Source organism: Streptomyces sp. NPDC015127 (assembly GCF_043080095.1).
GTDB lineage: Bacteria > Actinomycetota > Actinomycetes > Streptomycetales > Streptomycetaceae > Streptomyces.
Window position 1 is genome coordinate 1 of sequence record NZ_JBIBVE010000007.1, and the last position, 56,821, is coordinate 56,821.

The 56,821-nt window shown below is 69.7% G+C and carries 51 protein-coding genes and 6 pseudogenes (1 of these 57 cut by a window edge); 39 read left to right on the top strand and 18 right to left on the bottom strand.

The window, feature by feature from the left end:
• The first annotated feature begins 102 nt into the window (after positions 1–102).
• Both ACF08N_RS15145 and ACF08N_RS15150 read left to right on the top strand, forming a co-directional pair.
• A complete protein-coding gene (locus ACF08N_RS15145) occupies positions 103–384 on the top strand; it encodes an SMR family transporter (protein WP_392325063.1) in 282 nt (93 codons plus the stop codon).
• Complete coding sequence (locus ACF08N_RS15150; protein ID WP_392325382.1) at positions 326–466, top strand: hypothetical protein; 141 nt, start codon at positions 326–328, stop codon at positions 464–466. Before ACF08N_RS15145 ends, ACF08N_RS15150 begins: the two co-directional genes overlap by 59 nt.
• 83 nt (positions 467–549) lie before the next feature.
• On the opposite strand, the gene ACF08N_RS15155 is transcribed toward ACF08N_RS15150, so the two are convergent.
• On the bottom strand, positions 550–1,224 hold the full coding sequence (locus tag ACF08N_RS15155) for a 3-keto-5-aminohexanoate cleavage protein (RefSeq protein WP_392325064.1): 675 nt from the start codon (positions 1,222–1,224) through the stop codon (positions 550–552).
• Between ACF08N_RS15155 and ACF08N_RS15160 the strand changes: the two are divergent.
• The 11 genes and pseudogenes from ACF08N_RS15160 to ACF08N_RS15210 all read left to right on the top strand — a co-directional run.
• Positions 1,139–1,429, top strand: a pseudogene (locus tag ACF08N_RS15160) (SDR family oxidoreductase); the annotation flags it as partial. The gene ACF08N_RS15155 and the pseudogene ACF08N_RS15160 overlap by 86 nt on opposite strands.
• A gap of 315 nt (positions 1,430–1,744) precedes the next feature.
• Complete coding sequence (locus ACF08N_RS15165; protein ID WP_392325065.1) at positions 1,745–2,356, top strand: hypothetical protein; 612 nt, start codon at positions 1,745–1,747, stop codon at positions 2,354–2,356.
• The gene (locus tag ACF08N_RS15170; RefSeq protein ID WP_392325066.1) at positions 2,349–3,725 is read left to right on the top strand and encodes a glutamine synthetase; all 1,377 of its coding nucleotides are present in this window, start codon (positions 2,349–2,351) and stop codon (positions 3,723–3,725) included. The genes ACF08N_RS15165 and ACF08N_RS15170 overlap by 8 nt, the downstream gene beginning before the upstream one ends.
• Positions 3,722–4,831, top strand: a complete 1,110-nt coding sequence (locus ACF08N_RS15175; RefSeq protein ID WP_392325067.1) for a Zn-dependent alcohol dehydrogenase — start codon at positions 3,722–3,724, stop codon at positions 4,829–4,831. Before ACF08N_RS15170 ends, ACF08N_RS15175 begins: the two co-directional genes overlap by 4 nt.
• Positions 4,828–5,610, top strand: a complete 783-nt coding sequence (locus ACF08N_RS15180; protein ID WP_392325068.1) for a gamma-glutamyl-gamma-aminobutyrate hydrolase family protein — start codon at positions 4,828–4,830, stop codon at positions 5,608–5,610. The genes ACF08N_RS15175 and ACF08N_RS15180 overlap by 4 nt, the downstream gene beginning before the upstream one ends.
• 77 nt (positions 5,611–5,687) lie before the next feature.
• The gene (locus ACF08N_RS15185) at positions 5,688–7,121 is read left to right on the top strand and encodes an aldehyde dehydrogenase family protein (RefSeq protein ID WP_392325383.1); all 1,434 of its coding nucleotides are present in this window, start codon (positions 5,688–5,690) and stop codon (positions 7,119–7,121) included.
• On the top strand, positions 7,118–7,534 hold the full coding sequence (locus ACF08N_RS15190; protein WP_392325069.1) for a YybH family protein: 417 nt from the start codon (positions 7,118–7,120) through the stop codon (positions 7,532–7,534). The genes ACF08N_RS15185 and ACF08N_RS15190 overlap by 4 nt, the downstream gene beginning before the upstream one ends.
• 18 nt (positions 7,535–7,552) lie before the next feature.
• Positions 7,553–8,995, top strand: coding sequence for a flavin monoamine oxidase family protein (locus tag ACF08N_RS15195; RefSeq protein WP_392325070.1), 1,443 nt, complete (start codon positions 7,553–7,555; stop codon positions 8,993–8,995).
• Positions 8,992–11,244: an ATP-dependent Clp protease ATP-binding subunit gene (locus tag ACF08N_RS15200; protein WP_392325071.1), complete on the top strand. Its 2,253-nt coding sequence runs from the start codon at positions 8,992–8,994 to the stop codon at positions 11,242–11,244. The genes ACF08N_RS15195 and ACF08N_RS15200 overlap by 4 nt, the downstream gene beginning before the upstream one ends.
• A complete protein-coding gene (locus ACF08N_RS15205) occupies positions 11,241–12,107 on the top strand; it encodes an NAD(P)-binding domain-containing protein (protein WP_392325072.1) in 867 nt (288 codons plus the stop codon). The genes ACF08N_RS15200 and ACF08N_RS15205 overlap by 4 nt, the downstream gene beginning before the upstream one ends.
• 588 nt (positions 12,108–12,695) lie before the next feature.
• Entirely contained in the window at positions 12,696–12,962 is a 267-nt protein-coding gene (locus tag ACF08N_RS15210) for a hypothetical protein (protein ID WP_392325073.1), read from the top strand.
• On the opposite strand, the gene ACF08N_RS15215 is transcribed toward ACF08N_RS15210, so the two are convergent.
• Positions 12,935–13,915: an alpha/beta hydrolase gene (locus ACF08N_RS15215; RefSeq protein ID WP_392325074.1), complete on the bottom strand. Its 981-nt coding sequence runs from the start codon at positions 13,913–13,915 to the stop codon at positions 12,935–12,937. The genes ACF08N_RS15210 and ACF08N_RS15215 overlap by 28 nt on opposite strands.
• A 107-nt stretch (positions 13,916–14,022) precedes the next feature.
• Here ACF08N_RS15215 and ACF08N_RS15220 point away from each other — a divergent pair, with 107 nt between their 5' ends.
• The 5 genes and pseudogenes from ACF08N_RS15220 to ACF08N_RS15240 all read left to right on the top strand — a co-directional run bounded on the left by ACF08N_RS15220 (position 14,023) and on the right by ACF08N_RS15240 (position 19,759).
• The gene (locus tag ACF08N_RS15220; RefSeq protein WP_392325075.1) at positions 14,023–14,895 is read left to right on the top strand and encodes a phytanoyl-CoA dioxygenase family protein; all 873 of its coding nucleotides are present in this window, start codon (positions 14,023–14,025) and stop codon (positions 14,893–14,895) included.
• Between the two features lie 104 nt (positions 14,896–14,999).
• Positions 15,000–16,173, top strand: a pseudogene (locus tag ACF08N_RS15225) (aspartate aminotransferase family protein).
• Between the two features lie 43 nt (positions 16,174–16,216).
• Entirely contained in the window at positions 16,217–17,125 is a 909-nt protein-coding gene (locus ACF08N_RS15230) for a phytanoyl-CoA dioxygenase family protein (protein WP_392325076.1), read from the top strand.
• Positions 17,126–17,398: 273 nt separating this feature from the next.
• On the top strand, positions 17,399–17,878 hold the full coding sequence (locus tag ACF08N_RS15235; RefSeq protein ID WP_392325077.1) for a hypothetical protein: 480 nt from the start codon (positions 17,399–17,401) through the stop codon (positions 17,876–17,878).
• A gap of 1,185 nt (positions 17,879–19,063) precedes the next feature.
• Positions 19,064–19,759: a GNAT family N-acetyltransferase gene (locus ACF08N_RS15240; protein WP_392325078.1), complete on the top strand. Its 696-nt coding sequence runs from the start codon at positions 19,064–19,066 to the stop codon at positions 19,757–19,759.
• Between the two features lie 82 nt (positions 19,760–19,841).
• Here the strand turns inward: ACF08N_RS15240 and ACF08N_RS15245 are convergent.
• Both ACF08N_RS15245 and ACF08N_RS15250 read right to left on the bottom strand, forming a co-directional pair.
• Positions 19,842–19,961: pseudogene (locus tag ACF08N_RS15245) on the bottom strand (helix-turn-helix domain-containing protein); the annotation flags it as partial.
• 203 nt (positions 19,962–20,164) lie between these two features.
• A pseudogene (locus ACF08N_RS15250) lies at positions 20,165–20,560 on the bottom strand (PAS domain-containing protein); the annotation flags it as partial.
• Positions 20,561–20,999: 439 nt separating this feature from the next.
• Between ACF08N_RS15250 and ACF08N_RS15255 the strand changes: the two are divergent.
• Positions 21,000–21,311, top strand: a complete 312-nt coding sequence (locus ACF08N_RS15255) for a hypothetical protein (protein WP_392325079.1) — start codon at positions 21,000–21,002, stop codon at positions 21,309–21,311.
• A 78-nt stretch (positions 21,312–21,389) separates the two neighbouring features.
• Here ACF08N_RS15255 and ACF08N_RS15260 read toward each other — a convergent pair.
• Positions 21,390–22,129, bottom strand: a pseudogene (locus tag ACF08N_RS15260) (transposase); the annotation flags it as partial.
• Positions 22,130–22,135: 6 nt separating this feature from the next.
• Here ACF08N_RS15260 and ACF08N_RS15265 point away from each other — a divergent pair.
• The 3 genes from ACF08N_RS15265 to ACF08N_RS15275 all read left to right on the top strand — a co-directional run bounded on the left by ACF08N_RS15265 (position 22,136) and on the right by ACF08N_RS15275 (position 23,534).
• Positions 22,136–22,504 carry a LysR substrate-binding domain-containing protein gene (locus ACF08N_RS15265; RefSeq protein ID WP_392325384.1) on the top strand — a complete coding sequence of 123 codons (369 nt, stop codon included), beginning with the start codon at positions 22,136–22,138 and terminating at the stop codon, positions 22,502–22,504.
• A 66-nt stretch (positions 22,505–22,570) separates the two neighbouring features.
• A complete protein-coding gene (locus ACF08N_RS15270; RefSeq protein WP_392325080.1) occupies positions 22,571–22,855 on the top strand; it encodes a hypothetical protein in 285 nt (94 codons plus the stop codon).
• A gap of 145 nt (positions 22,856–23,000) precedes the next feature.
• Positions 23,001–23,534 carry a DinB family protein gene (locus ACF08N_RS15275; protein ID WP_392325081.1) on the top strand — a complete coding sequence of 178 codons (534 nt, stop codon included), beginning with the start codon at positions 23,001–23,003 and terminating at the stop codon, positions 23,532–23,534.
• A gap of 110 nt (positions 23,535–23,644) precedes the next feature.
• Here the strand turns inward: ACF08N_RS15275 and ACF08N_RS15280 are convergent, their stop codons facing one another.
• Positions 23,645–25,093 (bottom strand): condensation domain-containing protein, encoded by a 1,449-nt coding sequence (locus ACF08N_RS15280; RefSeq protein ID WP_392325082.1) that lies wholly within the window; start codon positions 25,091–25,093, stop codon positions 23,645–23,647.
• A 311-nt stretch (positions 25,094–25,404) separates the two neighbouring features.
• On the opposite strand from ACF08N_RS15280, the gene ACF08N_RS15285 reads away from it, so the two are divergent.
• Together ACF08N_RS15285 and ACF08N_RS15290 are read left to right on the top strand one after the other, a co-directional pair.
• The gene (locus ACF08N_RS15285) at positions 25,405–27,663 is read left to right on the top strand and encodes a tetratricopeptide repeat protein (RefSeq protein WP_392325083.1); all 2,259 of its coding nucleotides are present in this window, start codon (positions 25,405–25,407) and stop codon (positions 27,661–27,663) included.
• A 71-nt stretch (positions 27,664–27,734) separates the two neighbouring features.
• Positions 27,735–29,267, top strand: a complete 1,533-nt coding sequence (locus ACF08N_RS15290) for a phytoene desaturase family protein (protein WP_392325084.1) — start codon at positions 27,735–27,737, stop codon at positions 29,265–29,267.
• Between the two features lie 57 nt (positions 29,268–29,324).
• Here ACF08N_RS15290 and ACF08N_RS15295 read toward each other — a convergent pair whose 3' ends face one another.
• Positions 29,325–31,145: a serine hydrolase gene (locus ACF08N_RS15295; protein ID WP_392325085.1), complete on the bottom strand. Its 1,821-nt coding sequence runs from the start codon at positions 31,143–31,145 to the stop codon at positions 29,325–29,327.
• A gap of 149 nt (positions 31,146–31,294) precedes the next feature.
• On the opposite strand from ACF08N_RS15295, the gene ACF08N_RS15300 reads away from it, so the two are divergent.
• The 3 genes from ACF08N_RS15300 (at position 31,295) to ACF08N_RS15310 (ending at position 35,287) form a co-directional block, all read left to right on the top strand.
• Entirely contained in the window at positions 31,295–32,404 is a 1,110-nt protein-coding gene (locus ACF08N_RS15300) for an NAD(P)H-dependent flavin oxidoreductase (protein ID WP_392325086.1), read from the top strand.
• 107 nt (positions 32,405–32,511) lie between these two features.
• Positions 32,512–34,062 carry an acyl-CoA synthetase gene (locus tag ACF08N_RS15305; RefSeq protein WP_392325385.1) on the top strand — a complete coding sequence of 517 codons (1,551 nt, stop codon included), beginning with the start codon at positions 32,512–32,514 and terminating at the stop codon, positions 34,060–34,062.
• 118 nt (positions 34,063–34,180) lie between these two features.
• Positions 34,181–35,287 carry a calcium:proton antiporter gene (locus tag ACF08N_RS15310; RefSeq protein WP_392325087.1) on the top strand — a complete coding sequence of 369 codons (1,107 nt, stop codon included), beginning with the start codon at positions 34,181–34,183 and terminating at the stop codon, positions 35,285–35,287.
• A 124-nt stretch (positions 35,288–35,411) separates the two neighbouring features.
• On the opposite strand, the gene ACF08N_RS15315 is transcribed toward ACF08N_RS15310, so the two are convergent.
• Positions 35,412–35,759: a penicillin acylase family protein gene (locus ACF08N_RS15315; protein ID WP_392325088.1), complete on the bottom strand. Its 348-nt coding sequence runs from the start codon at positions 35,757–35,759 to the stop codon at positions 35,412–35,414.
• Between the two features lie 65 nt (positions 35,760–35,824).
• Here ACF08N_RS15315 and ACF08N_RS15320 point away from each other — a divergent pair, with 65 nt between their 5' ends.
• Positions 35,825–37,336, top strand: a complete 1,512-nt coding sequence (locus tag ACF08N_RS15320; RefSeq protein ID WP_392325089.1) for an acyl-CoA synthetase — start codon at positions 35,825–35,827, stop codon at positions 37,334–37,336.
• A 25-nt stretch (positions 37,337–37,361) separates the two neighbouring features.
• On the opposite strand, the pseudogene ACF08N_RS15325 reads toward ACF08N_RS15320, so the two are convergent.
• The 5 genes and pseudogenes from ACF08N_RS15325 to ACF08N_RS15345 all read right to left on the bottom strand — a co-directional run.
• Positions 37,362–37,475: pseudogene (locus tag ACF08N_RS15325) on the bottom strand (IS701 family transposase); the annotation flags it as partial.
• Between the two features lie 171 nt (positions 37,476–37,646).
• A complete protein-coding gene (locus ACF08N_RS15330; protein WP_392325090.1) occupies positions 37,647–38,351 on the bottom strand; it encodes a GntR family transcriptional regulator in 705 nt (234 codons plus the stop codon).
• Between the two features lie 34 nt (positions 38,352–38,385).
• Positions 38,386–38,889: a flavin reductase family protein gene (locus tag ACF08N_RS15335; RefSeq protein WP_392325091.1), complete on the bottom strand. Its 504-nt coding sequence runs from the start codon at positions 38,887–38,889 to the stop codon at positions 38,386–38,388.
• A gap of 26 nt (positions 38,890–38,915) precedes the next feature.
• Positions 38,916–39,341 (bottom strand): ester cyclase, encoded by a 426-nt coding sequence (locus ACF08N_RS15340; protein WP_392325092.1) that lies wholly within the window; start codon positions 39,339–39,341, stop codon positions 38,916–38,918.
• Positions 39,328–40,920, bottom strand: a complete 1,593-nt coding sequence (locus ACF08N_RS15345) for a BCCT family transporter (RefSeq protein ID WP_392325093.1) — start codon at positions 40,918–40,920, stop codon at positions 39,328–39,330. Before ACF08N_RS15345 ends, ACF08N_RS15340 begins: the two co-directional genes overlap by 14 nt.
• 340 nt (positions 40,921–41,260) lie before the next feature.
• On the opposite strand from ACF08N_RS15345, the gene ACF08N_RS15350 reads away from it, so the two are divergent.
• The 7 genes from ACF08N_RS15350 to ACF08N_RS15380 all read left to right on the top strand — a co-directional run bounded on the left by ACF08N_RS15350 (position 41,261) and on the right by ACF08N_RS15380 (position 46,403).
• Positions 41,261–41,836, top strand: a complete 576-nt coding sequence (locus ACF08N_RS15350) for an amino acid synthesis family protein (RefSeq protein ID WP_392325094.1) — start codon at positions 41,261–41,263, stop codon at positions 41,834–41,836.
• Positions 41,833–42,384, top strand: coding sequence for an amino acid synthesis family protein (locus tag ACF08N_RS15355; protein WP_392325095.1), 552 nt, complete (start codon positions 41,833–41,835; stop codon positions 42,382–42,384). The genes ACF08N_RS15350 and ACF08N_RS15355 overlap by 4 nt, the downstream gene beginning before the upstream one ends.
• Before the next feature lie 6 nt (positions 42,385–42,390).
• On the top strand, positions 42,391–43,122 hold the full coding sequence (locus ACF08N_RS15360) for an alpha/beta fold hydrolase (protein ID WP_392325096.1): 732 nt from the start codon (positions 42,391–42,393) through the stop codon (positions 43,120–43,122).
• Entirely contained in the window at positions 43,115–44,602 is a 1,488-nt protein-coding gene (locus tag ACF08N_RS15365) for an aldehyde dehydrogenase (RefSeq protein WP_392325097.1), read from the top strand. Before ACF08N_RS15360 ends, ACF08N_RS15365 begins: the two co-directional genes overlap by 8 nt.
• 2 nt (positions 44,603–44,604) lie before the next feature.
• Positions 44,605–44,898 (top strand): 4-oxalocrotonate tautomerase family protein, encoded by a 294-nt coding sequence (locus ACF08N_RS15370; RefSeq protein ID WP_392325098.1) that lies wholly within the window; start codon positions 44,605–44,607, stop codon positions 44,896–44,898.
• The gene (locus tag ACF08N_RS15375; protein WP_392325099.1) at positions 44,895–45,938 is read left to right on the top strand and encodes an LLM class flavin-dependent oxidoreductase; all 1,044 of its coding nucleotides are present in this window, start codon (positions 44,895–44,897) and stop codon (positions 45,936–45,938) included. The genes ACF08N_RS15370 and ACF08N_RS15375 overlap by 4 nt, the downstream gene beginning before the upstream one ends.
• Before the next feature lie 327 nt (positions 45,939–46,265).
• Positions 46,266–46,403 (top strand): hypothetical protein, encoded by a 138-nt coding sequence (locus tag ACF08N_RS15380; protein ID WP_392325100.1) that lies wholly within the window; start codon positions 46,266–46,268, stop codon positions 46,401–46,403.
• 485 nt (positions 46,404–46,888) lie between these two features.
• Here the strand turns inward: ACF08N_RS15380 and ACF08N_RS15385 are convergent, their stop codons facing one another.
• From ACF08N_RS15385 to paaK, 4 genes are all read right to left on the bottom strand, one after another.
• A complete protein-coding gene (locus tag ACF08N_RS15385; RefSeq protein WP_392325101.1) occupies positions 46,889–47,107 on the bottom strand; it encodes a hypothetical protein in 219 nt (72 codons plus the stop codon).
• Between the two features lie 2 nt (positions 47,108–47,109).
• On the bottom strand, positions 47,110–47,937 hold the full coding sequence (locus ACF08N_RS15390; protein WP_392325102.1) for a glycine-rich domain-containing protein: 828 nt from the start codon (positions 47,935–47,937) through the stop codon (positions 47,110–47,112).
• A gap of 28 nt (positions 47,938–47,965) precedes the next feature.
• Positions 47,966–49,195, bottom strand: a complete 1,230-nt coding sequence (locus ACF08N_RS15395) for an RNA-guided endonuclease InsQ/TnpB family protein (protein WP_392325103.1) — start codon at positions 49,193–49,195, stop codon at positions 47,966–47,968.
• A gap of 1,118 nt (positions 49,196–50,313) precedes the next feature.
• The gene (gene paaK / locus ACF08N_RS15400) at positions 50,314–51,609 is read right to left on the bottom strand and encodes a phenylacetate--CoA ligase PaaK (protein ID WP_392325104.1); all 1,296 of its coding nucleotides are present in this window, start codon (positions 51,607–51,609) and stop codon (positions 50,314–50,316) included.
• A gap of 181 nt (positions 51,610–51,790) precedes the next feature.
• On the opposite strand from paaK, the gene ACF08N_RS15405 reads away from it, so the two are divergent.
• The 3 genes from ACF08N_RS15405 (at position 51,791) to ACF08N_RS15415 (ending at position 54,776) form a co-directional block, all read left to right on the top strand.
• Complete coding sequence (locus tag ACF08N_RS15405) at positions 51,791–53,311, top strand: alpha/beta fold hydrolase (protein WP_392325105.1); 1,521 nt, start codon at positions 51,791–51,793, stop codon at positions 53,309–53,311.
• A gap of 180 nt (positions 53,312–53,491) precedes the next feature.
• Positions 53,492–54,025, top strand: a complete 534-nt coding sequence (locus ACF08N_RS15410) for a VOC family protein (protein WP_392325106.1) — start codon at positions 53,492–53,494, stop codon at positions 54,023–54,025.
• Positions 54,026–54,128: 103 nt separating this feature from the next.
• A complete protein-coding gene (locus ACF08N_RS15415; protein WP_392325107.1) occupies positions 54,129–54,776 on the top strand; it encodes a chorismate mutase in 648 nt (215 codons plus the stop codon).
• A 30-nt stretch (positions 54,777–54,806) separates the two neighbouring features.
• Here the strand turns inward: ACF08N_RS15415 and ACF08N_RS15420 are convergent, their stop codons facing one another.
• Entirely contained in the window at positions 54,807–56,489 is a 1,683-nt protein-coding gene (locus tag ACF08N_RS15420) for an acyl-CoA synthetase (RefSeq protein WP_392325108.1), read from the bottom strand.
• A gap of 165 nt (positions 56,490–56,654) precedes the next feature.
• Between ACF08N_RS15420 and ACF08N_RS15425 the strand changes: the two genes are divergently transcribed.
• Positions 56,655–56,821 carry the 5' end (the start) of a crotonase/enoyl-CoA hydratase family protein gene (locus ACF08N_RS15425; protein WP_392325109.1) on the top strand. Its footprint extends 643 nt past the window's final position, so the window shows 167 of its 810 coding nt (coding positions 1–167); it begins with the start codon at positions 56,655–56,657; its stop codon lies beyond the right edge, outside the window.

Here is a 56,821-nt window from a genome sequence, read left to right on the forward strand (position 1 = left end):
CCCAGTTCTCGGCCAGGTGTTCCCGCAGCGTCGCGGCGTCCATCGGGGCGCCGTTCTTCAGGACGACGGCCACGCAGGGCCTTTCGTCCCAGCGTACGGCGGGTGGCGCCGAAGACGGCGGCCTCGGCGACGGCGGGATGGATGCCGCCCGTCGCCCTGGTGGCGGTCGCGATATGCGTTGAGGTCGGCGCCACACTCTCCCTCAAGGTCGCCACGACCCGCGACCGTCGCTGGCTCGCCTTGGCGCTCTTCGGGTACGTCGGTGCGTTCGCCGCGCTGACCGGAGCCCTGGCCCAAGCGCGCCTCTCTGGGAATCGTCTACGGCATCTGGGCGGCATGCGGCGTTGCCGCTACCGCGGTCGCATCGAAGTGGCTCTTCAATGAGCGCCTCAGCCGGCTCTCGGTGGCAGGTATCGGACTCATCGCGGTCGGCGTGCTGATCATCGAGCTGGGCGCCACGCGATAGGCCTTCGCTGCGCTGGTCGCCCACGCGCAAGGCGAGTCAGTCGGAGGAGCGACGCACCTGTAAGGAGGAGCAGGACGATCCCATCAGCTCACCCAACGGGTGAGTCGGGACCGCAGCTCATCGGGAGTTGCGATCGGGCGTCCCAGAAGGTCCGCGAGCTGGACCGCGACCTCGACCATCTCCGCGTTGTCACGCACCGGCTGAGTTCGCTTGACCCGGAGGCTGTCCTCCATGCCGACGCGGCAGTCCATGCCCAGACCCAGAGCGGTTGCTGCGTGCCGGAACTGCATCGGATAACCCACCGCAGCCACCCCGAGGTCGCAGAGTTGGTCGCCAAGGACCTTCTGGGCACGCTCCCGGAGGGCGAAGAGGTCCTCGAGCTCGTTTCCTGCACCGCCAAGGACACCGAGCACGAGCTGGATGCGGACCGGCCCCTGCAGCGTCCGCTCCTCGATCAGCTGCCGTGCCATGTACAGATGGCCGAGGTCGTAGGTCTCCAGCTCCGGCGTGGCGCCGGCATCCTTGGCCGCGGCCGCCACCTCGCGCAGCATCGCGAGGTGTGGACGAACGTCCCGGAACCGGCGTTCTCCATGACCTCCCGCTCCCAGTCCGAGTTCACCCTGGGCCAGCGCGCAGGGTCGGGAAAGCTCTCGTAGTTCACACGGGCTCTTCGGCCTGGTGAAGGCGGCTGCGCTCGAGGGTGCGGCGCACGGCCTCACCGTCAACGCTGTCGCGCCGACCCGGATGCGCACGCCCATGGTGGAGACGCAGCTTGCCGAACAGGTCAGACTGCGCAACGCCACCGAACAGGAAGTCCTCGACGGGCTGCTCGGGCGCCAGCCGATCAAACGGTTCGCTGAGACCGGCGAGGTAGCCAGTGCCATCGCCTACCTCGCCTCGGAAGAGGCGTCGGCCATCACCGGCACATGCCTCCCGGTCGACCTCGGAACCCTCGCCTCCTGAAACCTCTACCTGGCCACCGTCCTCGGCGGCGTTCCTGCAGTGGATGCCCCCACGTCGCGGCCGCGCTGCTGTCGCCGGCCGCGCATGCCTGACGCCCCGAACGACAGATCGCCCCGACCCCGTAGGGGGGTCGGGGCGATCTGTTGCCTGCTCGAACCGACAGGTCCGGTGAGCTCCCGACGCGACCTCACCCGGCTCGCCGGGGGCGTCCTGATCTCTGGAACCCGGGTCATTTGACCATTGACGGCCGGGGTGACCCGGGCCATACTCGGTCAATCGATCTAGTCGTTCGATCAGCGATGAAGCAGGTGAGTCATGAACAGCCCAGCAGCAATTGTCGCCACGGAGGCCGACCCCACGCCGCTCGTGCTCTCGTTGGCCCGGACCCTCCGGGCCAGTGCCCAGGCCCCGGAGCTGCGCGAGCTGATCATGCAGACCAACGGCGCCATCGCGCTGCGCTCGGTCACCGACGCGCAGTCCGCGTCGCTGACGTTCGACGGGTCCGGCGTGCTCGTGAGCCACGGGCTCGCTCACGGCGCGGAGCAGGCGGACCTGCTGTTCGACCCGGAGTACACCGTCGGCGAGACGACGGACCCGGTCGGCCTCGCGGCCGCTCAGCTGCTTTCGCCGCCGCTGCCCTCCTGGCGCGAAGCGGCCGCCCACTTCTGGGAGGTGAACCAGGGCACGCCCGGCTTCCCCGGCCGCCTGGTCCTGGTCTGCCTCGACGAGGAGGCCGAGATCGCTTTCGGTGAGGGAGGCGACGTGTACGAGGTCCATGGCTACGGGTCGGCCCTCTCGGCGGTTCTCAGCGGCCAGGTCGACCACTTTCTCTACGCGGTCGCCGCTGGGGCGGTCACGGTCGTCGGATCTGGCGCACACCTGTCAGCGATGTGCGGTGCTCACTGGAAGGTGCGGTTCGGTGGTTGAGACGCAGGCTTCAGAGATCAAGCAGTGGATGGTCGACAACGAGATCACCTCGGTGCAGATCCAGACCACGAACCTGGACGGCACCTTCATCGGGAAGACGTTGTCGTGCGAGAAGTTCCTCGGCGGACTCGAACAGGGTTACCCGTTCGCGGACATCGTCTTCGGCAATGACCTGGGCAACTTCCCGGTGCTCGGGGTCGCGTTCCCGTCTTGGCGCGGCGAGATGGATGACATCTTCCTGCGTCCCGACCTCAAGACGCTGTGCGTGTGGCGGCCCGGCGTCGCGGCGGTGATCGGTGACTTCTGGACTCAGGAGGGCGAGCCGGTGAGTGTGTGTCCGCGCAACCTGTTGCGTAAGGTCACCGCGCAGGCCGCAGAGCTGGGGTTCGGCGTCAAGGGCGCCGTCGAGATCGAGGCCACCATCTTCGAGGAGTCCGTTCAGACGGCTCGCGCCAAGGGCTACCAAGGCCTCACGCCGCTCGGCGGGACGGCCGGATCGGCCTATGTCCTGGGTAAGTCCGCTGACTGGCGCGAGTACCTCGAGGCGGTCGAGCAGCGGCTGCGCTGGGTCGGGATCGCCTGGGAGGCGTGGAACGACGAGGCCGCGGCCGGCCAGGTCGAGATCAACGTCGCGGTCGGGGACGTCGTCGATGTCGCGGACCGCTGGGCACGCACGCGCCAGATCATGCGCGAGGTCGCCTACGAGCTCGCTCGCACAGTCACCTTCATGGCCAAGTGGTCCGATGCGTGGGGCCAGGCGTCCCACATCAATCTCTCGCTCACCGACGCCGAGGGCAACGCCTTCTACAGCCCCGATGGCGCCTCCGAAGTCATGGAGCATTTCATCGGCGGCGTCATGGCAGCGATGGCAGGAACCACCTCGATCGCTCTTCCGTTCATCACCTCATACCGCCGGCTCATTCCGCTGGAAGGCCCCCCGACCACCGTCACCTGGGGGCACCACAACAAGACCACCGCCGTGCGCGCCATCACCGGCCACCCCGCCTACTCCCGCATCGAGTACCGGCTGCCGGGCTCGGACTCCAACGTCTACCTGGTCGCGGCCGCGGTCGCCGGCGCGGGGCTCTACGGCGTGATCAACCACGTGCAGCCCCCGGAGCCGCTCGCTGGGCTGGCGTGGTGCCGGCCCGAGAGCACGGGCGTGGAACTGATCCCGACCACCATCACCGAGGCCGCTGCTGCGCTCGAGGCTGACAAGGTCCTCCCCGAGGTGCTGGGTGAGGAGTTCGTGAGGTACTGGCTCGGTACCCGCCGCTGGGAGTGGCTGGCCTTCCACACCATGGGCGGCGGCGACCCGGACGCCGGACTCACGCCGTGGGAGTCCGCCCGCTACTTCGAGCTCGTATGAGCAGGCGCATCGCGGCCGCGGTCCTCAACCGCGCGCCCGGACAGCTGGAGGTCGAGGAGCTACTCCTCGACGACCCGGCTCCCGAGGAGGTCCTGGTCAGGGTCGAGCACGCCGGGCTGTGCCACTCCGACCTGCACGAGATCGACGGCACGTTCGAGACGACCGTGCCGATCGTCCTTGGGCACGAGGTCGTGGGGGAAGTCGTCGAGGTCGGCAGCGCCGTCGTTGGGTTCGTGCCCGGCGACCGCGTCGTCACCTGCCTGTCGGTCTTCTGTGGGACCTGCTCCTACTGTCTCGACGGTCGGCAGACCCTGTGCGCCGATCGCGGCCGGCTCCAGCAGGAGCGCCCGAGGCCGCGGCTCACCAACGCGCGCGGCGAAGCGGTTCGGCCCACCGCGGGTATCGGCGGGTTCGCCGAGATGACGCTGGTGCACCAGAACTCCCTCGTGGCCATTTCCGACGAGGTCCGGCCCGCCACCGCGAGCATCCTCGGCTGCGCGGTCACGACGGGCATGGGCGCGGTCCTGCACAGCGCGCGGGTCCGCCCCGGGCAGTCAGTGGCCGTGATCGGGCTCGGGGGTGTCGGCTTCGCCGCTCTCCAGGCCGCACGACTGGCCGGCGCTTCGCAGGTGATCGGCGTCGACGTCGTACCGAAGAAGCTGCGGCAGGCCCTCGAGTTCGGCGCCACCGATGTCGTCGATGCGCGCGACGGTGACGTTGTTGCCGCCGTCCGGGCCCTTTCGGGCGGCGGCGTCCACCACGCCTTCGAGGCCGTCGGGTCGGGCCGCACGGTCGGGCAGGCATTCGCGATGCTGCGCGCCGGAGGGACGGCCACCGTGATGGGGATGATCCCGGACGGGCACCAGATCGACATTCGCGGCGCCGAGCTGTTCCTCGAGGAGAAGCGCCTGCAAGGCTGCTTCATGGGGTCGAACCACTTCAAGGTCGACATCCCCATGTACGCCGAGTTCAACCGGATGGGCGTCCTGCGACTCGACGACCTGGTCACCGCCGAGTTCGACCTGGCCACCATCAACGAGGCTTTCAAGGCGCTCGCCTCGGGTGACGAGATCCGTGTCGTGGCGCGCATCGGAGGCCGGGCATGAAGCCGCTGATCGGCATCACCGGCCGCCAGCTCGCGCTGGGCATGGTGGCGAACACCTCCGAGCGGTTCCGCGAGCAGCGGATCGGCAGCTACTTCTCGGCGTTCGCCGACGGCGTCGCCGCAGCCGGCGGCATCCCCGTCCTCATCCCGTTCGCGGCCGATGCGGCCGACGTCGTCGCTCGGTTGGACGGCATCGTCGTCACCGGCGGCCAGGACGTGCATCCTGCCCGCTGGGGTGGGCTCGCCGCGGTCGACCCGACCGTGGATCCCCGGTGGGACCACGACGCCCACGACGCCGAGCGCGACGCCTACGAAGCCGCGCTGATCGTCGCCGCGGTTGATTCCGGAACGCCACTGCTCGGCGTGTGCCGCGGCCACCAGCTGCTCAACGTCGTGCTGGGCGGCACCCTCATCGAGCACCTCGACGAGGGACCGATCGTGCATTCGGCTTCCTACGCCGCGCCCAGCGACGGCGACCCGGGCCACGTGGTGGAGTTCGCCGAGGGGTCCGTGCCGCACGTGGTCTACGGCGCTCGGCGCGTGACGAACTCCTGGCACCACCAGGCGGTCGACCGTCCCGGCAACGGCCTCCGCGTGGTGGGCCGTACGCCGGACGGGGTGGTCGAGTGCATCGAGCTCGCCGACCGCCCGGTCGTGGGAGTGCAGTGGCATCCCGAGTGGACCGCCACCCAACCCGAACCGATCTTCGACTGGCTGGTGGACGCGGCATCGCGGCGTACCGCCGACGAGCTGGTCCTCGACAGAAAGGCCATGGCATGACAACGCCCCGCGTGAGCACGCTGACCAGCCTCGACGACTGGCTCGACCTGCAGGCGCGCACGGCGATCCCGTCGGCGATGTGGATCGACGGTGCCTGGGACCAGGCGTCCGGGCGGACCCTCCCGCTGATCAGCCCGCGCGACGGATCCGTGATCGCCAACGTGACCAGCGCGGACGCCGCAGATGTCGACCGTGCCGTGCAGAGTGCACGTCGGACCTTCGAGCGGGGCAGCTGGTCCCTCCTCGAGCCGCGCCAGCGCGGCGAGGTGCTCCTCCGCTGGGCGGACCTCCTGGACGAACACCGCGACGAGCTGGCGCTACTGCTCGCGCTGGAGATGGGCAAGCCGGTCACCGTCGCTTGGAACGTCGAGCTCCGGACGACGATCAACACGATCCGCTGGTACGGCGAGCTCGTCGACAAGCTGTACGACGAGTCACCGCGAGGCCGCAACGGTGCCCTGGCCTTGGTGACGCGTGAGCCCCTCGGCGTCGTCGGTGCGATCACGCCGTGGAACTTCCCGATGACGCTCGCGATGTTCAAGATCCCGGCGGCGCTCGCCGCAGGCAACAGCGTCGTGGTCAAGCCGGCCACGCAGACGCCGTTGTCGCTGCTTCGGGCCGCCGAGCTCTCCGCTCTGGCCGGGCTCCCGGCGGGTGTCCTGCAGGTTGTGACCGGCAGCGGCTCCGTCGTGGGCTCCGCGCTGGCGCTCCACGATGACGTCGCCACGCTCACGTTCACGGGCTCCACCGAGGTTGGCAAGAAGCTGCTGACCTACGCGGGGGAGTCCAACGCCAAGCCGGTCTCGCTCGAGCTGGGCGGCAAGTCGCCCAACATCGTCTTCCCGGACGCGCCGGACCTCGACAAGGCGGCGGCCACGGCTGCCTGGGCCATCTCCTTCAACAGTGGCCAGATGTGCACCGCCGGTTCACGGCTGGTGGTGCACGAGGAGATCCGTGACGACTTCGTCGCCCGGGTCGTCAAGCACCTCGAGGCCCACGTGATCGGCGATCCGCTGGACCCGGCCACCACCATGGGCCCCCTGGCGTACGCCGTCCACCGCGACGACGTCGTGGACGAGATCCGCAAGGGCATCGCCGACGGCGCCACCCTGGTGATGGGCTCGGACGAGAAGCGTGACGACGGGTTGTACGTCTCGCCCGCGGTCTTCACCGACGTCGATCCTGACAGCCGGCTCGCCCAGCACGAGATCTTCGGCCCGGTCCTGTCGGTGCTCACCTTCTCCACCGAGGAGGAGGCGATCGCCATCGCGAACAACTCCGACTACGGCCTCGGCTCGGCCATCTGGACCGCGGACCTCAGCCGGGCGCACCGCCTTTCGCGCGAGATCGACGCCGGACTGGTCTGGGTCAACTGCTACGAGGAGGGCGACAGCTCTGTCCCCTTCGGCGGGCACAAGCTGTCAGGCCACGGCGCAGACCGGAGCGTGCACGGCCTGGAGAAGTACACCTCACTGAAGACCACGTGGATCAACATCGAAGGAGCATCATGAGCACGACGCAGGAACACGACGCCCTCCAGGACCGTCTTGGCGAAATGGCCGCGGCGATGGAGGCCCAGGACATCGACGCGTTGATGGCCTGTTACGACGACGCCCTTGTCTTCCTTGAGAACGGCAAGGAGAGGGACAAGGCCGCCCTCAAGGAGTACGTACAGAAGCTGTGGTCCGCCGGCAGTGGCTTCTCGGTAGATCTCGCGACCGTGCACCGGGTCGATGACGTCCTTGCCGTCACGCTCGAAGCGTCGATGAGTGCAGAGACGCCGTCGGGCGACAAGGTCACGATCAGCTGGCCGTTGTTCGTGGCGTACCAGTTCGACCTCACCACGCTCAAGGTCGTGCGCGAGGTTGCTTTCTCCGACGAAGCCGGAATCGCGGAGAAGTTCGCCGCGGCTGGCATTGCCTGACCGACACTGCACCCCGCGATGGAAGTCCGGGGTCGACGCATCACAAAGGGGTTCGAGATGACCAAGCATGACTTCGACACCGTCGTGATCGGCGGAGGCTTCGCAGGCGTGACGGCCTGTCGCGACCTGGCCGAGCAGGGCTATTCGGTCCTGCTGCTGGAGGCGCGTGACCGTCTCGGTGGTCGGGTCTTTTCCGAGCGCGGCCGGATCGGTGACTGGGAAGGCGTCATCGAGCACGGTGGCCAGTACGTCTGGTCCGACCGCCAGGTCAACGTGATGGCCGAGATCGAGCGCTACGGACTCACGGTCGTGCACAGCACGATGCCCGAGTGCTACCCGACCATCGACCGCGGCCAGTACAACCCCGGTCCACTGCCGGTGCCTCTGGAGGAGATCTTCGACTTCGAGCGGGCGGCACACCAGATCCTCAGCGACGCCAAGCGCATCACGCTGGGTATTCCGCTGGATCGGCAGAACCTGGCCGATCTGGACATCCCGTTCAGCGAGTACCTGGACAACCTCAAGGTCGGTCCCGGCACCCGCGGCTTCTTCACCTTCCTGAGCACCTTCTTCACAGGTCGCTACCCGCATGAGGTCTCGGCGCTGCCGCCGCTGCAGTTCGTCGCCCAGCTGGACTACAGCCTGATCCGCGCGTGGGGCGTCCTGGATGAGTACACGGAGGAGGGGATCAGCACGCTGGTCGACGCCATGGCGGCGGACTCTGGCGCCGACGTACGGCTCGGCACGCCCGTCTCTTCAGTCCGTCAGGATGACAGCGGAGCGACGGTCACGACGGCAGCCGGCGACACCTTCACCGCGAGCACCGTCGTGGTCGCGACTCCGGTCGCGTGCTGGAAGAACATCACTTTCGACCCGCCGCTGAGCGCAGGCAAGCTGGCGATGGTCGGTGACGGTAACCAAAACTCGTGCGCGATCAAGGTCCACGCCCAGGTGAAGAACGCGCCTCACCTTCCGTTCGCACTGGGCAACGCTGAGACGGAGAACGGCGCAGCCATCCTCTTCACCGACACCGACCTGGGTGAGAACGGTCAGCTGATGACCGGCTTCTACGTCAACCACCCGGACAACCCGGACCGGTTCGGTACCGACTTCGCCGGCGTCGAGCGCTTCCTCCACGCCTTCTTCCCCGAGGCCGAGCTGGTCGCCTTCGACCTCCACGACTGGAATGAGGACGAGTGGTCGGGATACGGCGACTGGATGGCGCTACCCCCCGGCATCATCAGCAAGCACCACGCGGAAAGCTCGCGCCCCGAAGGCCGCCTCCACTTCGCGACCTCCGACATCGCCCAGACCTTCATGGTCTGGTTCGAGGGCGCGATCGAGATGGGCAAGAAGGCTGCCGTCGACGCGCAGCGACTGATGACGCGGGAGGCGATCGAGTCCAAGGTGCCCGCTCGTGCCAAGGCCTCGTCCGCTGCGTCAGAGTCTGCCCGGGCATGAGCATGGTCGAGGAGGTCGGTCAGGGCACCTCGAGCGTGGAGCTCCGGGGGGACTACACGCGGCGGGCGCTTGAGGCACTCGACCTGGCCGCCCCCGCGTCCGGCGGCACAGCGGCCACAGGGCCCAGTAGTCTCCTGCGTGCGCTTCTCCAGCAGGACGGAACGATCACGCGCCTGGTGTTCGCGGAGCTCGGCACCGAAGTCGCTGCCCTGGACGCCAAGGTCAGGGCCGATGCGGAGGCTGAAGCGACGACGCTGAATTCGGTGCTGCGCGCCTCCGAGCACGAGGCGAAGCAGCTCGGTGACGCCTTCGTTTCCGTCGAGCACCTTCTGATCGCGTTGGCGGGCTTTCGCGACGGTGCGGGGGCGATCCTCGGGTCGTTCGGAGTCGACCGCAGGTCGATGCTCGACGCTGTCCTGCGTGTCCGTGGTCCGGCAACGGTTCAGGACGCCGAGCCCGAGCTCACCTACCTCGACGTCCTGTGGCGCCCTGGACCCGTCTCGACCCAGCTCCGCCGGTTCAGTCGCGACCTGACCGAGCTGGCGTTTCGGGGGAGGCTCGATCCTGTTCTCGGCAGGGATGCCGAGATCGAGCGGGTGGTGCAGGTGCTGGGCCGTCGCCGCAAGAACAACCCTGTCCTGATCGGCGATCCAGGCGTCGGGAAGACGGCGATCGCTGAGGGACTCGCCAGGCGGATCGTTGCAGGCGACGTGCCGGCCGGCTTGCGCAACCAGCGGCTGGTCGCGCTCGACGTGGGTGCACTCGTGGCAGGCGCAAGCTACCGCGGCGAGTTCGAGGACAGGATCAAGGCGATCCTGACCGACGTGGGTAACGCAGAGGGCGGGATCGTCCTGTTCATCGACGAGCTGCACACGATCGTGGGCGCGGGCGCCGCCGAGGGCGCGGTGGACGCCGGGAACCTCCTGAAGCCGATGCTGGCGCGCGGCGAGCTCCGCACGCTCGGAGCGACCACGCTCGACGAGTACCGCAGGTATGTCGAGAAGGACGCTGCCCTGGAACGGAGGTTCCAGCCTGTCCACGTGGAGGAGCCGAACTTCGCCAGCGCGGTCACGATGCTGCGGGGACTGCGGTCCAGCTACGAGACGCACCACGGCGTTCGCATCACCGACGCTGCACTCGTCTCGGCGGTCTCGCTCAGCAAGCGCTACATCCCCGATCGGTTCCTTCCGGACAAGGCGATCGACCTGATCGACGAGGCGGGCTCCCAGCGCAGGATCGAACTCGATGGGCGGGGGAGCGTGGAGCTGCCATCAGACAGCGACGTCGTCGGCGACAACGACATCGCCCGGGTCGTCGCCGCATGGACCGGTATCCCCGTCACGCGGTTGCAGGAAGCGGAGCTCGAGAAGCTCGCCACGATGGAGGAACGCATCGGCCAGGACGTCGTAGGCCAGGAAGGCGCTGTCACCCGTGTGTCAGCTGCCCTCCGCAACGCGCGCGCCGGGCTCGCCGACCCGATGCGTCCGCTCGCCTCGTTGTTGTTCTGCGGGCCGTCCGGTGTCGGCAAGACGCATCTCGCCCGCGTGCTCGCCGACTTCATGTTCGGCAGTGACGACGCCCTGATCCAGCTGGACATGTCGGAGTACTCCGAGAAGCAGTCGGTCGCCCGGCTCATCGGCGCGCCCCCGGGCTACGTGGGCTATGAGGAGGGCGGCCAGCTCACCGAAGCGGTACGCCGCCGGCCCTACGCGGTCGTGCTCCTCGACGACGTGGAGCAGGCCCACCCCGACGTCCACGCGCTGCTGCGCCAGGTGATGGAGCAGGGGTCGTTGACCGACAGCCAGGGTCGGGTCGTCAGCTTCCGCAACGTGGTGCTGGCGATGACCTCGAGCCTCGTCGATGCCGCTGCGGTTGCTGAGCAGTTCCGGGCCGACTTCGTCACGCGGTTGGACGACGTGGTCCAGCTCGCCCCCTTGCACCGAGCGGACGTCGCCCGGCTCGTGGAGCTGCAGGTCGCCGCGGTGGCCGCCCGACTCGCCGATCGCGGGATCGGCCTGCGGCTGACCGACGAGGCCCGCGAGCTGGTGGCCGTGCTCGGCCACGACGAGGAGCACGGCGCACGGTTGCTTGCCCGCGTCGTCCAGCAGCAGGTCACGTCCGCCGTGTCGCGGAGTGTCCTGACCGGCGACCTCGCCCCGGGCGACACCGTCGTGGTGGATGTCGAGGACGGAAAGCTCGTCACGGCCACCGTGCGGTCGTGCACCCCACACAAGGAGAAGCACCCATGACGCGCAGCGACGTAGCGGTACTCGGTCTCGGACCTATGGGCGCGGCCCTGGCCGGGCTGTTCCTGAAGCAAGGACTGGCCACCAAGGTCTGGAACCGAACCAGTTCGAAGGCGGAACCCCTCGTGGCGGCCGGCGCCGAGCTGGCGGAGGACCCGGCCTCTGCTGTGAGCGACGTGCCGCTGGCGGTGGTCTGTCTCGACCGGTACGAACATGTCCGGGCGGTCCTCGATCGGGCCGACTTCGCCGGATGCGCTGTCGTGAACGTCACGTGGGGCACGCCCGACGAGGCGCGCATGATGAGCCGTTGGGTGGAGGAGCGCGGTGGCCGGTACCTGGACGGGAACATCTACGTTTACCCGGACGGTCTGGGTCCCGGTTCCGCCGGTCTGTCCTACGCCGGCGACCGCTCGGTCTTCGACGAACACGCGGATGTCCTCTCCGTCCTCGCTCGTCCGACGTACGACGGGGCGGACCCGGCCCTCCCGAACATCCTCGGCTCGGCTGGGGGCATCGCCCACCACATCGAGGTGGCCGCGTTCTACGAGGCCGCCGCCTACGCCGCGCACTACGGAGTCAGCCCCGCCGCCTTCCTGGAGTTTCACGAACGGCTCGGAGGCCCCCTGACCTCGCATGCCCGCCATGTTGCCGTCGAGCACTTGGAGAGCGGAGACTTCGCCACCGACCAGGCCGCGATGCGAACCCACTTCGATTCGATGCTCGTCAATCGATCGGACATGCAGCGCAATGGGCAGCCCGCCACCATGCTGGGCGCCTTCGTCGACGTGCTGGCGGAGGTCATCGAGGAGAAGGGCCACCTGGCACTCGCAGCGGCGTACGACGACCTCAGCCGATCGCGGCGCTGAGGCCGCTACCCGGCCAAGTCACACGCGTGAGACCTGTTGGCGTGCGCATGCTCAGATGACTTGGCCGGACGGAATATTGACCATGGCGCGCGTTCCCACCCAGGTCCGGCGATGACCGTCATCGACGCTGCGATGACGGTCATCGCCCGCGAAGGCGTCGATGGAGCAACCACGCGGAAGTTCGCCGACGAGGCCCGGGCGCCGTTGGCAACACCTGGCCCCCAATCGAATCGGGCGCAGATCGAGATCTGGCTCTGGGCGAGACGCAATACCCGGAGTTTGCGTCGCGCATCTACGACATGTTCATCCAGACCTGGAAGGATTGCCTCCGGCAGGCGCTGGCTCCGCTTCCCGAGGAGCACCTCGAGACCTTGACGAGGGTCTTTGTGGCGGTGATCGACGGCCTGTGCTTGCAGCTGATCACCCACGGCGATGATCTGGCGGTCCTCCTCGAGGCCGAGGCCCTCCGCAGGCTGGTCCGAACGCAACTCGGTCCTGGAGCGACTGACGAGCGCTTTCGCCTATTCCGCCGGGGGCCGAGTCGCGAACCCCGACTCCACGATCACCGGCCTCGGTCCGGCTACGGAGATGAACGCGTCCTTCATGCTCGACCCTCGATCTGGCCTTGATGCGTACGGCGCAATGACGGCTGAGGACTTCGCTCGGCGGTGGGACGGCGCCGAGTTCAAAACCGGATGTGGCTGCGAGTCGTCGCTGCACGAGTTGCCGAGCAGCCTGGCGCACGTGCGCGAGCGGGCTGTCGACAGCCGTCGGACGCTGGTGGATGGTGGCCCTGTCACCGAGTCCTACCGCCGGATCGGCACGGATCAGGCGCTCGACATGCTGGTGCGCTGATTCGCGGCCAAGCCTGATTCGAAGACGTCGCGTAGCCTTCCGCAGGCGTCGGTCACCGCCGTTCCGGCGGCTGTGAACGTGTCGACCTCGGTGAAGAACCCGTGGAAGACGCCTCGATACCGCTGGCGCGTGACCGGCACGCCTTCCTCTGCGAGACGGTCGGCGTATGCTTCGCCGTCGTCGCGGAGGGGATCGACCTCGGCGGTGATCACGTGCGCCGGGGCCAGGCCACGGAGACTCGCTGCGCGCATCGGGGCGGCGAGCACGTCCGGAGCGACGCCGGCCTCGCCGACGTACTGACGCCAGAACCAACGGGCGTCCTCGGTGCCGAGCAGCGGCGCGTCGGCGAACTCGGTCCAGGACGGTCGCTCGAACGAGTCGTCGACAGCCGGGTAGGCCAGAAGTTGCAGGACCGGTTGCGGCAGGCCGCGGTCGCGCAGGTCGAGGCAGAGCGCCGCCGCCAGGCCGCCCCCGGCAGAGTCGCCCGCGACCGCGATACGGTGCGGGTCGACCCCCAGATCGGCAGCATTCGCGGTGAGCCACGCGTGCGCGGTGCGGACGTCGTCCAGAGCGGCGGGATACGGGTGCTCTGGCGCCAGCCGGTACTCCACCGAGAACACCGTGCATTCCGCTCCGGCGGCGATCAGTCGGCACAGCTCGTCGACGCCATCGAGGCTGCCCACCGTGAAGCCGCCGCCGTGGACGTACAGGACGGTCGGCGACGCCGGCTGCTCGGAGGGGCAGTACTCCCGCACCAGCACCGCAGGCACGCCTACCCGGTGATCGCGCACGGCCGCCATCGGGGTGCTGCGCGGCGGAGGCTGGGGAGCCGCAAAGTCCCTGACGCCCTGAAGACCCAGGGTATGCAGCGGACCAGGCAGCAGGTCGGCCAGCTGCCGAGCCACCTGACGTGCCTCCTCGTCGAGCAGTGATTGCCAGAGCGGCTGGGTCATGTCGTCTCCCGACGGTGTGGTTCAAAGCGAAGTGAAGGGGTCTTCCCCATCCTGTGAATCAAATGATACAGTCGTTTGAACAAGTCGATCGACAAGGAGACTTCGCCATGACCGTGTCCACGCAGCCCCAGTCGTTGCAGTCCGTTTCCCGGGACACCCCGATCGAGGAGATCCTCGCGATCGTGGCCCGTGACGGCGGCGTCATCATCAAGAACTTCCTCACGCGCGACCAGATTGACCGCTTCAACGCCGACGTGGACCAGTCGATGGAGAACCTTCGCCCTGGCTCGACCCACGAGAACGAGGTGATCGCCGCCTTCCACGGCAGCAACACCAAGCGACTCACCAACCTGGTGACGCTCAGCCCGACGTTCCGTCACGAGATCATCGACAACGACCTGGTTCACAGCCTCTGCGACCAGACCTTCCTCGAGCAGTCCGGCACCTACTGGATGACGACTGCCCAGGTGATCGAGATCGGCCCCGGCAACGACGCCCAGATCCTGCACCGTGACCTCGAGAACTGGTACCCCTTCGTCCAGCTGGGCAAGAACGGCCCCGAGGTCATCCTGAACTTCCTCATTGCCTTCACCGACTTCACCGAGGAGAACGGCGCTACGCGGGTCATCCCCGGAAGCAACCACTGGGACGACTTCGAGGACCGTGGGACGCCGGAGGACACGGTCCCCGCCGTGATGAACGCCGGCGACGCGCTCTTCTTCAGCGGCAAGACCGTGCACGGTGGTGGGGCCAATAGGACCGCGAACGAGTACCGCCGAGCCGTCGCCTTCGCGTTCAACCCGGGCTTCCTCACCGGTGAGGAGGCCTACCCGTTCCTGGTGGACATGGAGATCGCCAGGTCGCTGTCGCCGCGTGTCCAGCGCATGCTCGGCTTCCGCTCTCAGTACCCCACGGGCTCGGCTGGCCTGTGGCAGGTCGACTACGCCGAGCTCGGTGACTATCTCGGCCTCGACGGCTGAGGACAGGGGCGGGAGTCAACGTGGCACTGCAGAGTTCGCGGACCGCCTTCGAGAGGACGAGGCGCAGCGTCGGTGGCGGAGTGGGATCCGGCCTGCGTGCTGCGATGCAGCCCCACCCCCTGTTCGTCCGCGAGGCGCGCGGTGCGCACGTCTGGGATCTCGATGGCGACCGCTACCTCGACTATGTGATGGCGTGGGGTCTGCTGGTGCTCGGGCACGGCGATCCCCGGATCACCGAGGCGATGGCAGGGATGGTGACCCGGATGCAGGTGGTCGGCACCGGCCATGAGCTCGAGTACTTGGCCGCCGAGGCCGTGCTCGACGCCGTACCTCACGGGGAGCGGTTGCTGTGGAGCAACACGGGCACCTAGGCCGTGCAGGTCGCGGTACGCCTCGCCCGTGCCGCGACCGGTCCGACGGCGCGTTCTCAAGTTCGCCCGCAGCTACCACGGCTGGCACGACTCGGTGTATGCCGGTCTGGCTGAAGCCGACCGCGGGAAGCCCGCCGCGCCGGAGAGCAAGGGGCAGTCGCCCAGTGTGCTCGACGACCTGGTCGTGGGTGGCTTCAACGACGTCGCCCTGGCTGAGCGGCTCCTGGCGGACGCGTTGGAGCGCGACATCGCTGCCGTGCTTGTCGACCCGATCCTGAGCAACGGGGGCGTCGAGGCGCCGTCCGCCGAGTTCCTGCCCAAGCTGCGGTCGCTCTGCGACAAGCATGGCGTCGTCCTCATCTTCGACGAGGTGATCGCGGGCTTCCGGATCGCCCGCGGCGGCGCCGCGGAGAAGTACGGCGTCCGCCCCGATCTCTCCGTCTTCGGCAAGGCGATGGCCGGCGGCTTCACGCAGAGTGCTGTCGTCGGACGCGCCGACCTGATCGACCAGGTCGACGACGGCGTCGTCCACGCCGGCACCTTCAACGGCAACCCGATCGCCCTCGCGGCAGTCGAAGCCACGATGCGGGTGCTGGCCGATCCCGCGGTGTACGACACCTTGGGCCGGATCTCGGCGTATTTCGACGCCGTCGTCGGGGCCGTCCTCGACGCTGTGCCGAGCAGCGGCACCTTCAACCGCGTGGGCTCGCTCCTGCAGTACGCGCCCGCCGACGGGGAGACCGGTCTGCACGGCACGGGCGGTCTGTGGGAAGTGATCCCCGACGGGATGGTCCGCCAGCGCTTCCTGTTCATGCCCTCCGGCAAGGTCTTCCTCTCCACCGCCCATACCGCCTCCGACGTCGAGGCGACCGCCGAGGCGCTCGAGAAGGTCCTCGGGCAGCTGTAACCCGACCCACCTTTCAACACAGAGCAACACGAAAGGCAGCGCCATGGCCACCCTCACCACCCTTGACGCCACCTGCAGCACGGAGGAGGCGATCGCAGTCGTCGAGCGTGACGGCGGCGTCATCATCCGCGACTTCTTCGACGCCGACGTCCTCAAGGAGCTGCGCTCGGACATCGACGCCGCCATGGCGAACACGCCGTGGGGCCAGGACGACTTCTCCGGTCACCGCACGAAGCGGCTGTACGGCATCTTCCAGCACACCCAGCACGCGGCGACCGCTGTGCGGCACCCGCACTATGCCGGCATCGCCCAGCACTTCCTCGAGGTCCCGAAGCCGGTTTACGTCGGCGAGGACCTGATCGAGCTGGCCCCCAGCTACCAGGTCGGCGTCAGCTCGATCATCGACATCCACCCGGGCGAGGGTGCCCAGCCGCTGCACCGGGACGACACTGTCTGGCAGTGGAGGCACCCCGAGGGCTACCGCCAGGCCCGTGTGCAGATCATGGTTGCGGTCACGGACTTCACCGCCGAGAACGGCGGCACCATGGTGGTGCCCGGAAGCCACAAGTGGGGTGACGACCGCGGCCCGCGTGTCGACGAGGCGGTGCCGACGGTGATGAGCGCCGGATCGGCCCTGATCTGGGTCGGTGGCACGTTCCACGGCGGCGGCACCAACACCTCGGACAGCAACCGGATCGGCCTGACTCTCGGCCTCGACCTCGGCTATCTCCGCCAGGAGGAGAACGCCTACCTGACGTACTCGACTGAGGTGATGAAGTCCTTCGACGAGGACATTCAGCAGCTGCTCGGCTGGTCGGTCTGCCCTCCGGGCACCGGCTTCGTCGAATACCAGGGCACGATGGCCGACCCGATCTTCCTCCTCAAGGACGGCGGGGAGGCCCGCAACTCGTACGCCGACTTCGACGACGACGCCGCGGCGCTCAAGGCCTGATGCCCGTGGTCGACGTGGTGATCGTCGGGTGGGGTGCCACCGGCCTGGCGATCACCAGGGCGCTCGCATTGGGACCGACTGCCGCATCGTCCGCGCGGCCGACATCCAGCCGGGCATCGCTGGCGCCCCGCTGCCGTTGGTGGTGTCGGGGGCGCCGCCGGTGGCGGCCGTAGTCTCGGTCGACGAGCTGCCCGACGCCGATGTCGCTGTCGTCGCCACTTCCTCGTGGGTCGAGACCATCGATCCCCCCTGGTGGCGCTCCTGGGACGCGGCATGAACGTGGTGTCGATCTGCGAGGAGCTTCGCGACCCGGGTCTCAGCCACCCGGAGCTCGTCGAGCGGCTCGACCGGGCTGCGAAGCTCAACGGCGTCTCGGTACTCGGCACCGGGTGCAATCCGGGCGGGTTGATGGACACCCTGCGGGTGGTGGTGAGCGGGCTCACGACTCGCGTCGAGTCGATCGCGATCCGGCGTACGGCTGACATGAGCCGCTACGGCGCCATCCTCGCGAAGTTCGGCCTCGGGCTGTCTCCGGATGAGTTCCTCGCGCGGAGGGATATGGGTCGGGTGAGGGGACACGTCGGGTTCGCGCAGAGCATCGCCGCGATCGCGCGTGGTCTGGAGTGGACACTCGACAAGATCGAGGTGGATGCCGCCGAACCAGACATCGTCGCCGCTGAGGATCGTCAGGGTGACGGGCGCAATTGGTCGGATCGGGGCGATCGCACACTGCCGTGGGGACGGGGGCGCTGAGGAGAGGGGTTACCCAGCGCGCGGGAAACTTCTGACGGTGGCTCAGCGCGAACCCTCCTCACTCCGTCCCCGAGGCGACACCCCAAGCTGCCGGCCACGCCCATCAATGACATGAAGGTCAGCGGCCTCCAGCAGAAGGCTGAACGTGCGCTTTCCTCCACGCCGGTCCATCTGGTTCCACCCTCCCGCGAGTAGCCCGGACCAGACTGCCGGCGTCTTCGGCCCCGTTGAGGTGTTACCTGCCGTGGCCTGCATCGGGGCCTTCCGCTCGATAACGGTCCCCGCTGAGCTCGACCCGGTGCTGCACCGTTCCGCTCTTACCGCGGTCTGGTTCCAGACCGGCTTGGATGTCCCGTCGGGCGAGGACGCCGACCTTGTGCTGCGCAGCATTTGCTGGGGGGAGCCGGCCCAGGACTACGAGCTCTAGCGACGGGTGTCGACCAGAGCCACTCGTTGATGGCCGCGATGAGGACGGTCGCCTCGTAGCGGACCTGCTTCGGCGACCGCTGCTCTACGGGAGGCCGCCTACCGGGACGGTCAATGCGGTCGCTTCGGCCTCGGTCTGGGGTGTCACGGGGCTCTTCGGGGTGCGGAAGCGGTAGAGCAGGACAAGCGCCACTGCGGGACGACCAGGTAGATCAGCAGGACGGTGAGGGCCTGTGTGGATCCGTGACCGTCGAAGTAGATCGAGTTGCGGAGCAGGATGTAGGCGTTGCGGGGTGGCAGGTACGGCCCGATCGCACGCCAGAACGCCGGAAGGTAGGGGACTCCGTTGACTCCGCCGGATGAGGGCGAGGGCGGACACCGAGACTTGCACCATGGCGAATGGGTATGACAGAGGGTAAGAAGGCTCGAGCTGTACCCGTGTGCCAAGTAGTTTCTGACTTCGACCTGATGTGGCACAGATGCCAGGTGGCAAATCCGCAGGCCAGAAGTACGCGTCGGTGACAAGCACAGCCCGGGGTCACACACGGTGCGCCCTGGACGTGCCGGGTCAGGCCACGTCATCCGGTGGCGACTTGGCGTACGGGCGCATGGGGTCTGTCCAGGGCGGCATGCGTGCGGAGCCCGTCATTCGGCGTGGCTACACTGCGGCTGCGAGGTGATGACGGCTCGGACCGCCGCGCCCGCCTTCCACGACGTCACGGTCTCCTGGACGGGACCCGGCAGAGAGAACAAGGGACGATGACCGACCGCGACGCCGTGGCACTCGACGATCCAGTCGGGCAGTCACTGCGAGGCCACCACGCACACCTGGCCCGGGCACTCGGCCGGGCGGCCTCCTACCTGCCGGACGTCGCAACCTTCTCTTCGGTGTCCACCGACCCGGGCGAGGCAGGGTGGACCGACCTGGCCCGGTTGCTCGGCCGAGGGGCGTTCGCCGACATGTTCAACTGCCCGGCGACCCCGCCGGACTGGGAACCGGTCTTCACACTCGAAGGTCTCCAGATGGTCGGCCCCGCCGGGTGCCGCCCCGGACACGCCCAGGGCGCGACAGGCGTTGTCGAACTGGGCCCCGGCGACGTTCCCGAGATGCTGGACCTCACCGCACGGACTCAACCCGGACCGTTCTGGCCCCGTACCCACGAACTCGGCACCTACGTGGGCATCCGCGAGAACGGCACCCTTGTCGCCATGGCCGGCGAACGGCTGCGTCCGCCGGGATGGACCGAGATCAGCGCCGTGTGCACCGCCCCCGAAGCACGTGGACGAGGCCATGCCACTCGCCTGATACGCGTACTGACCGCGCGCATCACAGCCCGGGACGAACGCCCGTTCCTCCACGTGTCCGCGGCCAACACGAGTGCCATCGCGCTCTACAAGCAGCTCGGCTTCGAGGTCCGGAAGCAGGTGACCTTCCGCGGATTCCAGACGCCATGAAGGCGGGTCGGGCACGTCCGGCAGACGTGCAGGCCGGCTGGGCGGATTCCTCGGCGGCGCCGTTCAGTTCGTTGAGGTAGTCGTAGATGGTGAAGCGGCTGACACCGAGTGCGGCGGCCGCGGTCTCCGGTGCTTGCTTGACCAGGAAGAATCCACGGCGCTCCAGCTCGGCGCCCACCTGGAGCCTCTGCTCCTTGCGCATCTACTCGACCGGGACGCCGATCGACGCGATCGCCGCGTCCACCAGCAGGGTTCCTCCACGCTGTGCAGGAAGGACTCACCCTCACGGACAGCTGCCGGCCTGGCCGGACCCGCGCAGGCCGACGGCATCGAAGGCGCCGGCGGCATGGACGTGCCGTCGGGCCCGAGAACGAACCGGTTCATGACAGCCCTGAGCGACACCCAGGCGGACACATCGGTGTTCGGACACAGTGCCGCCGCGGGGCGACCGCCGTTGTCCGAGTAGATGATCGTCGTGCTCTGCAGAATCCGCCCGTCGGGCAGCTGGGACCGATAACCGACCTCGTGACGCAGGTCGCCCGCAGCGACGCGCTCGAGCAGCTTGTCCGTGGGAGGGTCCCCTACATGCCGGCCGGTGACCGTCCCGGCGATCGCGCGCACAGTGTTCGGCATACGGCGCAGGTCGTGCAGCACCACTTCGGTCGGCTGAAGCACCGCCGCCTGAAGAGGAGTGACGAGGAGTTCGAGAACGCGGTTGATGCACTCCGCGTCCATCTCCTCCAGCGCCGCAGGCGACGGAAGCATCGAGCTGCTCGACGCCGGTTCCATACCTGCCACCATCCCTCAACCCACTCCGCTTCAACAGCATGTTGAAGGATACCGAGAGGTAACCCTCAATGGATCAACAGATTTCTCAATTCCCGTTGACCTCCACAGCCCGTTGAGGTCTGCGCTGCGGGGCGAGCGACGTCTTCCCGCAGCAGCGCGTTTCCCTGGTGCTCCCCATGAAGCCGTGTGCGAAGCCGCCGCCGGCGTGGATGGCCGTGGCGATCATGACCGTCCCGGCCGGCTCCGCCTCGCTCGCCCTGGCCGCCTTGGCGGCCGGGACGAGCGCTTCGCATCCGTGCGTCGATTGGGACCCGGCGATGGGAGGAGGTACTCCGTGCAGCCGAGGCGGGGTCCGCTAGTGCTGTGACCGGGAAGGTTCACCTGGTTGCTGGTCGGTCGGCCTTGCAACCGTATGCTGCGGTCGTCCCTCCAGACGGGAAAGGTTCTTGCCGTGAAACTGCCGATCGGTAGAGTCCTGCTTATCGGGATGCTGCTCTGCGGCGGTCTGTTCGTTTGGGCGGCGGCGACTAACCTCAAGGCAAAACAGTGCCTGGAGGGACAGCTGCATCCGGACTTCTACGGCGCCACGATCACCGGGCGGGGTTGTGAGGTGACAACGACTTCCGGTGAGACGCTCATCGTGCCGATCTCCGGCCCGCCGTTCGAAGCCGGGGTGGCTGGGGCACTAGGGTTCGTCGTCCTGGGCATGGCGACCGTAGTCATGCTCGTCCGGCGCGCACGTCGACGGTCGGACCAGCGGTAGACGAAGCTCTCGGCGCTTTGCAGTGCCTTGGCAATCCCCGCTGACATTGCCGAGGTCGCCGACTCCCCACCGGGTTGTTCAAGCTGCAGTTTCGAGAGGTCGTCCGCCCCAGCGGATGCCTTTCTCGCTGCGGATGCGGGCGCGTTCCTTGCGTTCGGCGGCCAGGACGTCGCGGTGGCGGGCGTTGGCGTCGCGCCAGCGGAGGTAGGCGTGCAGGGCCCGGGTCTGCACGGTGTGGTTGGGGTGGTTGGAGTTGGCGATGGTGAACTGCCGTAGTGGTCCGAAGCGGGCCTCGATCGGGTTCGCCCATGAGGCGTAGGTCGGGGTGAAGCACAGCTCGACCTTGTGTTTCTTTGCCCAGCGGCGGATTTCGTCGCCTTTGTGAGCGGACAGGTTGTCCAGGATGACGTAGATCGGGGCGCCGTCGGGTCGTGCGGCACGGATCGACTTCAGCGCGGCCAGCGTGTTGGCGGCGCCCTTGCGGCGCCGGTTGACGCCCCACAAGCGGTCGTCGCCGATGGAGTAGCAGCCGTGGAAGTAGCGCACGCCGTGGGTGCGGTGGTAGGTGGCGGGGAGTCGGTCGGGATGTTTGCGTTCGGCCCAGCCCGAGCCTGCGGTGGGCCTGATTCCGAGGGGGCCGAACTCGTCGAAGGCGACCGGTCCGGGAAGCGGTCCAGAACCTCCTCGATCCGGTCCAGTTTCGCCTCGCGGTCCGGGTCGGGGGATTCCTTCCATGTCTTGGTGCGCTGGAAGGTGACGCCTCGGCGGGCGAGCAGGCCGCGTAACGCCTCCCGGCCGATGTGGATCATGCGGCCGTGACCGCGATGCCGCGCTTCGAACACCGGGTCATCGACGCCGAGCCGATCGTCGTCGTCAGCCCCGACTCCGCAGAGCCGACTCCCCTCGAGCTCGAAGAGGCCGGCAAGGAGTGCTTCATCCTCGTCCCGGACACCTGCGGCCTGACCACGTTCACCACGCAGCTCTTCCAGGCCAATGAGATGCCCCTGCGCACCTATCCGGGCGAAGCCGCCGGCTACCAGGTCCTGGAGGACTGGACGAAGCTCGGCCTGGGCTCGGCGATGGTGCCGCGCTCGAAGCTCACCTCTCCTCGTGGCAGCCCGCCCCTAGCCATATGCATTGCTTATAGCGTGATTCAACGAGATCCTCTACCGGGCACCACTTGGAATGCCTAACTTGGCAGGGCACGTTGCGGTAACCGCCGCTCCGCCGATTCCCCGCCGATCAAGTGAGGCATAACCATGGCGTATCTTGAGATCACCTTGCAGGTGGACCTGGCCGACCGCGTCGCTGCCGCCGGCGTGATGTACGAGAAGTACAAGCAGCCGTTCCTGGACACCGTCCCGGGCGCCACCAGCAAGGAACTCCTCGTCCGAGACGAGGACGTCCAAGTCCTCCACGGCTTCCGGACCGTGGCCGACGCGAAGGCGTATCCGGCGAGCGACCTGTTCACCCGCGATGTGGCCGGCGGCCTGTCCCCGCTGCTGAAAGCGGCACCCGAAGTGCGCGTCTACGACACCGTCTGAGCACTCTCAGAGCCCTCGGCCTGGGGCATCGCCCGCCTGGCCCCTGCCCCGGAACTGCCTGGCACATCACGATGTCGAGGAAGCCGAGGACGGGCTCGCCATGCTCACCAGAGCCACTCTCCCCGGAACAAGGACAGGTGGAGTCATGCACGAAGTACAAGCCCTGCTACGCGAGTACGACCGGGCCCGCGCCTACACCGACGATCTGTGGAAAGACCTCACCCCGGACGAGGTGACCTGGCGCCCGCACGAGAACTCCAGCCCCATCGGCTGGCATCTCGGCCACCAGGCCCACGTCGCCCACTTCATGATCCGCAACCTCACCGCGGCCGAGCCCAGCCCCGACCCGGAACTGGACGGGCTCATGGACTCGGCGAACCCGGAGAAATTCCGCGGCGCAATGCCCACCGTCGAACGGCTCGCCGCCTTCCGCGACACCGTCGCCGAACGCGTCCACGCCCGCATCGGTGACATCGCCACCGGCAAGGTCGGCGCCCCCACCCAACTGACCATCGTCGCCAACCACCTGCTGACCGCCCTGATCAACCACGAGTACCAGCACGACCAGTGGATCAGCGAGGTCCGTGCCGAGAACCTCGGGCACGCACTGCCGCCCGACCCCGAGTCGGACTGGCTCAGCCGCGTCGACGGCTACCTCGTCTGCAACCCCTACGCCTGACCACCGCGCCGCACGCAGGAGCACGACATGCCCAGCACCACCCTCGACCCCCGACCCGCCCGGGCCTTCACCCACGGTGTGGCCAAGGGTCTAGTGGCCGCGGGAGAAGGTCAGTTGGCGCGACAAGGGACACCAGCGGGCACGGCTGCGTCGCGGGACACCGAAAGAATGAGTTTCCGCAGCTCCTCGACGTACAGCCGCATGTTCTGCTGGGCCACCGCGGTGTCCGGATAGCGGCACGCGAACTGCACGCCGTCGTGGAACCTGTTGATCCACACGCATACCTGGTCACCGTACGAAACCCGCATCAGCCCGTGCGCCTTCATGTCCTGCCACCGGTCCGAACCCGGAATGGAGCGGGTGTCGACGAACGAGACGATGGAGTACAGGTCCGGAGACGTGGGCCGGAAGTCGGAGCCCAGCAGACCCAGCACGCGACCGAGGGGCATCCGTGCCAGCGCCTTCTGCTTCCGCAGTTCGACACGGACCATCTGCAACGCACTGTCGAAGTCCGACGCCTGTGCTCCGGGGATCTCGATCGGTGCGCCGCCCACGAACCAGCCCACCGACTCCAGCCACTGGGACTTGACCCGGGTGTGGAAGGGCAGGACGGTCCGGTACACCGGCTGCCCGGCGATCTTGTGGACGATCAGGGCGGTCGCGGCGAGGACGCCGACCAGGCTTCCGCCGTACGGCCGGCAGTACGCCTCGAAGGCTGTCGCGTCCGCGTCGTCGACGAGCTTGTCGAGCATCAACTTCTGGGTCGGCAGCGGCCCTTCGGGGTCGAGGCCGAGGTCGACGGGGAAGTTCGGCAGCTTTCCGTCGCATCGGGCGACGAACTCGCGCCAGCGGTCGACGATCGCGTGCGTGTCGTCGATCCGGTCTGCGTCCGTCCGCTCGATCGCGCAGAAGTCGACGTAGCTGGCGATCGGTGTGGCCGCGGTCGCGGCGGCACGGCCCGCGAGGCCGGCCTCGTAGAGTTCGTGGATCTCACCCGGGATCCGGTAGAGCGAATACGCGTCGACGTTGCTGTGGTCGAACACCATGTGGACACTCGCGCCGTCGTCCCGGACGACCGCCGCGTAGATGAAGTTCGGCCAGCTGAGTGCGTCAGCAGCGACGTCGAAACGATCCTCCAGGTACCGCGTCAGTGTCGCGCTCTCGGTGAAGTCCCCGACGTCCTCGCGGTGCAGCGCGACGGCATCGGCGTCCAGCGTGAAGCGCCTCATCTCGTCGCCGACCCAGCGAAAGCCGCTGCGCAACGTCTCGTGCCGAAGGGTCCAGAGCTTCAGCGCCTCCTGGAGAACCTCGAGGTCGATCTGCCCGGAGATGTCGAAGGCCGAGCCGCTCCAGGTGGGTACGAACAAGCCGTCCTCGCGTACCGAACGTGATGTTCGTACATGAGACTCCTGTACATAGGCGGGCGGCCGGGAATCCTCCGGCAAACCGGCCGCCACCTCGATGGTCGTCGGATGCAGGGTCCACTCCACGAGGCGGCCGGGCCGGACGCCACAACGCTGGATGTCGATCGTGTACAAGAGACTCTCCGTTCGTGGCATCGCTTGCTGCCCACGTCGGTCCAACGAGGGATTGCTCCAAAAGAGACGCAGGCCCCTTGCGCCGCCGAGGTCGTCAGGGACTCCGCCCACCTCATGAAGGGGTGGCCGGGCGGCGGTTCCTTGCCACCGGCCGAGCTGCTGCGCCGCGTCACCTCCCGGCTGCGGTGGCGGCTACCACTCGGTCACGTTCTGAAAGCGATCGCACGACTCGGGCCCGCCACGCGCCCCGCCCCGTACAAACTCCGCAGACAGGCCGCCATACTGGACGGGCCGGGGAGGGCGCAGGACAGCGACGGGGGCGACAGCACGAGATGGCGGAAACCAGGCTGATCCACGGCCGGTACCGACTGCTCGATCTCATCGGGCGCGGCGGCATGGGCGAGGTGTGGCGGGCCCGTGACGAATCGCTCGGCCGACGGGTCGCGGTCAAGTGCCTCAAACCGATGGGCGCCCACCACGACCAGTCCTTCTCCGACGTCCTCAAGGAGCGGTTCCGCCGCGAGGCCAGGGTCGCGGCCGCGCTCCAGCACCGGGGCGTGACCGTCGTCCACGACTTCGGCGAGGACGACGGCGTCCTCTACCTCGTGATGGAGCTCCTGGAGGGCCGCAACCTCAGCCAGCTGATGGAGGACAACAAGCAGCAGCCCCTGCCGGTCGGCGACGTCGTCGACATCGCCGACCAGATCGCCGACGCCCTCGCCTACACGCACGACCAGGGCATCGTGCACCGCGATCTCAAGCCCGCCAACATCATGCGGGTGAGCGGCGGCGCGGTGAAGATCTGCGACTTCGGCATAGCGCGCCTGGGCGAGGACATCGGCTTCACCTCCAAGCTCACCGGCACCGGCATCGCCATGGGCACCCCGCACTACATGTCGCCGGAGCAGATCGGCGGCAGCGAGGTCGACCACCGCAGCGACCTGTACTCGCTGGGCTGCGTCCTGTACGAACTGGCCACCGGCGCCCCGCCCTTCGACCTCGGCGACACATGGGGGATCCTCGTCGGCCACCGGGACACCGCGCCGAGACCGCTGCGGGAGGTACGGGAGGAGATCCCCGGCTTCCTGGAGCGGATCGTGCTCGACCTGCTCGCCAAGACGCCCGAGGAACGGCCGCGGGACGCGGACGACCTGCGCCGCCGCATCGGGGCCGGACGCCGTCCTGCCGACGGCGTACCCACGGCCCTGCCGATCCCGCGCCTGCCGGAGGTCCCGGCCGGCGGCGAGGCCCCGCTGCCCGACTGGACACGGGGCATGACGACCGGCCACAAGGCCGTCGGGACAACGGCCGTCCGGCCGCCCCTGCCCGACCACACCGCAGCGCTGACCGGGGCCTGGACCAACCCGCCGGTGATCCCCCGTGTGCCCGCGCAGGCAGGCCCGCCCGCCCTCACCCTCCACGGCGCCACGGAGCGCACCACTCCGCCGCCCGAGTTCCTCGCCGTCCTCGCCAGCCGCCACAGCGCGGGCCTGAGCCTCGGCCGGCTCGGCCGCTGGGACGAGGCGGGCGAGGTGCACCGCGCGGTCGCCGCCGAACGGGCCGCACTGCTCGGCCCCGACCATCCCGACGCCCTCGCCAGCCGGTACGAGGTCGCCTTCACCCTGAGCAGGACCGGCCGCGCGGCCGAGGCGCTCAGCGAGTTCACGCACGTCTGCGAGGGCCGGGAGCGCGCACTCGGCCCCGACCACCCCGACACGCTCGCCGCCCGGCAGGAGACCGCGTACGTGCTGGGCCAGCTGGGACGCCACGCACAGGCGCATCAGGTGTACGAGACGGTCCTCGCCTCCCGCGAGCGGACCATGGGCCCCGACCACCCCGACACGCTGCGCTGTCGGCACAACCTCGCGTTCAACCTGAGCCGGCTGGGCCGGATCGAGGACGCGCACCGCTTGGCCGAGGACGTGGCCACCGCGCGCGCCCGCGTCCTCGGCGCCGGCCACCCCGACACGCTCGTCACCCGCTACGAGGTCGCCCATGCCCTCGGCCGGCTCGGCCGCTGGACCGAGGCGCTCGCCACCTACCGGGAGGTCGCCGCCGCCCGCGCCCAGGCACTGGGGCCCGACCACCCGGACACGCTCGCCGCTCGCTACGAGGCCGGCATCAGCCTCGGCCGGCTCGGCCGCAGTGCCGAGGCCCTGGACCTGTTCAGGGGGCTCGTCGACGACCGCACCCGCGCCCAGGGCCCCGCCGACCCCGAGACGCTGCGCGCCCGGCACACCCTCGGCGTCAACCTGGGCCGCCTCGCCCGCTGGCCGGAGGCGCTGGCAGAGGCACGCGAGGTGTGCGCGTTGCGCGAGCGGGTGCTGGGCCCGGACCATCCCGACACGCTCGTCAGCCGCCGCGAGGTGGCCGTCGCTCTCGGCTGGCTCGGCCGCTGGCACGACGCGTACGCCGTCTACCGGCACGTAGCCGACGTGCGCGAGCGGGTCCTCGGCCCCGAACACTCGGACGCCCTGGCCAGCCGCAACGATGAGGCCCACTGCCTCGAACAGCTGGGCCGCCGCTCGGAAGCCGTGGAGCTGTACCGGCGGGTCGCGGCGCTCCGGCAGAGCGGCACACCCGGACCCTGACCTGCGTGGCGTCACCGGGCCGACCCGGCCGCAGGGGCGCGCCGCGGGCCGGAAGGAGTTAGGGTCCGGCCATGCCCGCACACGCCTCGTACGACGCCGTCATCGTCGGCGGCGGCCACAACGGCCTGGTCGCCGCCGCCTACCTCGCCCGAGCCGGACGCTCCGTCCTGCTGCTGGAACGCCGGGCCGTCACCGGCGGCGCGGCCGTCTCGACCCGCCCGTTCCCCGGCGTCGACGCGCGCCTGTCCCGGTACTCGTACCTCGTCTCGCTGCTTCCGGACAAGATCGTGCGGGATCTGGGACTGGACTTCGCCGTCCGCAAGCGCACCGTCTCCTCGTACACCCCGCGCGGCAGCGGCGGCCTGCTGGTCGGCGGACCCGGAACCGCCGGGTCCTTCGCCCGCCTCACCGGCGGGGAGCGGGAGTACGCGGCCTGGCAGGAGTTCTACGGCATCACACACGAGGTCGCCGGCTGCGTGTTCCCGACGCTGACCGAGCCGCTGCCGTCCCGGGAGGAACTGCGCGAGCGCGTCGGCGACGAGGCGGCCTGGCGGATGCTGTTCGAGGAGCCGATCGGTGTCGCGATCGAGAAGCGGTTCGCCGACGACCTCGTCCGGGGCGTGGTGCTCACCGACGCGCTGATCGGGACGTTCGCCGACGCCCACGACCCGTCGCTGCCGCAGAACCGCTGCTTCCTGTACCACGTGATCGGTGGCGGCACGGGCGACTGGGACGTGCCCGTCGGCGGCATGGGCGCGCTGACCGACGCGCTGGCGGCCGCGGCCCGCGCCGCGGGCGCCGAGATCGCCGTGGAGCACGAGGTCACCGGCATCGAGACGGACGGCGCACGGGCCGAGGTCTCCTTCCGCGCCCCTGACGGCGACGGCACGGTCGCCGCCCGCCAGGTGCTGGTGAACGCCTCCCCGCAGGCGCTCGCCGCCCTGCTCGGCGAGGAGCCACCGGAAGCCGCCGAGGGCGCCCAGCTGAAGGTCAACATGCTGCTGCGCAGGCTGCCGAGGCTGCGCGACCACGACGTCGACCCGAAGGCCGCGTTCGCCGGGACCTTCCATGTCTCCGAGGGCTACGAGCAGTTGGCGACCGCCTACCGAGAGGCGGCGGCCGGACGGCTGCCCAGTGCCCCTCCCTCCGAGATCTACTGCCACTCGCTGACCGACCCGTCGATCCTCGGACCCGAGCTGGTGGCACAGGGCCATCAGACGCTGACCCTGTTCGGACTGCACACCCCGGCACGGTTGTTCGCCGCCGACAACGACGCCGTGCGGGCCGAGCTGCTGGCCGCGACGCTCGCCGAGCTCGACTCGTACCTGGAGGAGCCGCTCGCCGACTGCCTCGCCCTCGACGCGAACGGCGAGCCGTGCATCGAGGCGAAGACCCCGCTCGACCTGGAGCGCGAACTGAGGCTGCCCGGCGGGCACATCTTCCACCGCGACCTGTCGTTCCCCTACGCGACGGAGGAGAGCGGACGCTGGGGTGTGGAGACGGCACACGCCAACGTCCTGCTGTGCGGCGCGGGCGCGGTGCGCGGCGGCGGGGTCAGCGGCGTCCCCGGCCACAACGCCGCGATGGCGGCGCTGGGCCGGTGAACCGCGCCTGGTGCGTGGGCCGTACCCGGTTGTCGGCGGGGCGCATGGTCCGAGGTCTCAGTCCTGGGACGGCGCCCAGCCGACCGCCTCGATCCGGGTTGCGTCCGAGGGTCGCGCCTCGTCGAAGAGCGCCTGGCCGTGCTCGTCGTCCACGCGGATCGCGTCGACGTACACCCCGCGCCCGACGTAGAGCCGGTCGGTGGTGTACCGCCACCGCAGGCGTACCTCCGAGCCGTGCCACGCAGACAGATCCGCCGACAGCCGGTGCCAGACGCGCCCGGACCAGCCGGTCGCCGTACCCGCGGGATGCGGCTGCTCGCCCTCGTCGGGGTGCTCGGTCGTGAACGGCACCGGCTGCCAGCTGCTCCCGCCGTCCACCGTCGCCTCCAGGAACAGCCGGTCCGCGCCGGGCTCGGTGTCCCACCACAGGGAGCAGCCGAGCCGGCCGGCCGCGGGCCCGAGCGGGGGCAGGGTGAGCGTGGCGGTGGTGGCGCCCGCCATGCCGCCGAACCAGGCGGTGCGCCCGTGCGCCGGGCGTACCGCTACGGCCCGGGCGAGGTTGTTGGCGGCGGCCACGCGGGGCGCGCTGCCCGAGCGCCAACTGCGCACGGGGTGCACCGAGTTGCCGAGGACGATGAGGAACGAGTCGGTGGTCGGGTCGAGGACCAGGCTGGTGCCGGTGAATCCGGTGTGGCCTGCGGTCCGGGGCGTGGCCATGGCGCCCATGTACCAGTGCTGGTAGAGCTCGAAGCCGAGGCCGTGCTCGTCGCCGGGGAACGCGGTGTTGAAGTCGGTGAACATCAGGTCGACGGATGCGTCGGTGAGGATGCGGGAGCGGCCGTAGACACCGCCGTTGAGGAGGGTGCGGGCGAGGACCGCGAGATCCCAGGCGCAGGAGAAGACACCGGCGTGGCCCGCGACGCCGCCGAAGCTGTACGCGTTCTCGTCGTGGACCTCGCCCCACACCAGCCCACGTTCCAGTCCCGACCAGGGCAGCCGGGCGTCCTCGGTCGCGGCGATCTTCGGCTTCCACTCGGCGGGGGGGTTGAAGCGCGTGCGGTGCATGCCGAGCGGAGCAGTGATCTCGTCGTGGAGCAGGGTGTCCAGAGTGCGACCGGTGATCCTCTCCAGGACGAGCTGAAGGGCGATCAGGTTCAGGTCGGAGTAGAGGTACCGGGTGCCGGGGGCGCTCGCGGGCGCCTCGTTCCACAGCAGGCGCAGCCGGCCCTCCTGTGTGGGCTCCTTGTACAGCGGGATCCAGGCCCGCAGCCCGGAGGTGTGGGTGAGCACCTGGCGCACGGTGATGCCCTGCTTGCCCGCGCCGCCGAATTCCGGCACGTAGGAGGCGACCGCCGCCTCCAGCTCCAGGGCGCCGCGCTCGATCTGCTGCACGGCGAGGATCGACGTGAACAGCTTGGAGACGGACGCCAGGTCGAAGACGGTGTCCTCGGCCATGGGGATCTGCTGGTCGGCGGGTAGTTGCACGGCCGTGTCGGTCACCTCGTCGTACGAGGAGTAGCGCAGCGCCTTCCCGATGGCCCGGTGCAGGGCGACCGTGCCGCCCCGGCCGGCGAGCAGCACCGCCCCCGCGTACCAGGGGTGTTTGGGGGAGGGGCGCAGGAACGCCTCGGCGTCGGTGACCAGTCGGTCGAGGTGCGGGGCGAGCAGGCCGGCGCGCTCCGGGGTGCCGCGCCGCAGCGTCGGCCGGTGGACCGGCCCTCCGCCGCCACCGGAAGCGGCTTCGAGCGGCGCGCCCATGGCCGGCGCGGCGAAGGGGACGGACGCGAGGGTGAGCGCACCGCCCAGCGCCAGCAGGCCGCTGCCCAGTCTCCTCCGGCTGATCGCCCTGCTCCCTCTGTCCGCTGCGTCCTCGGTCATACGGAATCCTTCCTGAAAGTATCTTTCGGATCTTCCGCGACACGTGAAACTTTCTTGCCGAGTCGGTGGACTGTCAACCACTCCAAAGAATCTGACGATGCATCAGAAAATGTCTTCCCTCGTCCGGCGGGCTGCGGCATCCTGCGCCCATGGAGACGGAGCTGAGCAGACAACTGGGCATCGAGCACGCCATCTTCGGCTTCACACCGTTCCCCGCGGTGGCTGCCGCCATCACCCGCGCGGGCGGCTTCGGCGTCCTGGGAGCCGTCCGCTACACCGCGCCCGACGACCTCGCACGCGACCTCGACTGGCTGCACGACCACGCCGACGGCAAGCCGTACGGCCTCGATGTCGTCATGCCCGCCAGGAAGGTCGAGGGCGTGAGCGAGGCCGACGTGGAGGCGATGATCCCCGAAGGGCACCGGCAGTTCGTCCGCGACACCCTCGCCGCACACGGCGTCCCCGAGCTCGCCGAGGGCGAGTCCTCCGGCTGGCGCATCACCGGCTGGATGGAGGACGTGGCCCGCCGCCAGCTCGATGTCGCCTTCGGCCGCCCCATCCGCCTGCTCGCGAACGCCCTCGGCTCCCCGCCCGCCGACGTCGTCAAACGCGCCCACGACCACGGCGTCCTCGTCGCCGCGCTGGCGGGCAGCGCCCGGCACGCCCGCCACCACGCCGAGGCGGGCATCGACATCGTCGTCGCCCAGGGGTACGAGGCAGGCGGCCACACCGGCGAGATCGCCTCCATGGTGCTCACCCCCGAAGTCGCCGATGCCGTCGCCCCGCTGCCCGTCCTCGCCGCGGGCGGCATCGGCAGCGGCGAGCAGATCGCCGCCGGTCTCGCGCTCGGCGCACAGGGCGTGTGGCTCGGCTCCCTGTGGCTCACCACCACCGAAGCCCGGCTCGGCTCCCGGGCGCTGACGGCCAAGCTGCTCGCCGCGGGCTCCGGCGACACCGTCCGCTCGCGCGCCCTGACCGGCAAGCCCGCCCGCCAGCTGCGCACCGCGTGGACCGACGCCTGGGACGAACCGGCCGGCCCCGGCCCGCTGCCCATGCCGCTGCAGGGCCTCCTCGTGGCCGAGGCCGTCTCCCGCATCCAGCGGTACGAGGTCGAGCCGCTGCTCGGCACACCTGTCGGCCAGATCGTCGGCCGCATGAACGCCGAACGCCCCGTCCAGGACGTCTTCGACGACCTCACCCGCGGCTTCGAGCGCGCCGTCGACCGGATCAACCGCATCGCCGGAAGGAGCGGTTCATGACCCACCCCGCAGACGGACCGGGCGCGATGCCCCGCGCCCCGGGCGGTTCCGATGTGCCGGACGCGCCCGGCGGTTACGTTCCGCCCCACATCACGGACGGTCCTGGCGTGCCCCGTCCGCCCGGCGGCTTCTGGGCGCAGGCCGCCGCCGACCCCGACCGCACGGTGCTGACCTGCCCGGACGGCGAGCAGTGGCGGGCGGGACGGCTGCACGCCGCAGCCAACCGGCTCGTCCACGGACTGCGGGCGGCCGGACTGCGGCGCGGCGACGCCTTCGCCGTCGTCCTGCCCAACGGCCCCGAACTCGTCACCGCGGCGCTCGCCGCCGCCCAGGCCGGCTTCTACCTCGTCCCCGTCAACCACCACCTCGTCGGCCCGGAGATCGCCTGGATCGTGTCCGACTCCGGCGCCGACGTGCTCATCGCGCACGAACGCTTCGCCGAGGCCGCGACGGCCGCCGCCGACGAGGCGAAGCTGCCCGCCGACCGCCGTTACGCCGTGGGCGAGGTGGCCGGATTCCGACCGTACGGCGAGCTGCTCGACGGGCAGCCGGAGACTCCGCCGGCGGACCGCACGCTCGGCTGGGTCATGAACTACACCTCCGGCACCACGGGCCGCCCCCGGGGGATCCGCCGGCCGCTGCCCGGAAAGACCCCCGAGGAGACTCACCTCGGAGGATTCCTCGGCATCTTCGGCATCAAGCCCTTCGACGGGAACGTCCATCTCGTCTGCTCGCCGCTCTACCACACGGCCGTGCTGCAGTTCGCGACGGCCGCCCTGCACATCGGGCACCCGCTCGTCCTGATGGACAAGTGGGCCCCCGAGGAGATGCTGCGGCTCATCGAGGAGTACTGCTGCACGCACACCCACATGGTGCCCACCCAGTTCCACCGCCTGCTCGCCCTGCCCGACGAGGTCAGGAAGCGCTACGACGTGTCCTCCATGCGGCACGCCATCCACGGCGCCGCGCCCTGCCCCGACCACATCAAACGCGCCATGATCGACTGGTGGGGGACGTGCGTCGAGGAGTACTACGCGGCGAGCGAGGGCGGCGGCGCCTTCGCGACCGCCGAGGACTGGCTGAGGAAGCCCGGCACCGTCGGCAAGGCGTGGCCCATCAGCGAACTGGCCGTCCTCGACGACGACGGCAACCGCCTGCCGCCGGGGGAGGTCGGCACCGTCTACATGAAGATGACGACGGGCGGCTTCAGCTACCACAAGGACGAGGCGAAGACCGCGAGGAACCGCGTCGGCGACTTCTTCACCGTCGGCGACCTCGGCTACCTCGACGAGGACGGCTACCTCTTCCTGCGCGACCGCAAGATCGACATGATCATCTCGGGCGGGGTCAACATCTACCCGGCCGAGATCGAGTCCGCGCTGCTCACCCACCCGGCCGTCGCGGACGCCGCCGTGTTCGGCATCCCGCACGCCGACTGGGGCGAGGAGGTCAAGGCCGTGGTGGAACCGGCGGACGGCCACAAGCCGGACGCCTCCCTCGCCGCCGCCCTCCTCGCCCACTGCGAGAGCCGCCTCGCCGCCTACAAGCGCCCCAGGTCCGTCGACTTCGTACCCGCGATGCCCCGCGACCCGAACGGCAAGCTGTACAAGCGCAGGCTCCGTGAGCCGTACTGGGAGGGCCACGAGCGCCCGGTGTGACGCGGGGTCCGGGGGCGGCCCGCGAAGCCGCTCCCGCGCCGGCCCGGGGAGCCGCGCCCGCGCGCGACGGGTGGTGGTCGGCGCGCGAGGGGCGCGGGGCGCTGGCAGCCTGGCACGCATGAGCCCGGTGAACCTCTCGTCCGTCATGCGGCGGTGGACCGTCTGGGTGCCGCTGGTCGCGGTCGTCGCCCTGGTGCTCAGCTGGGGACGCGACCTGCCGCCCCTCGCGGTCGTCGTCGTGGCCCTGTGCCTGGCCGGAGCCGTGCTGGCCGCGGTGCACCACGCCGAAGTGGTCGCCCAGCGCGTGGGGGAGCCGTTCGGCTCCCTCGTCCTCGCGGTGGCCGTGACCGTCATCGAAGTGGCCCTCATCGTCACCCTGATGGCCGACGGCGGCGACAAGTCCTCGTCCCTCGCCAGGGACACGGTGTTCGCCGCCGTCATGATCACCTGCAACGGCATCGTCGGCGTGTCCCTGCTCGTGGCGGCCCTGCGCAACCGCGTGGCCGTCTTCAACGCCGAGGGATCGGGCGCCGCCCTCGCCACCGTCGCGACGCTCGCCACGCTCAGCCTCGTCCTGCCGACGTTCACCACGAGCAGGCCCGGACCGGAGTTCTCCGCCGCCCAGCTGACGTTCGCGGCCGTCGCCTCGCTCGGCCTCTACGGTCTCTTCGTCGCCGTGCAGACCGTGCGCCACCGCGAGTACTTCCTGCCCGTCTCACGGCACGGCGGACCGCCGAAGGACGCCGACGGCCACGGTGAGATGCCTGACCGCTCGGCGGCCCTGCTCAGCCTCGGCCTCCTCGTCGTGGCGCTCGTGGCGGTGGTGGGCGACGCGAAGGCGGTGTCGCCCACCATCGAGTCCGGCGTCGCGTCCGCCGGCCTGCCGCACGCCGTCGTCGGCGTGGTCATCGCGCTGCTCGTCCTGCTGCCCGAAACGCTCGCCGCCGTACGGGCGGCTCGCCGCGACCGCGTCCAGACGAGTCTGAACCTGGCGCTCGGTTCCGCCATGGCGAGCATCGGGCTGACCATTCCGGCGATCGCCCTCGCCACGATCTGGCTGGAGGGCCCCCTGCTGCTCGGCCTCGGCGCCACCCATATGGTGCTGCTGGCACTCACCGTGGTGGTCGGCGCCCTGACGGTTGTACCGGGCCGGGCCACTCTGCTCCAGGGCGGGGTGCACTTGGCGATCTTCGCGGCGTACATGTTCCTCGCGGTGAGCCCTTGAACCGGTGAGCCACGGCTCTGGCCTGCCGTGCCAGGGCCGTGGCCCGGAGGGCTCACCCCCGCTCGCGTACCCGTACCACCTGCGGCGCGGGTGACCGCATGATGTCGCTCTCGCAGAAGCGACGTCACCCACCGCTCGTCCGCGAACGCTCCGTCCGATCCCGGTAGTGCGGCGAGAGCCGGTTCGACGACTGCGAGTACGTCAGCAGCGTCCGCGCCACCGGGCAGCGCCCGCCGTCCCAGCCGACCGCCTGGACATGGCTGGAGCCGTGCACCACCTCGGCGTAACCGCCGGCCGACGCGTTCCACCGCGCCTCGATCTTGTTCCACACGCCGAGCGCCTCCGTGCCGCCGTGCACCGGGAACCGCTTCCCGCCCCGTACGACGAACTCGTGCTCCCCGAGCGGCGCGTCCAGCGGAATGCCCGCCGCGCAGTGCGGACACCGCGCCCGACAGCGCCTGCCGTGGGGCAACTGTCAACCGTCCGGTCGGTATCCGCAGTCTTGACGTACCGTCACCGGACGCACAGGATCGCGTCATGACAGGGGCACACAGCAGCACGGTCGACTCCCTCGTACGGCGCAGCGCCCGCCGCACCCCCGGCCGCACGGCCGTCCGCTACGCCGCACGTACCTGGACCTACGCGGATCTCGACACCGCCGTCTCCACCGCGGCGGCCGTCCTGGCCGGCCACGGGCTGCGCCCGGGCGACCGGGTCGCGACCTACGGCCACAACTCCGACGCCTACCTGATCGCCTTCCTCGCGTGCGCGCGGGCCGGACTCGTCCATGTGCCGGTCAACCAGAACCTCACCGGGGACGACCTCGCCTACATCGTCCGCCAGTCGGGCAGCTCCCTCGTCCTCGCCGACCCGGACCTCGCGCCCCGCCTGCCCGCCGGCCCTCCCGTACGGCCGCTGCGCGACGCCGACGGATCCCTCCTCGCGGAGCTGGCCGAGCCACGACCGTACGTCCCCACCGCGGGGGAACCGGCGGCCGAGGACCTGGTCCAGCTGCTCTACACCTCCGGGACCACCGCGCTGCCGAAGGGCGCGATGATGACCCACCGGGCGCTCGTCCACGAGTACGTCAGCGCCATCACCGCACTCGACCTGAAGCCCGACGACCGGCCCCTGCACACCCTGCCGCTCTACCACTCCGCCCAGATGCACGTGTTTCTCCTGCCCTACCTGGCGGTCGGCGCGGAGAACACCATCCTGGACGCACCCGACCCGGCACAGATCTTCGACCTCGTCGAGGCGGGCCGCGCCGACAGCCTGTTCGCCCCGCCGACCGTCTGGATCGGCCTGTCCCAGCACCCGGACTTCGCCACCCGCGACCTGGGCGCACTGCGCAAGGCGTACTACGGGGCGTCGATCATGCCCGTGCCCGTCCTGGAGCGGCTGCGTGAACGCCTGCCCCGGCTCGCGTTCTACAACTGCTTCGGACAGTCGGAGATCGGCCCGCTCGCCACCGTCCTCGGCCCCGACGAGCACGACGGCCGCATGGACTCCTGCGGGCGTCCGGTGCTGTTCGTCGAGGCGAAGGTCGTCGACGAGGACGGCAAGGAGGCGGCGGACGGCACACCGGGCGAGGTCGTCTACCGCTCACCGCAGCTGTGCGAGGGCTATTGGGACAAGCCGGAGGAGACCGCAGACGCCTTCCGCGACGGCTGGTTCCGCTCCGGGGACCTCGCCGTGCGCGACAGCGAGGGCTACTTCACCGTCGTCGACCGGGTGAAGGACGTCATCAACTCCGGGGGTGTACTGGTCGCTTCACGCCAGGTGGAGGACGTCCTCTACACCCACCCCGCGGTCGCCGAGACGGCCGTCGTCGGCCTGCCCGACGACCGCTGGATCGAGGCGGTCACGGCCGTGGTGGTGGCACGCGGGGAGGTCACCGAGGCCGAACTGATCGCCCACGCACGCGAGAAGCTCCCCGCCTTCAAGGCCCCCAAGAGGGTCCTCTTCGTGGACGGGCTCCCGCGCAACGCCAGCGGCAAGATCCTCAAGCGCGAACTCCGCGACCGGTTCGCCGAGCACGACGCGTAGCAGCCGGTGAGCCGAGCACCACGCGTAGCAGGACCCCGTCCGGGTCCCCCAGGCGCGCCACGACCAGGCCACGCAGGTCGTCGCGGACCGCGTCGGCGTCCCAACGCGCCGAGCGCAGGAGCCGCTGCATCGCGTCGGGGCGCCGGTACACGCAGTGCTCGGCCGGCGGTCAGCAGTCCCTGCGCTCCCCATCCGAGAGCAGGCCGGCGACGAACCCCCGGGGGCAGGGCCGTGCCCCCGGGGCGGCGGCCGCCATGGCTGCCAATAGCGCCCGCACCTGCCCCTAGGGGCCCGTTTCGGGCGGCTCGGATCAGGTGCCTGCCGGGCCGGGACCCGTGTTCGAGCCGCTGATGGGCAGGCCCGCCAGGAGCGCGCGCCGGCTGGCCCTGACGTGCTCGCGCATGACGTATTCCGCGCTGTCGCCGTCCTTCTCGAGGATCAGTTCCAGGACAAGATGGTGCTCGCGGTCAGACTGCAGGGGGCGTCCCGGCTGGCTCAACGATGTGTTGACCAGCCGGGAGTAGGCCAGCTGGTTCATCAGCATCCGGTAGTGGGCTTCCAGCTTGCTGTTGTCGGCGCCGGCGATGAGCAGGTCGTGGAACTCCTGGACCAGCTCCGCGTATCGCTCCCGGTCGTCCCGCGCCACCGCCTCATCGGCTTCGCGCAGGTTCCGCTCCAGCATGTCGATCTCCGGGACCCGGCCGCGCCGGGCCAGGAGGCGGGCGGCCGCACCCTCGAGGAGTTCCTTCATCTCGAAGAGCTCGGTGATCTCGCGGCGGGACGGAGTCGTGACGAAGGTCCCCACGCGGGGCCGGATCTCGACCAGCCCCTCCGTCTGGAGCTGCTTGAGGGCCTCACGGACCGGTGTGCGGCTGACGCCGAACTCCTCCGCGAGCGCGAGTTCCGAGAGCGGCGCCCCTGGGCCGATGTCACCTTTGATGATGCGACGCCGCATTTCGGTGATGACCCTGGCCTGCATCGACCCGTTCGTCGATCCGTTGGTGCCGCGATTCACCGAACCCTCCTTCATGTGTTGAGCCGCCCGCCGGTCATCCCAGCGGCGCGAGCGCGCCACCGTCGAAGAACTTGCCCGCGCTGTAGACCATCGGAAGGTTCTCGGTGACCGCAGCGTGCACCACGCGGCAGATGAAGACGGTGTGGGTGCTGGCCTGGAGCCGCTCGCGGATCTCGACCTCCATCTGCGCGCTGCTCCTCGCGATCAGCGGGCTCCCGAACGGGCCGGGCGCCCAGTCCAGGTCCTTGAATTTATCATCGGACTTACCCGCGAACGTGCCGACGACGTCGAGCTGGGCCGTGGAGAGGATGTTGATGGCGAGGTGATCCCCGCGGAACAGGCAGTCGTGCGTGGACGAGGTGCGCTGGATGCACACCATCACGGTGGCGGGGTCGAGCGAGATGCTCGAGAACGCATTGACGGCCAGTCCCCGGGGGGTGCCCCCGTCCATCGCGGTCACGACCGTGACACCGGTGACGAACTGCCGGTTGACCTGCTTCATCAGGTCGGTGTCGAGCTGCGTGGAAAGCGGGGCCATGGTGGTGCTCCTTGTCATGTTGATCGTCAGTCCTGTCCCACCCGGATGATGCCCAGTGCCGAGAGCAGGGCCCGGGGATCCCATGTCACGTGCTCCTCGACGATGCGGTCCCCCTCGAATCGGGCGAAGGTGGCGCCGCTCGCGTCGACCCGCCGCTTGGTGGCGGGGACACCGAGGAACGAGGTCTCGTGGGTACCGCTGCTGTGCCAGCGGATCGCTGCCCTGTCGCCTTCGAGCACGATGTCGTCGATGGTCGTGACCAGGTCGGGGAACGCCGCTCGGGTGGAGACGATCGAGGCCTTGAAGGCATTCAGGTCCTGCGGGTGGCGGTCGGTGCCGTGGCGGAGGTAGGCCGGGCTCAGCAGCTGGTCGAGTGCGTCGACGTCGCCGTGGCCCCAGGCCGCGGCCCAGACCTTCTCGATGAGCCCGCGGCGGGTTTCACTGTTCGACAACAGTCTTCTCCTTTCGATCTGCGCCCAGTTCCTTCCAGAAGGACACCGCCAGGCCGGCGATGATCACCAGGAAGGGCAAGGACGTCACAATGACGGTGTTCTGAAGGGCGGTCAGCCCTCCGGCGAGCATCAGCACAACAGCGGTGATGCCGGTGAGGACTCCCCAGATGACGAGCACCGAACGACGCGGAGTGAGCGACCCGTTCGAGGTCATCATGCTCAGCACGTAGGTGTTGGCGTCCGCACCGGAGACGAAGAACATCACGACCAGGATGATCGCGACCAGCGACGTGACACCGGCGTACGGGAAGTGGTCGAGGGTCGCGAAGAACGCGCTGTTGATGTCGGCCGCGGTCTGCTTGGCGATGTCACCGCCCTGGAACAGGTCGATGTGGATGGCGGTGCCGCCGAAGACCGTGAACCACGTGAAGAACACAACGCTGGGGACGACCAGGACACCCATGATGAAGCCGCGGATGGTGCGGCCACGGGAGATGCGGGCGAGGAAGACACCGACGAAGGCGCCCCAGGAGACCCACCAGGCCATCATGAAGTAGGTCCACCACTGCATCCATTCGAGTCCACCGAACGCGGTGCCCTGGAGGCTCATCCGGAAGAAGTCGGTGGCCCACTGGCCCACGGACTCGATGTACAGGTTCGCGATGAAGACGGCAGGGCCGACGATCAGCATGAAGACGAACAGTGCGACCGCGAGCAGCGTGCTGCCCTGGCTCAGGAACTTGATGCCCTTGCTGACACCGGTCACCGCCGAGAGCGTGAAGATCGCCGTGACGGCGGCGATGATGAGCACCTGGCTCACCGAGTTGACCGGGATCCCGAACAGGGTGCCGAGACCGTTGTTGACCTGGAGAGCACCCAGACCGAGGGACGTCGTGGTGCCGAAGAGCGTCGCGAACACCGCGAGCACGTCGATCGCCTTGCCGATCGGCCCGTTCACGCGGTGGCCCAGCAGCGGCACGAACAGCTGGCTGACCAGGGTGCGGCGGCCCTTGCGGTGGGTCGAATAGGCGATGGCGAGACCGAAGACGGCGAAGATCGCCCAGGCGTGCAGGCCCCAGTCGAAGTAGGAGTACTGGAGGGCTCGCACAGCCGCCGCCGACGTGTTCGGCTCCGCGAGGCCGTGCGGCGGCGTCGAGAGGTGGGAGATCGGTTCGGCGACGCCGTAGGAGACCAGCCCGATTCCCATGACCGCGCTGAGGATCATGCAGAACCAGGCCGGCGTCGAGAACTCGGGGCGATCGGTGTCCTTGCCGAGTCGGACGTCACCGGCGGGGCTGAAGGCCAGGAACACCAGGAAGACGAGGATGGCGAGCGTGACCACCAGGTAGGCCCACCCGAACGTGGCCGTCACCCAGTTGAGGGAGGCGGTCGTCACCTCGTTCAGGTTCTCCGTGAAGAGCACGGCCCAGCCGACGAAGAGGGCGGAGACACCGACCGAGGTCCAGAAGACCGAGCCGAGCTTCCCTGCGCCGTGACGTTCGGCCCCGCCCTCGTGGCATTCGTTGACGCCATCGGTACCGGGTTCCACCACGCTCCCGGCCGGCGTCGCGCGGGTCATTTCCGCACCCGATCGAGGGCGATTCGAAGGTGACTGGACATGAGGCTCCTTGAGTCCGCGGGGCCCGAGGGCCACCGGCACTGGCATGCAAGAAGTAGTAAGGCGTGCCACGGATGGAGTGTCAAGGGTTCGGGGGAAGGAATCCCGTTCCTACCCGACCAGGTCCACAAAAGTGCAGGTCACGCGGGATTCAGCAGGCATGACAAGCAGTCCTGGCAACGGCGCGGAGAAGTCCGTCGCTCCATCCCCTTGACCCATACAAGAGAGATGCCTACGGTTCTGTGCCATGCAAGAGCGCATCACGGATTGTCCTGACGAAAGCATCGGTCTCCGTAAACTGGTGCTCTACCGCGACGTCGTCTTCACCGAGGCGGGCGAGGCCCCCGCGCAGCCCGCGCGGCGTGCCAGCGTCGCCGCCGTCGTACGGAACCCCTGGGTGGGCGCCGGCCCCTCCGCTGACCTGTCCGCAGAGCAGGGCCGAGTCGCTCCGGTGCTCGCGCGACTGCTCGCGGGCCGGCTCATCGACGCCCTGGGCGGCGTGGCGGAGATCGAGGCCTTCGGCAAGGCCGCGATCGTCGGCACGGCGGGCGAGATCGAGCACGCCGGAGCCCTCATCCACACGCCGTACTTCGGCAACCTGGTCCGGGAGTTCCTCCAGGGCGAGTCGATCATCTGCTTCGCCGACACGCGTGCCGAAGCCGGCGAGACGCTGGTCGTCCCGCTCTGGCACAAGACGCACGCCGCGACCCGCAGTCACTACCAGACCATCAGTGCCCGTGTCGCCGACGCCCCGCGTGCGGACGAGATCGTCGTCATCGCCGCCGCGTCGACGGGGCCTCGCCCGCATCCCCGCATCGGGGACCGCAGGACCGACCCCGTCGTCACCACCGAAACCCTGGAGGAAGTCCTTTCATGAACATCCGCAAGATCGTGACCACCGTCGAGGAGATCCGTGCCGAAGGCGGCCGCGAGGTCACCCCCGCCGCCCGGATCGCCGTCGTCGCAGCGGTGATCGAGAACCCCTGGGCCGGTCAGGGCTTCGTCGAGGACCTCGCTCCCGGCATCGACGCCACCGCCTCCGACATCGGCGCGCTGCTGGCCCCGGCGGTGCTCGACGCCCTCGAGGCCCCTGCCGAGGCGTACGGCAAGGCGGCCATCGTCGGCCTGGACGGCGAGATCGAGCACGGCTCGGCGCTGATCCATACACTCAAGTTCGGCGACCACTTCCGCAAGGCCGCCAATGCCACCACCCTGCTGCCGGCCGTCGAGAAGCGTGGACCCGCCGGCGTGGTGTTCGACATCCCGCTGAAGCACATCACCGACGCCACGATCCGCTCGCACCACCAGACCATCGAGATCCGGATCACCGACGCCCCCCACCCGAACGAGATCGTCATCGCGCTTGCCGCCGCCTCCCAGGGACGTCCCCAGCAGCGCCTGGCGCCGCTCTCGACCGAGCAGTAGGCATACATGAGCAAGCCGACCGTGGTACTGCTGCACGGCGTAGGGCTCGACCACACCATGTGGGAGCCCGCCGCCGCGCTGCTGGCCGACCGATTCACCGTGATCACCCCCGACCTGCCGGGCCACGGATCCCGCCCCCCGGCGAGCGACGGGGTGACCCTCGCAGACCTGGCCGACGGGGTCGCCGGTGACATCCCGGCAGGCTCGCACCTGGTCGGATTCTCCCTGGGGGCACTCGTCGCCCAGCACCTGGCGCTGCACCGCCCGGAACTGGTCGCCACGCTGACCTCGGTCAGCTCGGTGTGCCGGCGGACACCCGAGGAGCGGGCGTCCGTCCTCGCCCGGCTGCGCACCGCGGAAACCGACTTCGCGGCGAGTGCCTCCGCCTCCCTGGAGCGGTGGTACGCAGGCACCGACGTCGACCCGGCCTGGGTGGGCCGCACCGAGTCCACACTGCGGGCCAACGATCTCGGGTCCTTCCTCAACTGCTATCGCGTGTTCGCCACGGCCGACGCCGAACTCGGGCCGGAGCTGGGTGCGATCACTGTTCCCGCACTGGCGGTCACGGGTGAGAACGATCCAGGTTCCACCCCGGAGATGACCCACCGGCTCGCCTCGGCGCTTCCGGACTGCCGCGCGGTGGTCGTCCCCGAGGCGCGTCACATGCTGCCCGTCGAACACCCCGAGGCGTTCGTCGACTCCCTCACCACCTTCATCGGAGAGCGCGCACATGTCTGACCTCAACGAGTTGCAGCACTTCATCGACGGGACGTGGGTGGAGCCCGCGTCGGGCGAGTACTTCGAGAGCACCAACCCGGCCACGCGCCAGGCGCTCTACCGGGCAGCCCGTGGCAATGCCGCTGACATCGAGCGGGCCGTGGCCGCCGCGCAGACGGCATTCGAGGATCCGCGCTGGCGCGACCTCAGCCAGACCCGACGCGGGCACCTGCTGCGCCGTCTCGGCGACCTGATCGCCGAGAACGCCGAAGAGCTCGCCCGCATGGAGACGCAGGACAACGGCAAGCTGCTGCGCGAGATGCGCGGGCAACTGGCCACCTTGCCGGAGTACTACCACTACTACGCCGGTCTTGCGGACAAGATCCACGGCGACTTCATCCCCACCTCGGACCGCCGGGTGCTGAACTACACGGCGCGGGAGCCACTGGGCGTCGTGGGAGCGATCACGCCCTGGAACTCTCCTCTGACGCTGACCAGCAGCAAGCTGGCACCCGCTCTCTGCGCCGGCAACACCGTGGTGATCAAGCCTTCGGAATACACCTCGGCCACGGTGCTGAGGCTCGCCGAGCTGGCGCTCGAAGCAGGGTTCCCGCCGGGTGCGGTGAACGTCGTCACCGGCTTCGGCGCCGAGGCCGGGCAGGCCCTGGTCGACCACCACGGCCTGGCCAAGATCTCCTTCACGGGCAGCACCGCCACCGGGTCGCGCATCGCTGCGGCGACCGCGAGCCGGTTCGTCGGCTCGACCCTCGAACTCGGTGGCAAGTCGCCCAACATCGTGTTCGAGGACGCGAACATCGCCAACGCCGCGATGGGAGTCATCGCCGGAATCTTCGCCGCCGCCGGACAGACGTGCATCGCCGGCAGCCGCGTGTTCGCCCACCGGTCCGTCTACGACGAGCTGCTCGAGCGCGTCTGCGAACGCGCGAAAACGATCCGTATCGGCGACCCGCTGGACGAGACGACCGAACTCGGCCCCCTGGCCTTCGCAGCCCAGCGGGACAAGGTCGCCGGGTACGTCGACCTGGGCCGCAGCGAAGGCGCACGAGTGCTGACCGGCGGGAACCCCTCCGACGGCGGCCTCGGCGGCTACTTCTACGAGCCCACCGTCCTCGTGGACGTCGACAACAGCATGCGCGTCGTACGTGAGGAGATCTTCGGGCCCGTCCTCGCGATCATGCCGTTCGACACCGAGGAGGAGGTCGTCCGCCTGGCGAACGACACCGAGTACGGTCTCGCGGCCGGCGTCTGGACGCAGAACCTCTCGCGGGCGCACCGGATGGCGGCGCGCCTGGATGCCGGGACCGTCTGGGTGAACACCTACCGGGCCATGTCGCCGATGTCCCCGCGCCAGGGCTTCAAGACCAGCGGCGTCGGCGTCGAGCACGGCACCGAGACGATCAAGGAGTACACCCGGCTCAAGAGCGTCTGGATCAACACGAGCGAGGAGCCCGTGGCCGACCCGTTCACGATGCGGAGCTGACGTTGCCCCAGATCACGATCACGATCGCGGAGGGCCGCACCCCGACGCAGATCCGGAACATGATGCACGAGGTGCACACCGCGGTCCTGCGCACCGCGAACACGCGGCCCGAGCACATCCGTGTCGTCGTCCACGAGGTCCCCCGGACGCACTGGGCCACCGGTGACGTCACCCTCACCGAGATGGACGCCGCCGGCACGCGCCGGACCGCCATGACCGCCGACAACCAGAACGACCAGGACGACCAGGACGCCGCCCGGCGACCGGTCACCCCCGCACACCAGGAGCAGTCGTGAGATTTTCGTTGTTCGTGCACATGGAGCGCTGGGACGAGGAGGTCAGCCACCGGCAGCTCTTCGAGAACCTCTCCGAGTTGACCCTGATGGCCGAGGCCGGCGGGTTCAGCACCGTGTGGATCGGTGAGCACCACGCGATGGAATACGTGATCTCCCCGAGCCCGATGCCGCTGCTGGCGCACCTGGCCGCGCAGACCTCGACCATCCGCCTGGGCGCGGGGACCATCGTCGCCCCGTTCTGGAACCCGCTCCGCGTCGCCGGTGAATGCGCGCTGCTCGACGTCATCAGCAACGGTCGCATGGAGGTCGGTCTCGCCCGGGGAGCCCACCAGTTCGAGTTCGACCGGATGGCGGGCGGGCTGCCGGCCGCCGACGGCGGGAAGCACCTGCGCGAGCTCGTGCCCGCTGTCCGGGCGCTCTGGCAGGGCGACTACGCCCACGACGGCGAGATCTGGCAGTTCCCGACGTCGACCAGCGTGCCCAAGCCGGTGCAGCAGCCCACCCCGCCCATGTGGATCGCCGCCCGAGACCCCGCCTCCCACGACTTCGCGGTGGCCCAGGGCTGCAACGTCATGGTCACCCCGCTGATGAAGGGCGACGAGGAAGTCGTCGACCTCAAGCGGAAGTTCGACACCGCGGTCGCGAACCACCCCGAGGTGCCGCGTCCCGACCTGATGGTGCTGCGGCACACGCACGTCCACTCCCCGGACGAGCCCGACGCCTGGCGCCCGGCCGCGGAGGCGATCAACCGCTACTACCGGACCTTCGACGCCTGGTTCGGCAACAAGAGCACCCCGGTGAACGGGTTCCTCGAGCCCAGCCCGGAGTCGAAGTTCGAGGGCCGGCCGGAGTTCGAGCCGGAGTCGCTGCACAGGACCGCGATGATCGGCACCCCGGCCGAGGTCATCGAGCGGCTGCGCGCCTACGAGGAGCTCGGCGTCGACGAGTACAGCTTCTGGATCGACAACAGCATGTCGCACGAGGACAAGCGCAGGTCCCTGGAGCTGTTCATCAAGGAAGTCGTGCCGGCCTTCAAGTAGGACGGCCCCGTCGGGGCACGTCGATGAAGCAGCGAGCGCCCGCCCTGTGGGCGGGCGTTCCGCATGTACCGATATTTTCGGTCACAACTCTTCCGTAGTGGCTGAAACCAGCGCACGATGGCGATGAAGCAGCAAGCACCCGCCCCGACCCCCAGGCGGAAGCTGCCTCTGCCCCGCCCGGACCCGTGACCGGGCGGGGCCGCCGTTCCCGTTCACGACCTGGCACCGGCAACGGAGCGGTCGATGCCCCCGACTCGTCCGTGAGTTCATGCCGTCGCACGGTGCCGCCTTCCGGCGCGGCATAGGATCGTCGCCCACGACTGCGCCGTGTACCGCCCGGTGGTCCACACGCCCCGTATGTTCGCCCCGCCGGACGGCAGCTGGGGCCCGGTATGGGCGGCGATGCGCGAACTGGCGGCCGTCCACGGCGACGAGAACGTCCGCCTGGTGGTCTGGTTCGGCTGAGCGGGGCCGGGCCATGGAGCGGTGTCTCTTTGGTGGGCTCGGCCCGAGTGCAAAGGTGCACCTGGCCGGCGACGGTCAGGCACGTCCCCCTGCGTTTCCGCTTCCCCTGCAACAAGGAGACAGGCTCCAAGGCGTGTCCGGCGGACCAGGAGTGCTTCGGCCTGCGCGGAGGCCGCTGACGCGGGCAGGCCGCACGAGCTTCGATGGCGCCATGGCCACGCCAACACCCCCGCCCTCCGCCGCTGCACGAGGCGTAACCAGCAGACCGCCCCGCGCGCCGGCCGGCGTGCGCCTGACAGCCTCCGCAGTGCCACGCCCCGCCCACCCCTGAGCTTGGTATGTCTCCCCCCGACACCTGCCCCGGCGGGACCGGGAAAGACCAGGAGCGGAGCAGTCACACAGGCGTGGCCGCGGTGCCTGTGGGCGTACCCGAGGGTCCGGTACGCCCCCAGGCGAGAGATGTTACGACCCGACCCAGGAGGAGATCACGGAGTGTTGGGCTGTGCGGGCTCGTTGGGCTTCGCGAGCGTGTTGTCCGCGCCGGCTTGGCCGGCGGGCACGACCGTGGGGCCTTCAACCGGCACCCACGCGTTGTCACATACGTAGGGAGCCTGCGCCCCGTTCTCCTCCTCCGCCTGCTGAGCGCATTCCGTCTCGAAGAGGAGCCCCTGCGAGGTCTTCACCTCGACGAACGCCCTCGGCAACCCTACGTCGTAGGGGTATGAGGAAATTGCGACGGAACAGACGGTCCCTTGCTCCGCGGTCGGATACCCTCGTTGTCCGAGAGGTCCTGCCATTCGTAGGGCCCGAACTCGCCGTTGTCCGCGAGTATCCGCTGGCCGAAGAACGTGTCCCCCTCGGAAAGCACGGCAGTGATTCTCCTGTCCGGCAATTCCTGGTAGGAGTCGCCCTCTCGGATCAGGGCACCGCTTCCGGTGCACGTGCCGCCCGGGCCGCCCTCGCCGCCGATGCCACCAGGGCCGCCGCCCCCGGGGTTGCTGGCTTGGCCACCGCCGCCACCGGTGCCGCCCTCGGCGGACATGACCACTTGACTGTCCGGCGTGGTCAGTGATGTCGCAGTTCCAGGACTCCCGGCGCCTCCGGCTCCCGTACCAGCGCCCGTGCCGCCAGCCCCGGCAGTGCCACCCTGGCCCACGGTCACGGTGTAGGTCTGGAAGGGCTGGACCGGGATGGTGCACCAGAAGAAGGCACCGCCACCGCCGCCACCACCGCCACCTGGGGAAAGCGGGGCAACAGCGCCTCCGCCACCTCCTCCGCCTCCGGCTCCCCATGCCTGGACGTGGAAGGAGTACACGCCGCGCGGCGGCGTGAAGGTACCGCTCGCGGTGAACTGTCTCACCCCGGAACCCACTGGGGTGTCCGCCACTGCTGCTGGGGCCGCCGCGAGGAGCTGGCCCGCCAGGGCCACCGTCGCCATGGACGCCAGGCAGGCCCGGCGGAGCAGAGAGTGCCGGGTCCGTTGAGGTTCGTTCGTCTCGTGCCCGGGCGTCGAGTCCTGGATGTGCCTGACCATTTGATGCCTTCCTTGAAACCTCCCTCTCCTAAAGGAGGGGGATTCCTGGCTCACGTTGGCTGCGGCCCGGCGGGCTCGCGGCTCTTACACGATCAGCACCAGCCGGGTTGAGACCAGCCCGGACCAGCATCACGCGGGCGGAGTTCTTGTCCGTGGGGGATACGGCTCCGCACGCGGTGCAGGTGTAGGTACGTTCTGAGAGAGGTAGTGCGTGCTTGGCTCTTGCTCCGCACTGTACGCAGTCCATGGTGGTGTGCGCGGGGTGTACGAGGTGCAGCTCGCGGCCGTGTTTGCGGGCCATGTGGATCAGCGCGTGCTTGGTCGCGGAGATCGCCGCGTCGGCTGCCTTGCGGGCCATGGTCGACTTGGCGAGGAAGCGCGGGCGGAAGTCTTCCACCGCGAGCCGGTCATGGTCCCGGACGACGGTCTTGGCCCACTTGCGGCCGGTGTCCTCACGCTGCCGGGCAACCTTCTTGTGCAGCTTCGCTGTCTGCCGCTTCGCCGCCCGGTAGCCCCTGGAGACCGCCCGCCCGCGTGGGGGTTTACGGCGCGCCATCATCCGCTGGTAGCGGGCCAGCTTTCCGGCGGCGTTCTTTCCGTGATCGGCGTGGGGGAGGTCGTGGGCGTCGCTGGTGGTGGTCGCGGTCTCGCGCACGCCCCAGTCGATGCCGATGTCCCGGCCCGTGGCGGGCAAGGCCTCGGTCATGGTGGCGACGACGAAACTGGCGTACCAGTGGCCGAGACCGTCCCGGTAGATCCGCACCGAGGACGGGGGCTTGGGAAGGTTACGCGACCACACCACCGTCACCGCGATACCGCCGGCAAGATGCAGGCGACTGCCCTTGAGGCGAAAACCGCGCTGGGTGTAGTTAAGCGTGGGGTCCGCCGCGTGCTTCTTCTTGTACTTCGGCATCCCTGCCCGCTGCCGCATCGGCAACCGGTCCTTGATGTCCTTGAGCGCTTTGGCCCGGGACTTGCCGAAGTCGCGGATGATCTGCTGCTGCGGAACGCTGCTGCCCTCGCGCAGCCATGCCGTACGGGCGCGGGCCTCTGTCAGCATCTTGTCCAACGCTGCCGGACCGACCTTCTCGGCGTCCCGGTGAGCCTTCCTCGACCTGGCAACGCACTCGTTCCACACCCACCGACAGCGTGTCCATTCCGCCTCAAGCGCGGCACGGGCTGTGGACGACAGGCGCAGACGATAGGTGTACCGGGCATGCCCAGCCCCTTCCCTCTCCGCTTCCGTCGTCACGCTCATCAATCTACCTGGGTGGTACGGCAGTTGAGATTCCTTGATCGTTGCGGGCTGGCTCACCACCGCGTCGGGTGGACGATGAATCGCCCTGGCGGCGATTCATCTTTCCCAGCCCTGCTCCGCAGGAGTCCGATTCCTCCCCGGCCTGAAGGCCGGGGCATCCTCGGGGAAATCAGGTGAAGCGCCACGCGGCGTCAACGACAACGCGAATCCGGCGTGATGGAGCGCGAACCCGTTGGTCCGCCCCGCTCATCCCACCGTGCCGCGTTGCGGGCCGCGCGCCAGGGGTGACCAGGGCTGATCCGGCCGGGTGACACGTTCGGCAAGGCGGGTGCCGTCGGGTCAGCGACGCTCGCGGTGGCGGCGAGCGGCGCGAGAGGGTGCCCTGACGGATGCCGGTCCGGCAGTCCTCACCACATCAGTCCGGAATCTGGTCCCGTCTCCACCGGCCCGGCGATGCACCCGCCCGGTTCAGCGCGCAGTGCTGCTGCATCCCACCGATGGGCTCTGCCGCCGCGCCACTCGGCCCACTCTGGGCGTCCCTGGCCGAACTGTCTGCCGTGTTCGCCGCGTACGAGATTCCGCTGGACCCGCCACAGTGCACACCAGCGGAGCTCCGCAAGCAGTGGCCGAGGTGGTGAAGTGGCGGCTCGCCGCCCAGTAAGGACGCATCGCCCAGAAGGTGCCGAGCCTGCTCGAGGACACCCTGCGGCACCTCCACACAAGCCGTGAGCCGGCCGCTGCGCCATGGCTCGACCGTCCGACGAAGTCGTGGGAGGTATGAGGCACGGTGCTCAACCCCCTGTGTGGAGTTCGCCCGCACAGGGGGTGGCGAGGGTGTCTCTTCGCAAGCCCGCGGTCGTCCGGCTGCCCGACGTAAGACCCTCAAGGGCGAGCTGCGGGACGGTTCGGCGCCGCCCCCGCGCTAGGGTCTTTCGTTTGGATCAGGCCGGATCAGTGAGTGGGGGTCCCCCCACGCCCGCAGGGCGTAGGGGGAGGGACTGGTGCGTGCGATCGCAAGGCGGAGGAGGGAGACAATGGCGGAGCCATGGCGACCGACGACAACGCGGCGAGCGTGCGTGCCAGGGCCCGCGAGCCCGGCATGATCCAAACGAGAGGCCCTAGCCCTCCCGCGTGCTCCGCAGGTCCACGATCCGCTTGATCTTGCCCACCGAGCGCTCCAGTGTCTCCGGGTCCACCACCTCGACGGCGGCCGAGACCCCGATCCCGTCCTTCACGGCCGCCGCGATCGACCGCTCGGCGGCCGTGCGCTGCTCCGGGGTCGCCTCGGCGCGCGCCTCGGCACGGACTGTCAGGGCGTCCAGGCGGCCCTCGCGGGTCAGCCTGAGCTGGAAGTGGGGAGCGACATGGGCCGTGCGCAGCACGATCTCCTCGATCTGCGTGGGGAAGAGGTTCACCCCGCGCAGGATCACCATGTCGTCGCTGCGGCCGGTCACCTTCTCCATCCGGCGGAAGACCCTCGCCGTGCCCGGCAGCAGCCGCGTCAGGTCACGCGTGCGGTAGCGGACGACCGGCATGGCCTCCTTGGTCAGCGAGGTGAACACCAGCTCGCCCTGCTCGCCGTCCGGCAGCACCTCGCCCGTGAACGGGTCGACGATCTCGGGGTAGAAGTGGTCTTCCCAGATGTGCAGCCCGTCCTTGGTCTCCACGCACTCCTGCGCCACGCCGGGGCCCATCACCTCCGACAGCCCGTAAATGTCGACGGCGTCGATGGCGAACCGCTCCTCGATCTCCCGGCGCATCTCCTCCGTCCACGGCTCGGCGCCGAAGATGCCCACCTTCAGTGAGGTGGCTCGGGGGTCGATGCCCTGCCGCTCGAACTCGTCGAGGAGCGTGAGCATGTACGAGGGGGTGACCATGATGATCTCGGGCCGGAAGTCCTGGATCAGCTGCACCTGCCGCGCCGTCATCCCGCCCGACGCGGGGATGACCGTGCAGCCGAGCCGCTCGGCGCCGTAGTGCGCGCCGAGTCCGCCGGTGAACAGGCCGTACCCGTACGCCACATGGACCTTGTGGCCCGGGCGGCCGCCGGCGGCGCGGATCGAACGGGCCACCACATCGGCCCAGTTGTCCAGGTCCCGCTCGGTGTACCCGACGACGGTGGGCCGGCCCGTCGTCCCGCTGGAGGCGTGGATGCGGCGCACCTGGGACTGCTCGACGGCGAACATCCCGAACGGGTAGTTGTCCCGCAGGTCCGTCTTGGCGGTGAACGGGAAGCGGGCGAGATCGGCGAGCGTACGGCAGTCGTCGGGGCGCAGGCCTGCCTTGTCGAAGGACGCGCGGTAGAACGGCACGTTCTCGTACGCGTGGTGCAGGGTCGCTCTCAGCCGCTCCAGCTGCAGTGCCTCCAGCTCGTCCCGCCCGAGCCGCTCCGCCGCGTCCAGCAGGTCCGTCATTCGCCGTACTCCCGTCCCAAAACGGACTACCGATCATTCGGTCGTGCTGTTCGGGATCAGTAATTCAGCCCGCGCCGCGGTCCGTCAAGGCATGTGCACAGACCGGCACGACGGCCCGCGCGGCTGCGCTGTCCGCGTAAGTCCGTTGCGATCGCCCCGGCACCTGGCGAGGATCACCGCCATGGGGACCTTCCGCACATACGACGGGACAGAGCTGGCCTATGAGATCACGGGGAAGGGGGAACCGCTCATCTGCCTGCCCGGCGGTCCGATGCGGGCCGCGTCCTACCTCGGCGATCTGGGCGGGTTCGGCGCACACCGCCGGCTGGTGCTGCTGCACCTGCGCGGCACCGGGGACTCCGCCGTCCCGGCCGATCCGGCGAGCTACCGCCGGGACCGTCAGGCCGATGATGTGGAGGCGCTGCGCGAGCACCTGGGGCTCGACCGCGTCGATCTGCTCGCCCACTCGGCGGGCGCCGGACTGGCCCTGTACTACGCCACCCGCCACCCCGGGCGCGTACGGTCCCTGACCCTGGTCACCCCCGACACGAGTGCCGTCGGCATCCCGGCCACTCCTGAGGACCGCCGGGAAGCGGCTCTGCTGCGGTCGGACGAACCCTGGTACGAGGCGGGGATCGCCGCACTCGACGAACTGCGGAGCGGACAGGAGTCGCCCGAGATCTGGGACGCGGTCCGGCCCTTCATCTACGGGCGGTGGGACGAGGCCGCGAGGGCTCATGCCGCCGCCAGGGAAAGCCAGTTCAACTTCGGGGCCATCGCGCACTTCTATGCCGAAGGCGCCGACGATCCCGCCTCGGTCAGGGCCGCGCTCGCCGGTGTGCGGGCCCCGGTGCTCGTCCTCGCGGGCGAGCTCGACGGCGGCCCACGCCCCGCCCGCGCCGCCGAACTCGCCGCGCTCTTCCCGGACGGCCGCTGCGTCGTCCAGGCGGGCACCGCGCACTTCCCCTGGCTCGACGACCCCGGCGCCTTCACCCGTGCCGTCGCCGCCTTCCTTGACCCGGACGTGCACAGCCTGCAGACGGGCGGCATCCGGCTGGCGTACCGCGTGTGGGGTGACGAGAACGCCCCGCCGGTCGTCCTGGCCCACGGCCGCTGCGGTGACAGCAGCCACTGGACGCACGTCGCCGAGCGCCTCGCCGCGACCCGGCGCGTGTACGCCGTCGACCTCCGCGGCCATGGTCTCAGCGAGTGGCCCGGCGCCTACGGCTACGCCGCCTTCAGGGACGACCTCGCCGCCTTCGTCAAGGCCCTCGGCCTCGGCCCTGTCGACTTCGTGGGCCACTCGATGGGCGGCGGCGCTGCGCTGCTGCTGGCCGAGCAGGAACCGGAGCTCGTACGCAGCCTGGTGGTCGAGGAGCCCCCGCCGATGCTGCCCCTCGACCCGCAGCGTCCGCCGGCCGTCCGACCCGACGGGCCACTGGACTTCGACTGGCCGCTCGTGCCCGCCACGGACGCGGAGCTCAACGAGCCCGACCCTGCCTGGTGGGACCGCCTGGAGTCGATCCAGGCCCCGACCCTGGTGATCGCCGGCGGGCCGGCGAGCAGTGTCCCCCAGGACCGCCTCGCCGCGCTGGCGGCGCGGATCCCGGGCGCACGCCTGGTCACCGTCGACGCTGGGCACCTCGTGCACGAGACCAGGCCGGAGGAGTTCCTGGCCGCGCTGAGGGAATTCGGCCTCTGACGGACCGCGGCGCCCGCGACGACGCACCGGTCACGCCCCGCACCGGTGCGTGACCGGTTGGTACGTACGGGCCCATTGCGGCGGCGCAGACCGCCCGGGACGCGGTAGTCGGCCGGGATCCGGGGAAGATGGCGAAGAGAAGTTGAATCCCGCAATCACCCCGAGGTGAAGGAGTCCGCGATGCCTCAGCCAGAGGGAGCCGCGCTCGAGGCCGTCCGCGCCCGCCGCGAGGAGCTGCGGCAGCGCTATCTGCGGCCACCGGGCGACCGGCCGGCGACGACTGCCCGCGGTATCCACCATGTGGCGTTCATCTGCCGTGACGTCGAGGAGACCATCCGCTTCTACCAGGAGTTCCTGGGCTTCCCGCTCGTGGAGATCGTGGAGAACCGTGACTACCGCGGCTCGACCCACTTCTTCTTCGACATCGGCAACAACAACCTGCTGGGGTTCTTCGACTTCCCCGGTCACGAACACCCGCCCGCCACGGAGACGATCGGCGGCGTGCAGCACATGGCCCTGTCCGTGGACGCGCAGCACTACACGGCCGCGCGCAAGAAGCTCGACGAGGCCGGAGTGGAGTACCTCGGGCCCGACCGCGGGGTCGAGGAGAGCCTGTACCTCCACGACCCGAACGGGGTGCCGCTGGAGCTGTACCGCGAGCGGCTCGGCATCTTCAACGGGGAGCAGATCCTCGAGACCGTCGCCGAGGACTGAACGGGCCCGGGCCCCCGCCCGCCGTGTGCGGCCGCGCACCACTTCCGGCTGCCGGCTGCCCTACGTACGATCGACGCCGATTCGTCGACCGGGAAGGGAACCCGTGCATCTCACCTCCTCCGCAAGGCGCCTGGCCACCAGCGGTGTCGTCGGTACCGTCGCGGCGCTCGTGCTCGCAGCGTTTCCGGGCGCCGCGTCCGCCGCCCCGCATCCGGAGCCGCACGCGGCCGCCACCGCCACGACCGTCGGCCCCACTGCCCCGGCCACCGCGCTGCATGCCGTCGCCGACCTCGCCGCCCAGCGGCTGGCGACCGCCGGCCTCGTCGCCGCGGCCAAGTACGGCACGGGCGGCCCGATCGACGATCCCGTGCGTGAGCAGCAGGTTCTCGACGCCGTGGCGCAGCATGCCCGCGAGATCGGCGCTGACCCGAACGAGACCGTACGGGTCTTCCGCGACCAGATCGAGGCGAACAAGCTCGTCCAGCGGGCGCTGTTCAGCCGCTGGGACGCCCACCCGGGCGAGGCGCCGACCGAGCGGCCCGATCTGGGCCAGGTGCGGCAGGAGATCAACCGGATCAACGGCGCGCTCGTTCGGGCCCTCGCCGAATCCGCGGCGCTGCGGCACGCACCGTCGTGCGACGGCCGCCTCGTCGCCGCAGCCGCGCATGTGCGCCACGAGCACCGCCTCGACGCGCTGCACACGACGGCCCTGGCCCGTGCCCTGCCGTCGGTCTGCGCACCCCGCTCCTAGAGGCCCGGCGGCGACCGGCCGATCTGCCCGTCAACTCCGGCGCGTCGTCGGATCAGGGTCGGCGTCAGGGGCCGGGTCAGGGTCCGCGTCACGTCCCGGGCCGGCGGCCGACGCCACCGCCCGCGCCCAGCGGTAGTCCGCCTTGCCGCTGGGCGAGCGCTGGATCTCCTCGGTGATCACCAGCTGCCGGGGGATCTTGTAGCCGGCGAGACGGCCGCGGCAGTGCGACCGCAGGTCCTCCAGTGTCGGCGCGGCGGCTCCCGACCGCGGTTGGACCACCGCCGCCACGCGGTTGCCCCAGGTCCTGTCAGGCACCCCCGCGACCAGCGCGTCGTACACGTCCGGATGGGACTTGAGGGCTTGCTCGACCTCCTCGGGGTACACCTTCTCGCCCCCCGTGTTGATGCACTGGGATCCGCGGCCCAGGACCGTGACGATGCCGTTCTCGTCGACCGTCGCCATGTCCCCGAGCAGTACCCAGCGCTCGCCGTCGCGCCGGAAGAACGTCTCCGCCGTTTTGCGGGGGTCGTTGTAGTAGCCCAGGGGCACATGGCCGCGCTGCGCGATGCGGCCCGGTTCGCCGGGCTTCACCGGCTCGTACGTCGCCGGATCGACCACTGCCGTACGGGAGTTGACCCGCAGCCGGAATCCGTTGTCCGGTCCCGAGTCGTCGGTCGCCGTGCCGTTGAAGCCGGACTCGGACGAGCCGAAGTTGTTCAGCAGCAGCACGTTCGGGGCGAGCGCGGCGAACTGGGCGCGCACCGTCTCCGACATGATCGCGCCGGAACTGGACACGCTGAACAGCGCCGACAGGTCGCAGCCCCGCAGCGGACCGCTGAGCGCGTCGATCAACGGCCTCAGCATCGCGTCCCCGACCAGGGACACACTGGTCACCTTCTCCCGCTCGATGGTCCGCAGCACCTCGTGCGGCACGAACTTGCGGTGCAGGACGACCCGTTGGCCGAAGTCGAACCCGATGAACGCGGTGAGCGTCGACGTGCCGTGCATCAGCGGGGGAGTGGGGAAGAAGGTGATGCCGTCGCCGCCCCCGGCGACCCGCTGGGCCAGCTCCTGCGGCGACGACACCGGCTCCCCGGTCGGCGCCCCGCCCCCGAGGCCCGAGAAGAACAGGTCCTCCTGACGCCACATCACCCCCTTGGGCATGCCCGTCGTGCCGCCCGTGTAGATGATGAACTGGTCGTCCCCGGAGCGCGGCGCGAACCCGCGCCGCGGGGACGCGGCCGCCTCCGCGTCGGCGAAGGCCGTCGCGTCGACGAGCGGCGCGCCGTCGGGCGGTGTGCCGACCCGCAGCAGATGGCGCAGCCGGTCCGCACGGGGCAGGGCGCCGGCGACCCGCTCGGTGAACTCGGCGTCGAAGACGAGCGCCGCCAGATCCGCGTCGCGGTAGAGGTAGACCAACTCCTCCTCTACGTAACGGTAGTTGACGTTCACGGGCACGATGCGCGCCTTGAGGCAGCCGAGGACCGTCTGCAGATACTCCACGCCGTTGTACAGGTGCAGGCCCAGGTGCTCGCCGGGCCGGAGGCCCGCGTCCAGCAGGTGGTGGCCGATGCGGTTGGCCGCCGCGTCGAGCCCGGCGTAGGTCAGGCGACGCTCGGCGCCCGTGCCCGGGTGGTCGATGTAGACCAGTGCCTCGCGGTCGGGGACCACGTCGACGACCGACTCGAACAGATCGGCAAGGTTGTACTCCACCGCTCCTCCTGTCCCCGGCGAACTTCGGCCCGGCCGTCATTAGAGCGCCGGGCGGCACAAGTGGGAAGGCCCACCGCAAACAAATCTGACTGGTTGTCAGAAAACTCTTGAACTGGCACTCCGCCTGCTGCAACCTGTTCCAGTCACCGGACGGGAGGCCCGCTCATGGGACGAGACGGCGGTACCGAACACCTCACCGTGCGGCGCGAAGGCGCCACACTGGTGCTCACCCTCAACAGGCCCGAGGCGAGGAACGCTCTGTCGATGGCGATGCTCGTCGGCCTGTACGACGGATGGCTGCGGGCGGACGAGGACGACACCGTGCGCTCCGT

Coding starts and splice junctions, on each gene's coding strand:
- ACF08N_RS15155 (WP_392325064.1), bottom strand. CDS start 1,224: ATGGGCGTGCGCATCCGGGTCGGCGCGACAGCGTTGACGGTGAGGCCG.
- ACF08N_RS15165 (WP_392325065.1), top strand. CDS start 1,745: ATGAACAGCCCAGCAGCAATTGTCGCCACGGAGGCCGACCCCACGCCG.
- ACF08N_RS15175 (WP_392325067.1), top strand. CDS start 3,722: ATGAGCAGGCGCATCGCGGCCGCGGTCCTCAACCGCGCGCCCGGACAG.
- ACF08N_RS15180 (WP_392325068.1), top strand. CDS start 4,828: ATGAAGCCGCTGATCGGCATCACCGGCCGCCAGCTCGCGCTGGGCATG.
- ACF08N_RS15185 (WP_392325383.1), top strand. CDS start 5,688: ATGTGGATCGACGGTGCCTGGGACCAGGCGTCCGGGCGGACCCTCCCG.
- ACF08N_RS15190 (WP_392325069.1), top strand. CDS start 7,118: ATGAGCACGACGCAGGAACACGACGCCCTCCAGGACCGTCTTGGCGAA.
- ACF08N_RS15195 (WP_392325070.1), top strand. CDS start 7,553: ATGGAAGTCCGGGGTCGACGCATCACAAAGGGGTTCGAGATGACCAAG.
- ACF08N_RS15200 (WP_392325071.1), top strand. CDS start 8,992: ATGAGCATGGTCGAGGAGGTCGGTCAGGGCACCTCGAGCGTGGAGCTC.
- ACF08N_RS15205 (WP_392325072.1), top strand. CDS start 11,241: ATGACGCGCAGCGACGTAGCGGTACTCGGTCTCGGACCTATGGGCGCG.
- ACF08N_RS15210 (WP_392325073.1), top strand. CDS start 12,696: ATGAACGCGTCCTTCATGCTCGACCCTCGATCTGGCCTTGATGCGTAC.
- ACF08N_RS15215 (WP_392325074.1), bottom strand. CDS start 13,915: ATGACCCAGCCGCTCTGGCAATCACTGCTCGACGAGGAGGCACGTCAG.
- ACF08N_RS15220 (WP_392325075.1), top strand. CDS start 14,023: ATGACCGTGTCCACGCAGCCCCAGTCGTTGCAGTCCGTTTCCCGGGAC.
- ACF08N_RS15230 (WP_392325076.1), top strand. CDS start 16,217: ATGGCCACCCTCACCACCCTTGACGCCACCTGCAGCACGGAGGAGGCG.
- ACF08N_RS15235 (WP_392325077.1), top strand. CDS start 17,399: ATGAACGTGGTGTCGATCTGCGAGGAGCTTCGCGACCCGGGTCTCAGC.
- ACF08N_RS15240 (WP_392325078.1), top strand. CDS start 19,064: ATGACCGACCGCGACGCCGTGGCACTCGACGATCCAGTCGGGCAGTCA.
- ACF08N_RS15265 (WP_392325384.1), top strand. CDS start 22,136: ATGCCGCGCTTCGAACACCGGGTCATCGACGCCGAGCCGATCGTCGTC.
- ACF08N_RS15270 (WP_392325080.1), top strand. CDS start 22,571: ATGGCGTATCTTGAGATCACCTTGCAGGTGGACCTGGCCGACCGCGTC.
- ACF08N_RS15275 (WP_392325081.1), top strand. CDS start 23,001: ATGCACGAAGTACAAGCCCTGCTACGCGAGTACGACCGGGCCCGCGCC.
- ACF08N_RS15280 (WP_392325082.1), bottom strand. CDS start 25,093: ATGCCACGAACGGAGAGTCTCTTGTACACGATCGACATCCAGCGTTGT.
- ACF08N_RS15285 (WP_392325083.1), top strand. CDS start 25,405: ATGGCGGAAACCAGGCTGATCCACGGCCGGTACCGACTGCTCGATCTC.
- ACF08N_RS15290 (WP_392325084.1), top strand. CDS start 27,735: ATGCCCGCACACGCCTCGTACGACGCCGTCATCGTCGGCGGCGGCCAC.
- ACF08N_RS15295 (WP_392325085.1), bottom strand. CDS start 31,145: ATGACCGAGGACGCAGCGGACAGAGGGAGCAGGGCGATCAGCCGGAGG.
- ACF08N_RS15300 (WP_392325086.1), top strand. CDS start 31,295: ATGGAGACGGAGCTGAGCAGACAACTGGGCATCGAGCACGCCATCTTC.
- ACF08N_RS15310 (WP_392325087.1), top strand. CDS start 34,181: ATGAGCCCGGTGAACCTCTCGTCCGTCATGCGGCGGTGGACCGTCTGG.
- ACF08N_RS15320 (WP_392325089.1), top strand. CDS start 35,825: ATGACAGGGGCACACAGCAGCACGGTCGACTCCCTCGTACGGCGCAGC.
- ACF08N_RS15335 (WP_392325091.1), bottom strand. CDS start 38,889: ATGGCCCCGCTTTCCACGCAGCTCGACACCGACCTGATGAAGCAGGTC.
- ACF08N_RS15345 (WP_392325093.1), bottom strand. CDS start 40,920: ATGACCCGCGCGACGCCGGCCGGGAGCGTGGTGGAACCCGGTACCGAT.
- ACF08N_RS15355 (WP_392325095.1), top strand. CDS start 41,833: ATGAACATCCGCAAGATCGTGACCACCGTCGAGGAGATCCGTGCCGAA.
- ACF08N_RS15360 (WP_392325096.1), top strand. CDS start 42,391: ATGAGCAAGCCGACCGTGGTACTGCTGCACGGCGTAGGGCTCGACCAC.
- ACF08N_RS15365 (WP_392325097.1), top strand. CDS start 43,115: ATGTCTGACCTCAACGAGTTGCAGCACTTCATCGACGGGACGTGGGTG.
- ACF08N_RS15390 (WP_392325102.1), bottom strand. CDS start 47,937: ATGGTCAGGCACATCCAGGACTCGACGCCCGGGCACGAGACGAACGAA.
- ACF08N_RS15395 (WP_392325103.1), bottom strand. CDS start 49,195: ATGAGCGTGACGACGGAAGCGGAGAGGGAAGGGGCTGGGCATGCCCGG.
- paaK (WP_392325104.1), bottom strand. CDS start 51,609: ATGACGGACCTGCTGGACGCGGCGGAGCGGCTCGGGCGGGACGAGCTG.
- ACF08N_RS15405 (WP_392325105.1), top strand. CDS start 51,791: ATGGGGACCTTCCGCACATACGACGGGACAGAGCTGGCCTATGAGATC.
- ACF08N_RS15410 (WP_392325106.1), top strand. CDS start 53,492: ATGCCTCAGCCAGAGGGAGCCGCGCTCGAGGCCGTCCGCGCCCGCCGC.